Here is a 52,243-nt window from a genome sequence, read left to right as displayed (position 1 = left end):
TACCGCGCCGACCTGCTCTGACTCATAATCCGTTTGTCCCTGGTTCGAGTCCAGGTGGGCCCGCCACTGTTTTCCCTTGTTTTTCATTTTCTTACGTCTATTTTGGCCGCTTTTGGGTGGTATAGATGACGAACTATGCATCCGTTGGTCCCGGAAATAGTCCGTTCCTTGGGGGTGGACGGGGCTGGGTTCCTGTTCGCCAGTCCAATGTCCTTTGAGAAGCTTCTGTTAAACGTGCAGGCGCGATTGACTGAGGCCTCGGGACGAAAACCCTCTCGCTCATAATTTCCGGAATTTGCCAGTTCAGGCGTTATCTTGTCAGTATCTGCAGGTATAGTAAGTAGAAAGCGATCGAGATATATTGTGGTCAAGTAAATGACACATCACAGACAGGAGGGCATCATGAAAACAACGTTTTCGATACGCGTATTGACCCTTTTCAGCGCTATGTCGACCGTGTTGGCCAGTGTGACAACACATGCGCAGCCTGTCTCTCCGCTCACTATCATTGATGGCGGTTATGCTGAGCAGTGCTCCATGGCGGCACGCAATCCGCAAGGGGCGTCCGGGGTTACGATCACCGGATCACGAGTAATCATTTCGCCCATACAGCTCTGTACGCTGGCAGTACAGGAGGGTGGTGAAGCAGCGAATCGGGCAGCGAGTTATAACAATCGTGGTGTACTCCACTTTGCGGCGGCCAACTTTGATGATGCACTGGCCGATTTCACTGAGGCAGTGCATCTAGAGGACACGCTGACGTTCGCACACATCAATCGAGGTAATATCTTTAACCTGCGTGAACAGTGGGCACAGGCCATCAGCGCCTTCGATCGTGCTATTGAACTAGGTATTGAGCCCAGGCCGGGGCGCGTGGGGGAAACAACCGAGTCGTCGGCGTCGCGCCAGGCAAGTGAGGCCAGGGCGGTACGTGAGCTGGCGAGGGCTCATTTCAACAGGGGTATCGCCCACGAAAACCTGGAACAACTCCGCGAAGCCTATCTCGACTACCTCAGGGCATCGGAATTGGCACCCGAATGGGAGGAGCCGCGCCGGGAGTTGGAGCGTTTCGAAGTTGTCAGGTGATGAATCGTGAATTTTCCCATTCAGCATTTCTGCAAAAAAACATTATCAGTTCGTTCTCCCTAATGGCAAAAGAGCTTCTACCATCTTGGAACAAAGCCATTTTGTAGAAACGACGGCTGATAGCGCAGTGGCCATGTCAGACGCTCCCTTGTTTTCACCAAGACCCAAAGTGGCTTTGGTGTTTGGTAGTGGTGGACATCGCGGCCAAGCCGCGTGCTCAGCGACGCTCAGCCCGGCCCCGGCGTGCTGCGTGGCTGCGTACTGCGTTCTTGGGCCGCCCGCAGTGCCTGCTTCAACTCGATCTCGCACGTGATCAACTGCTTCTCCGCCTCGACGCGCTGACGTCGGCCCTCGTCGGCGATGCGCAGCGCGTCGTCGATGGTGGCGATGAGTGCGTCGTTGGCCTGCTTCACTGACTCGATGTCGACCACGCCGCGCTCGACCTGGGTGCGAATGGCTTCACTGGAGGTTCGCAGCCCTTCGGCATTCGACGTCAGCAGCTCGTTGGTGAGGTCGGTGGCCTGCTTCAAGGTGGTACCGGCCTCCATCGAGCGCGCGATGGTCACGGCCATGGCCAGCTGCTGGCGCCACAGCGGAATGGTGTTGGCCATGGTCGAGCCGATCTTGCTCACCAGGGCTTTGTCGTTCTCCTGTACCAGGCGGATGGACGGCAGGCTCTGCATGGTCACCTGGCGGGTGAGTTTCAGGTCGTGGACGCGGCGTTCCAGATCGTCGCGCTTGGCGCGCAGATCGCGCAGCGACTGGGCCTGCAGCATTTCGCCGCTGCTCTCGGCGTCACGGGCCAGAGCCGGCAGGGTCTCTTCGTCGAGGCGGCGCAGCGATTCCTCTCCCGCGGCGATGTACACCGCCAGCATCTGGAAGTACGACAGCGTCTTGTCGTAGAGCCGATCGAGCATGCCGATGTCCTTCATCAGCGCGCTGGTGTGGTCGTCGAGGCGATTGCTGATGGCGTCGATGTGGCCGCGCACGTCTTCGTACTGCTGCAGGATGCGGGCGATGGGCCGGGCTCTGCCGAGCAGCCGCGCCAGCAAGCCGCGCTTGCGTTTTGGGTCGAGCTCCGCCACCGGAAATCCGCGCAAGGTCGCCACCATCTCGCTCAGCGCCTGACCGGCCGGCCCGGTGTCCTTGTTGCGCACTCCCTCCAGCATCTCGTCGGCCACCGTGGTGACTTCGCCCTGGGCGGCAGTGCCGAAGAACAGAATTGAGTTGCTGTCGTTGAGGTCGATCTCGGCCAGGGCGCGCTCGATCTTGGCAAGCTCCGGACCCGTGGCGGCGCGGTAGGCCGTGATCCCGGTATCGGGCAGCGGCAGCCCTGCGCTTACACCGGGGGCGCTTGCACTGGAGCCGCTTGCGCTGGACCCACTTGCACTGGACCCACTTGCACCGGTCGTCGGTTCGTTCATGTCATGATCTCCTCAGTTAATGCCTTCGCGCTTGAGCCGCGCGTTCAAAACCTCGATCTCGACGTCCAGTGTGAGCACGTCATTTTCCAGCAGCTTCTGGTGCTGCGCCTCGAAAGTCTTTTCCATGTCGACCAGCAGTTGCCGGAAGTTGTTCTCGAGCGGGCGGCTTCGGATCTGGCGGTGGGTGCGCGCGTACTCCACCGTCACCTTCTCGGCGCTGTCGAGGTACAGGTGCAGGAACCGCCGCGCCCGGGCGGCGTCGCGCGGATCCCGCTCGATTTCCGCGAGGATCTGCTTGCCGATGCCGATGATCCGTTTCAAGCGCTCGACGAACTCCGGCACGGCAATGGCCCGGGCGGCAGCCTCGATGCCCTGCAGCCGCCCGTAGGCCTGCTTGAGCTGGACGATGACGGCGTCGCGGTCTACCCCGGCCACCTCCGGCAGGTCGATGCGCTTGCGCTTGGGGTCGCGGCCATAGAAGCAGAAGTAGCCCACCGCCGCCAGCGCAGCGAAGGCGCCGACGCCGGCCGGACCGTGCCCGCCGGCGGCAGCGGCGAGGCCGGCGCCGAGCGCGGTGAGGATCGCGCTCACAGTTTTCAGCGGCACCGCCGGCGGATCGAGCTGTTGACCGAGAAAGAAGCGCGCCTGGGCGACCAGGCCGCGCCAGGTGAGCACGCCTGCGCCGAAGAATGCGAAGATGGCTCCACTGATGGCGGCAAGCCGACCGATTTCGCCGCCGATGAGAGCCACGAAGAAGGCGATCAACAGCGGAAACGGCAGCAGGAACAGAGCCGCCGATTTCAACACCGGTACCCAGGCCCGGCTTTGGCGCAGTAATTCGTCCATGGCTTGGCTCAGTCTTCCACGAATTCCAGAACCGCCGGTAGTGACGGCAGCGCGGCCCCGTAGAACATCGCCTGGCAGCTCGCCACGGTGATGGTGGCCGTCAGCAGCAGCAATCCCAGGAAGCGGAGCGGGAGTCGGGCCATCGGTACCTCTGATGATGATGTGTGTAGGAAACGCAAAGGTATCTCCAAACCAGGACGTTGTCCAGTTGCGTGACAGCAGGATCCGGTGAAAAACTATACCCGGCGCTTAATCTACTGAACCCGCAGCAAACGCCTTTTTGAAGAGTGACTCAATGTGCGCGGTCTCTGCATCGGTGAGCGCGCCGAACTCCTTTTCACGCGCCCTTTTGGAGAGAGCTCCGTCATTTTGTTGTAAAAAGCGGAACAGCAGATCCAAAGTCCGCTCGGGCATGTCGATATAAGCTTCGACATCACGTCGGAAGGCATCGAAGCGGCGGAGGAAGGCGGTTTCTTGAGGAAGGTCTTCCTCGATGGTTTTCTGGACACAGGCGTAAAGAAACTCAGCATGCAAGGTTGCATCAAAGTATCTGTAAAAATCGCCGGTGTCGTTCAGGATCCGCACATTGAACCTATCCGTGGGCTCCCAGGTCACAAGGGGAAGCAGCCGCTTTGAATAGCTTTCCAGCACAAGTCTGTACGAGTCGACTTTTTCCAGGATAGCTGCAGAAACGGGAAACACAACGCCGGGCGGATTAAACCCACCCTCAGCCAGCACATGATGGATGAGGTAGCGGTGTATACGGCCATTGCCATCATCAAACGGATGGATATAAACAAACCCAAAGGCCAGTACGGCGGCAGATATGACAGCGTCCTGATGTTGTGCCGGTCCTCTATCGAAGGCGCTCATCCCTTCGATAAGGTCATAGAGATCCTCAGGCCGTGCGCTGATATGATCCGGAAGGGGCATTTGCGTTATGCGGTCATGCTCGCCGACAAAACCACCCTCGCAACGAACGCCCAGCATCACAAAACGGGCGTCGCCAATGACTATATTCTGCAGGCGCTGGAGCTCCTCAAGATCAATCGGACGCTGGCCGGCTTCGCCGATTGCCCGGCCCCAGCGCTGCACGCGGTCTTGCGGTGGGTTTTCACCCTCAATGGCATAACTTGAGCGCGAATCCTTCAGCAGCAGGAAAGCGGCTGTGCGGGCAAGAATGTCGCGAGGGACGTCAGCTACTACTGCGCGAGCTTTCTCAGCCAGATCAAGCTCGGTAAATTGCTTCAAGGCTTCTGTCCGAAAGACCAGAGGACAGAAATCCGGTGTTCCCGGCATGTTGTTCTTGACCCGGTAACGCGCTTCGTTTCGTTCTTCTCCGGAAAATTGCAGTCCAGGGTCGATGACCGTCACGTAACGGCCGGCGGCGGCGTCCGGCAGGTCAAGCTGTTTGCCGGTGAGCCACTCATAGAGGAACCAAAGACGGCGTGCGTAGCCACCCGTAGGCGATTGGCGAACAATTTCTTCAAGCGTTTCGGAACCGATTGCCAGGAACAACCGCTTCAGGACGGCCAGATCAAGGCCCTCATATTTAAGGGCGAACGTCAGATGACCCTCAAGAGTCGACTTCGGCGCATGGCGCGGTGTCATGATTCGCCAATCGTCCCGAGCAAATATCCGGTGTCGCTCGCCGATTGCAAAAAGAGTGCGCGGCAAGGGAACAGAGAGATTGTATGCGTCAATCAGGGCGGCATAGCCCGCTGGCGTGGCTATCTCTGGTAAACGTTTTTCCTGAAAAACGTTAACCGGTCCTGAAAATTGAGCCTCCGGGGCTTTTGCCATGAAAAACGCTTTCCCGTTATGAATTTTGGTTAAATACTAATTTTTCTCTGAAAATTGATACTAACAGCTGAAAAACGTTTCCTCAATGCTATTTCTATGAATTTTGATTTTTTTATGACGTATATGCCTGAAAGGCCAGGTCTAAGGGAAGGTTTTCAATGAGCTATAGCAGGTCATCGTCGACTTGACCTGCATAAGCTTCGTAAATACCGAAATATGTCGGTCTTTGTTAATGAATAAGCTCGCCTTGGTCGTTGCTGGGGGTTATAGATATAATCTGACTCATAATCCGTTTGTCCCTGGTTCGAGTCCAGGTGGGGCCTTTCCAGGGCACCTGAGCTTCACCCTTGAATATTGGCGCTATGTGGATCCTGATAGGTTATCGTCTAAAAACTACTCAATATTCGCAGCCCGGTGCTCAGATAGCTCCGTAACAGATTAATTTTCACCGATTTCCACCATTTGTATTTTTTGCCCCCTACGTATTAAGCTACTCATACCTAATGAGTTTGTTTGGCGCCATCGCTGTCGCCCTAAGACAAAACAATCCTATTAGAAGTAACGTCAATGTAGCAGCTCCAAACGGTACGCTTACAAAGACATCCGTCAATGAGCTAGGACGGGATGAAAAAAGGGATAGATAATATGTCGTTATAAAGAAGCCGGCTGCTATTGAAATTAGACAGGCAATTATCACTGGCAAAGAAAACCGCTGGCTTACCATACGAAAAATCTGTGGGTATGTGGCGCCTAATACCCGCCTGATACCAATCTCCTTCAAATTGCTTTGAATGAAGTTAGCGATGCCCGCATAAAGTCCTAATATAGCAATAGCTGATGTAAGGCTGGCAGCGACCATTGACGCAAGATTCATCGCTCCTATTTCTTCCTGAATCAGGTTGTTAAACGTTTGCTCGTAGAATGTTCTATTAACAGGTACGCCCGGCAAATATTTTGACCAGACAGAATCGATATGACTCAAAACTCCCTCTGTATCGGTCGGATCAATACGTACACTCAGGTATCTCATTGGTTCCAGGCTGCCCCGCAGATATTTTGTAGTGCGAGTCGAGTCTTCCAAGCCGCCTGAGAATCTGAAACTGTCAACGACGCCAATTACTCTATGGTGAAAATCTCCGTAGTAAAAATAGTCTCCGATTGCCTCGTCTGCTGAGGTATACCCATAAGTGCGAAGTACTTCGGAGGTAATTATCACGCCATACACCCGGCCTGACTCAGGCCCTTGTTCCAGTACCGATACAAAATCAGAGACGTAGTCCGGCGAGAAACCTCGTCCAGCCAGCAACTCAAACTGATAAGTATCGACGTACTCAGGACTGATAACGTAGGAGGTGCTGGCAGGGCTATCGCCGTTAGCTTCGCCTTCTTTACGCCAGCCGTCATTGTACGATCCCGGGCTAGGCGGAGTAGAACTGGAAGTGGCCAAAGACATAACCGATGGATGGGAGTTCAACTCATCAAGCATCGCTTGATAGTTTAAGTCCGCATTATCGGCACCGGTATCCATCACCAGAAGGTTACTCTTCTCAAATCCGCTCTCATATCCGGTTAGAAACAGGATTTGCCGACTTATGCATACAGCTACAATAATTAAAGTGATCGCCAGTGTGAATTGAATGCCGGAGACAAAGGACAAAAACGTAAAATTGATAGGACCTTTTACGCCGAAAGCGCCAAGTGTTGTGGCGGGCGGAAGTCGGGACAAAAGTATGGCAGGAACCAATCCCGAAAAAACACCGGTAAATACTACTAACGCAAGAATCCAGAGAGCTGTGCTGCCTTGAAACAAACTATAAAAGCTAAACTGTGTATTAGTGATATTTGTATATACGGGTGTCGCCAGAGCAATAACTGGAATTGAGATCAAAATGGCCAACAAGGCGAGTCCAACCGACTCGATCAACAATTGCGTTGCCAATTGCGAGCGACTGGCTCCAAATATTTTCCGAGTCCCAATTTCTTTTGCGCGCGCCTGAGCCTGCGAGATTGATAAATTGACGTAGTTTATGCAGGAACTTAAAAGCGCAACACCGGCAAACACTAGAAGCCCATAAAGAATTCCTTCCCTGCCAATCCCGCCTCCGAAAACGCCCTCTCTAGGAGACAGGTAGATATCATGCAGCGGCTCCAACGAAAGTGTTAGATCGTTCTGCTCGATAAGGTTTCGCAACTGTTCCGGTATATTTCGAACGACAAAGTTATCCAGGTCATCGGATATAGCTTGAGCCTCTGCGGTATTAGGGAGGGAAAGATACGTCCGTGATGTAAAGCCCAGCCACGCTGGGCTATTCATGTAGTCATCACCAAAGAGTTGGCGAGCGGTATCTACAGAAATAAGAATCGGAAAGTCCAGATGCGTGTTTTCTGGCAGATCACGAATAACTGCGCTAACTCGCAAGTCCAGTTCATTATTCAGAGTAAGGGTTTGGCCGACAGAGTCTGAGCTGCCAAAATATTTATGTGATGCGGTTTCGTTCAATACGACGGTATTGGGTTCCAGGAGTGCAGTGGAAGCATTACCAGCAATAAAATCCAGCGAGAATATCTCAAGGATTTCTGGCTCTACAACATAATGCGCATTTTCTGAAATCAGATCACCGGTTGAATATATTCCAGAGGCAGGCATTAGCTTCGCGATATGTTCAATTTGGGGATAGTCAAGCGCCAACTGTGGGCCATATGGGTCGGCCGCCCAAGGGAAATCCAAACGGTCCGTGTTGGTAAGGCTCGTTACTAACCGATAGATATTTTCACTATTGGGGAAATGTTGATCATGGGTGAAGGCGTAGCGAGCATGCATAACCACCAAGCTGGCGCACGTGAGCCCCAGAATAAGACTCAGTACTTTTGCTATCGTAAGCGTAGGGTGCTTCAGTATACTTCTTGCCAAAACGGTCAAATAATTCAAAAACATGGCGATACCACTCCTTCGTTGACTATCTCGACAGTTCTACCCTGTCGTATTCAACCATCCGCCCATACCCTGACGTAATCACTCTGTCCCCAGCTGCTAACCCCTCGCGAACCTCCATATACCGGTTGTTGCGTCGGCCACTGACAATATCCCGCCGCGTCGCCTGGGTGCCGTCCTCATTCAACAAAAACACCCAGTTGCCTCCCGTATCCTGAACAAAACCGCCCAGCGGTACCATCAAGGTTTCCACGGATGCGCCCAGCGTCAGTTCCATTTGCAGAGTCTGTCCCCTGCGTATGTTGTCGGGTGGCTCTCCAGAGAACTCCAGATCAACCATGAAGGTCCCCTGAGTAATTTCTGGATACACCTTGGCCACAACAGCATCGCGTTCTCGCCCTGACAAGGTGAATCTGACTTCCTGACCCGGGCTGACACGACTGACATAGAACTCGTCCACGGGCGCCACGATCTTGTATTGGTCAACCGAATCGATCTGCCCAAGGCGTTCGCCACGACTTTTGTTTTCGCCAATCTGGACCGGCAAAGATGTTAGCTGACCCGACACTGGGGCGCGTACCAGCAGGTTTTCAAAGGTGCTCATGGCCAGCTCCAAATTCTGTTCCAGCTTGTCCATCTGTCCCTGGATCTGGGTGATACGCTCCACGCGGATCTGTTCTTCAAGTTGCTGACGCTCCAGCGTGTTGTCATAGACCTCTTGCAGATACACCAGCTCATCAACAACCGCATCGTATTCTTCCTGAGACACCATATTGCGTTCGCGCAGTGGCTGAAGCTGTTTGCGTTGCCGCTCCAGCACTTTGATGCGGTAGCGCGTATCGATCAGTTGCCGTTCTGTTTGCAGACGCGTGGTCTCCAGAGAGTTGCTGATGTTTTTCAAGTTATTCAGTTGTTCCGTGGTCTGGGTATCGTTGTTGGCCACCTGCAGTTGCAAGGCGCTGTTGCTGAGCTGCAGCAGGGGCTGACCTTTCTCAACGTAGCTGCCCTCTTCTACCAGGATGGCTTCAACCACACCGCCATCGACGGCGTCGAGGAACACCGTGTTCAACGGCTGCACAGAGCCGCGTACCGGCGTGACGTCTTCAAAGGCACCGACTATCACTTCCGAAATCATCAGTTGCTCCGCCGGCACCCGATAAGTCCGAATCGACGCATCACGCAGCATTGATTGCAGCCCCCACCCCACACCAACGACCACTGTGCCAGCAATCACCCATTGCCACCACGGGCGTGGTTTTTTCTCGATTGCCCGATCCATCAGCTCAGCCCGCCCTTATTCATAACGCAGTGCATGAACGGGATTACGTTGAATGGTTCCCCAGGCTTGTACCGTCATGGTGATAAAGGCCAGCGCGATTGTCAGCAGCGCTGCGGCTGGGAACACCAGCAGATTGACTTCATCACGATAGGCAAAGTTGGCCAGCCATGAATTGATCCAGTAGTAGGACAGTAGCGACGCAATAACGGACGCTATCAACACGAGGAAGAATACGTTTCTGAACAGAGTCGACAGCAATTGACTGGCGCTGGCGCCCAATACTTTTCGGATGCCAATCTCACGGGTACGACGTTCCGTGGTGTATGCGGTCAAGCCCAGCAGGCCCAGACAGGAAATGAAGATGGATACGCCGGACGAATAGGCCAGCGCCGATATGATGTTATTTTCGCTGATATAGCGGGACTCGACAATGTCGTCCAGGTACCGATAGTAAAACGGCAACTCTGACATGTGCTGCCGCCAGACAGATTCCAGCGCCTGCAATGTTTGCTGATCGGCGCTGCCTCTCAGTACAACCGTCACGCGCGCGTCCTGATTAAACGCCACCTCGGGATCCAGCGCACTGTAGTTCTCAGGTCGGGACAAGCGGATAACCAGGGGACTGACTGGAACCTGCAAACCATCGAAGTGAAAATCCCTGACCACGCCCACGACCGTCTCCGACCCTTCAATATCACCTGGCATACCGGTGCGCATTCCGACGGGGCTTGACCATCCCAGGGTTCGGACCAGGGTTTCGTTTACCACCACGGTTCGGCCTGAATCCGCCGCGCTCATTGAGCGCCCGGCCACCAGCTCCATGCCCATGGCCTGCAAGTAATCTGCACCCGCGTTCTGGAAAGACAGGAACATGGAGTCCATTTGTCCTTGCTCAGTCTCAACTCGCCAGTTTCCTGATGAAAAACCCACCGCTGGGTCGGCGGTAGAAAACGTTGTCGTCTGCACCTCTGCCAGTTGACTGAGGCTGTTGGCGAATGCGGGGACCCTGGCAATGGCCTGCGCCCCCTTGACGGTCAGCACCAGGCGATTCTCTTTCTCAAAACCGAGGGGCATATTGGCAATAAAATGCATCTGGCTCAGCACAAGCACGGTGATGGCGATGACCGAGATGGTGACGGCAAACTGAAACACAATAAGCGCTCTGCGCAGCAGGGGTTCACGCACACTGCTTTGCGCCGCGCTGGCGTGTGGTGATACCGACTGCATGGCAATCCAGGCCGCCGGATAAAGCCCTGCCAAAACACCCAACACCAAGGCTGCGAACAACACCGCACTCAACATCAGCGGCGAACGGTAGATGGCGAGATTCAGCTCACTGAGCAACAAAGCAGGCGCGCCGGTCTGCACCATGACCGCAATAACAAGCAGGGCGATGAGCGCGGCAAGCACAGCCAGAAACACGGACTCCAGCAGAAACTGTGCAATCAATGCACTGCGCCGGGCGCCCAACAACCGCCGCACGCCGACTTCCTTGAAACGGCGCGTTGCCCGGGCAGTCGCAAGATTTATATAATTAACGATCGCAACCAGCAGAATAAGCACACCAATCACGGCATAGGCATACACCATCAGCAAGTTGCCAACAGGCTGATCAAATTCTACAGCATGTCCAAAATGTACATCGGCAATTGGCGTAATTGCCATCGCGCTGTTGATACCACTACCACGCAGTACATCACCGGTTGTTTCCTGCCAGAAGGCATCAAAAAAAGACGAGAATCGCGCCAGGTCGTAATTTTCCGGCAACACAAAATAGGTATAGCTGTTAACCGTAAACAGCGCCATCACCGGATCGGTTGGTGACCGCGCGAAGCCAGGGCCGTGGATGGGCACCAGCACGTCATACTTCAAGTGGGAATTCCCTGGTACATCTTCGAACACCAGAGAGATGCGATAATCGTTGCCGTTGACGCTCACAATCTCCCCAACGGAGTTGTCACCGCTGAAGTGCATCTGGTTAAAGTGCTCGCTGACAGCCATGGAGTTCGGATCTGTCAGTGCGGTTTGTGTATCACCGTAAATGGCACGATGGCCAAACACCTCGAAGATGTTGGTATCCGTTCCGTACAGCGCCTCCTGATAAAAGACTTCGTCATTAACGGTCAGCAGCGAATTATCAGGCAACCCCTTAAACCGGACAAAGGCTTCGATATCGGGGTTTTGCAATGCGAGGGTTGGCGCAATAGCATCGGACATCAGGGCAAAGGTATTGGTGCCGCCCTGATTGATCAGATCTATTGTGGCCCGGTATATTTTTTTATGGCGCTCAGTGTGCTGGTCGTAAGTCAGCGACTGATACACATGCAGACTAATCAACAGGCAGGCGACGATGGCGACCGACAGTCCGGCCACGTTAATCGCCGCATAAAATCGTTCACGCTTCAGGCTGCGTAACATCAGTTTGAGATGAGTCAACATAACAACGCCCGCCTCTTAGATCGTGGCTGATTCGCTGACGATACGGCCGTCCAGCATACGGATGATTCGGCTGCCCACGGAGGCGTCTTCCGGTGAATGCGTCACCATGACGATGGTCGTGCCTTCCGCATTCAACGCGCTGAGCAGGCCCATGACTTCAGCGCCATGTTCGCTGTCCAGGTTGCCCGTCGGTTCGTCGGCCAGTATCAGTTTGGGGGTGTTGACGATGGCCCTGGCAACAGCGACCCGCTGTTGTTGCCCGCCAGATAGTTGCCGGGGAAAATGTTTGAGGCGATGCGCCATGTTCATTTTCTCCAACACAAATTCCACCTTTTTCTTGCGCTCTGCCGCGGGTGTCTTGGTGTAGATCAAAGGTAGTTCGACGTTCTCGTAGACATTGAGCTCATCGATCAGGTTGAAGCTCTGGAAGACAAAACCGATGTTGTGTTTGCGAAGGGCTGAACGTTTGCGCTCAGAGTAACCGGCAACATCCTCACCCATGAACCAGTAAGCACCACCGTCCGGGTTATCGATCAATCCCAGAATATGCAGCAAGGTGGACTTGCCACAGCCCGACGGACCCATAATGGAGGTGAACTCACCTTCACTGACGCCGAACTCCACTGCTTCCAGCGCCGTGGTTTCCACTTCATCAGTGCGGAACAGTTTGCTGAGGTTTTCCGTTTTTATAATCATTTATTATTCCTTTGGTACCGGCTTTCGCATCATATAGCCTTTGCGCAGCAAGTTCTGCGCCAGATACATAAGTTGTTTATTTTCAAATTGTTAAGCTGTTTCCGTGTCTACAGAAAACTACAACTGTTTCATCATGGCACAACGCAATTGCCCCGTTATGAAACACTTTAGGGGCGTTAACCCTAAAAAGACAAATAACGATGCTCCCCTTGCAACCGGCTTACCCTCGCAAATACTGGACTTGCCCCACTCTTTTGTTCTACTTTGAAACAAATCAACCGCTTCTACCCGGTGAGGACGTACTCAGCCCGTGTCAGACCTGAACCCACAACGCATTCTGGTAGTCGATGATGACCAGGACGTATTACTCAGCGCTCAGATCATCCTGAAGGCGGCGTTTCCCGACGTTCGTTGCCTGGCCAACCCCGCCCAGCTGGAAACGGAACTGCCGACCTTTAATCCGGATGTGGTGCTGCTGGACATGAATTTTACACGCGGACTGGTCGGCGGTGATGAAGGTTTATACTGGCTGGACTACATCAAGCAGTTTGATCCCCGAATCCAGGTGGTCATGTGCACCGCCTACGGTGAAGTAGATCTGGCAGTGAAAGCCGTCAAACTGGGCGCCGCTGATTTTGTGCAGAAGCCCTGGCTCAACGAAAAACTTATAGCCACAGTCAGCGCCTGCGCCAGGCTGGGCCAGTCCGAACGTGAAATCGACAAGTTGCGCAACACACGCCGGGCAATGGACAGTGCCACGCACAAGGCATCAGAGCTGGTCGGCCAGTCAGCAAATTTTAAAGCGGTGCTCGACCTGATCGACCGCGTTGCGCCGACTGATGCCAATGTGCTGATCACTGGAGAAAACGGCACCGGCAAAGAGCTGATTGCCCAGGAGATCCATCGCCGCTCACAACGCGCAGAGGGTCCGTTGGTATCGGTGGATGCAGGCTCTCTGTCGCCCTCCCTGTTCGAGTCTGAAATGTTTGGCCATGTCAAAGGTGCGTTTACCGATGCACGCAGCGATAAACCCGGCAAGTTTGAACTCGCCTCGGACGGCACCTTGTTTCTGGACGAGATCGGCAACTTGAGTCTGGATATTCAGGCTAAATTGCTGCGCGCGCTGGAGTCGCGACGCATCACGCGTGTCGGTGGTACCCGGCCCGTTGCCATCGACATCCGGTTGGTCTGCGCCACCAATATAACAAGCGAACAACTGGCCGACCCGTCTCGATTTCGACAGGATTTGTTGTACCGAATTAACACTGTGGAAGTAACGTTGCCGCCACTTCGCGAGCGGCAGGAAGACATTCCATTGCTGCTCCGTCATTTTCAAGCCGTCTACGGCCACAAGTATGGCAAGCCCGATACACACCTTTCGTCCGCTGCGCTCAAGCAATTAATGGCGTATCGCTGGCCGGGCAATATCCGCGAACTCAAACATGCCACCGAACGCGCCATCATTGTGGCGGTGCGCAGCGAGCTTAGCCTGGAGAATTTCCTGACCGGCGCACTACAGATAGCGCCGGTACCTGAGGATCTGAACCTGGAGTCGCTGGAGCACAAAACAATACTGCGAGCCATGCAACAATATCGCGGTAACCTGACGCAGGTTGCCAAAGCAGTGGGGCTGGGCAGAACCACGCTGTACCGCAAGCTGGAGAAATATGGCATCGTTAACGACCAGGTTTAAAGGACACCGTTACCAAACCGTGCTCAACATAGGCTTGTTGCTGGCGTGCGCGTTTGCGAGCAGCTATCTGATCCTTGTCGGCGCCTGGTCTGGCGCAGTAATACTATTGCTCGGTACAACAATCCTCATCGCAATGCGCATGATTCGGCAGGTGAATAAACAACAAAAAAGCTTTGCCCAGTTCATCCGTAATATTGCCCACAATGATTTCTCCACCACAACATTGTTGCACGGCGCTGATGACGCTACGGCCGACTTTCTCGCCGCGCAGAAAACTCTGATCGACAAGTACAAACAATTAAAGGCAGAAAAATCCGCCCAGCATGAATATCTGGATCGGGTCGTTGAGCATGTGGATACAGCACTGCTGTGTTTTGATGAAGCTGGCAAAGTCGTGATTGCCAACCGCTCTGCCAAGGAGCTGCTGCAGGTCTCGTTACTGATTAATATGCATCAGATAGACGCCGCCTGCCTTCTTTTGGGAGAGGCAATGCGATCCCTAAATCCGGGGAAAAGCCAGTTATTGAAAGTCGTGATCGGTACAGAGACCATGCAACTGCTGCTATCCGCCAGAGACTTCAAGCTGCTGGGGAATCCGCACAAGCTGGTGTCGATCCAGAATATCCAGGCAGCAATTGATGAAACTGAGATTGCCAGTTGGCACAAATTGATCAAAGTACTGACTCACGAAATCATGAACTCCATGACACCCATCGTGTCACTTAGCAGCCATCTGGAAAAAAATCTACAGGATGATCACGACACCGATATGGGCAGAGGTATCCGATCCATTGCTTCGCGTAGTCAGGGCCTGCTGCGCTTTGTAGAGTCGTACCGCTCCCTTAGTAACCTGCCTGCACCTGTTCCTACTGAGATAAACATGGCCGATCTATTCGATCGAATCACTCTTTTGATCGAGGATCGTCTGTCGAGCCATGGCTGCACTTTGTCTATTGATGTCAACCCACCCAGCATGACGATAATTGCCGACCGTCACCAGGTCGAACAGATTCTGCTCAACCTGCTTGCTAACGCGGTGGACGCCGTCATCGAGCAACCGTCGCGCCACATTCGTCTGAAAGCTTATGTAGACAGTCGGCGCCGGCCAGTTATATCGGTCACTGATACCGGGAGCGGCATACCTGAGAAACAATTGGATGATATTTTTACTCCTTTCTTTACTACTAAGGAAACCGGGTCTGGCGTTGGGTTGAGTCTGTCCCGGCAGCTGGCTCAGCTGAATCATGCAGCGCTGACTGTCCGCAGCGAAGTGGGGGAAGGCAGTTCGTTCTTATTGGTCTTTGAGCGGAATAGGTCGGGCTCGTCGTCCTGGACCATATGCCCGCTGGCATAAGTGACGGACTATGCATCGGCAGCTAGTTCAGAGACTGACTGGGATGTCGCTGCGAAGTAGTTTACCACTTGCCACTCCTGACGAGTCTCCGAGACCCATTCGCCTGGCGTGCGGACGACCCATAATTGGATCCCCCGGCTTGAAAACCCGCAACTCTCCTTGCCCCGTAGCGAGAAATATCGGCACCCCGGTGGTTTCCGCGAGTCGTGTGTCGGTCGAGGAGAAATAGCTGCGGCGCCAGTGCACCGAACCGTGTGTGTGCCATATGGCAACTAACTGGCCGCCCTGCGGAAGTCGAATACGAACAGTGATTCGGTCTCGGCTGGGGGTGCCGCCACTGACGGTATACCCGAAAAGTATTTCACCGTTGATGGTCTGCCGGAAGATGCCTCCCATAAATTCCCGATCCTCTCGCACGGACATTGGATTGTAGCTCCTGCTGGCATTCAGCACGGCATCACTTACCGAGCCAAAAGTCGCTGAGTGCACTGTGTCGGCTTCGGCAGAGCGCGCAGTAGCAACGGCGGCCAGTAAAGTCAGGGCTATGAGTGCAACGAAGTGTCTGTCTAGCATTTTGAGATCCTCCTTTTGACAGAAGGATCTCGTGCACCAGCACACAAGACCTGCGCAAAAACTTAAACATACGGCCGAATTATTCGGGCAATCTCGTGAAATCTTCGGAGACTCATTGATTGGCTTTTTTGGCCAAAAACTGGCTTCTGTCACCACTGCCCGGCTTGACTACCTACCGTAAGTGCCTGTTCCCACATGGATTGGTTCTTGGCACAAATTCTGCAAATCTGCAAAAGCCAAGAAAGTTATGGAGATACATGCGGGACTGTAAAGTTAAGTTTCGAATCAATAGCAGCCATTACGGCACTCAAGGAAGTAGGTGAAAAAATCGCGATGACCATTCAAGAAACAGAAATGCAATTCACTGGCGATGGTTACGCGTTGGGCGCCTGGCGGGTGTGGCCGGACAACGGCATCCTGGTGACCGACGGACATGCGGTACACGTGGAACCAAAGGTGATGGAAGTACTTATGTGTCTGATCAAGGCCGAAGGGTGCCTGGTCCCCCGTGAAGTGCTACTGGAGTCAGTGTGGGCGGATGTAGTGGTCAATGAAGAGGTGGTGACTCGCGCTGTATCTGAACTGCGTACCTTGCTCGGTGATGTGGGGCGACCCAGGCGGTATGTAGGCACCATCCCAAGGAAGGGCTATCGACTGCTGATGAAGGCGGTGCCGATAGAAACTACGCCGGGAACGTCGCAACATCACGAGGCGAAACAGTATTTAATTGACAACGCTGCAACCCGTAGGCGTCCGACTCTGGCTTTACCCGCCGGCTTCAGGCTGGCCGGGCGCATTGCTCACCGGGGAGCAGCAGCGACTGGATATATCATAATGATCTTCCTGTTGCTTGCATTGCTGATCCAAACCGATAGTGCCCCCAATCCCCCGCCTGACGCCAGAACAGATACCAGACCGGCAACCGTGTTAGATCTGCAGTTAACCCAAACGACTCAGGTGGTAAACTTATTACGGCAGGTATTAGATATTATTGACTAAGACTGATTTCAGCCATCGGAATTTGGTTAGATAAGGCGGTGTCACCGCGAATTTTCTTTTGCTTTTCCTACGTATTTGCTCTAAAACCATCATCTAATGCAGTAACGATGCCCACTGGCTCATGGGTGGTGTTCGGTTTAGCAACAGCAACTACACCGGGAACAGCAAATGACTGACACAAGCGAAAGCAAACAAGAAAAAGAACCGCATACGCCACCGCCCGTCTTTAACCCCTATTCAACCGCCCGCGCCAGGAATTACGCGCTCGGCGTACTCACCGTTGTTTACAGCTTCAATTTTATCGACCGGCAATTATTATCCATCCTACAGGAGTCCATCAAACTGGAACTGTCGCTTTCAGACAGCCAATTGGGTTTGTTGACCGGATTTGCGTTTGCCATGTTTTATGTCACTGCAGGCATACCCATCGCGCGCTGGGCCGATCGTGGCAACCGGCGGAATATTGTTGCCCTGGCCATCGGTGTGTGGAGCTTTATGACCGCCATCAGTGGCTTTGTGCAGAACTATCTTCAGCTGTTGCTGGCGCGTATCGGCGTAGGGGTCGGCGAAGCGGGCGGCAGCCCACCCTCTCACTCGATTGTGTCAGACATATACCCGCCGGAGAAAAGAGCGACTGCGCTGTCAATTTACTCGACAGGTGTCAACATCGGTATCCTGTTTGGATTCTTGTTTGGCGGCTGGCTTAATGAATTTTTTGGCTGGCGCGTTGCCTTTGTGGTTGTGGGCTTACCCGGCATCCTGATCGCATTGCTGATTCGGAAAACGTTAGCCGAGCCGATCCGTGGGCTGAATGAAAACAAACAGGCCCCCGAAGCATTGGTGCCTTTTAAGCAGGTATTGGCACTACTGTGGAGCAGAAAATCATTCCGTCATATGGCGCTGGCAGCTGGGCTCAATGCATTTGCCGCCTACGGCACACTGAATTGGCTGGCGTCCTTTTTTATCCGCAGTCACGGCATGACAACCGGTGAACTCGGCACCTGGCTGGCCCTGTCGACCGGGCTGTTTGGTGCAATAGGCGTTTTTGCTGGCGGTATCCTTGCGGACAAACTGGCGCCGCGCGACAAGCGCTGGTATATGTGGCTGCCTGCCATCGCGGGCTTTATCAGTTTGCCTTTTACGCTGGCGGTCTATTTGACATCAAGCCAATACACGGCATTGATTCTTGCCTTTATACCAGGTTTGCTGTTTAACGTTTATCTTGGCACTACCATCGCTACCTCGCACGCCCTGGTTGGGCAACGCATGCGCGCCACCGCCTCTGCGATTTTGTTCCTGATACTCAATATTATTGGTCTCGGTCTTGGCCCCTGGTCAGTCGGCATGCTGAGTGACTACCTGTTGCCGACACTGGGTAACGAGTCGCTGCGTTATGCCATGGTCGCATTAATACCGACGGTACTGTTCTGGTCGTCTTGCCATTTTTATCTGGCGTCAAAAAATTTGCGTGCGGACCTTTTGGCTGCCCCGGACTGATTTTTTTCGATTCAGGCCATTTCAAGCCTCTCCTGCGCGAGACGTCACCAGGAGAGGCGAGCGGTTACACGCGTCCCATCAACGTGCAACGAAAACGACCAGCCATTGCGCTCACACAACCGTTGCACGATACCCAGACCCAGGCCATACCCGTTAAACGACGAGGCATCAGTCGGCAGTTGCCCTTCATCAGTGATACTGCTCACCTGATTGGCGACTAATAGTTCGTGCTCTTTGATGAGAATCGTGATCGGTCCCTGACCCTCGAGAGTGTGCTCGAACGCATTTCGCACCAGATTATTTACTACAACAGCAAAGGCCGGGGGATGTCCGCAGATCCTGGGTTTTGCTAGATCGTGCAAAACAACATCGATGCACTTGCCGCTCAGCAGGTAGCGCTGCTGGTCTATCGCCCGGCTCACCAACGGCATCACTAAAAACTGCTCGTCATATAGTCCGTTATCCGATTCGCGAGCAAGGCACAAAAACATTTCAATCGTGGTTTTCATGTCGAGCGTGGCCCGTCTCACGCGATCGACTACCTTTACATCGGCCGCTGACAGATCGCTTTGTTCCAGCAGCTCAAGCGCGCCTGTTATGACCGTGATCGGCGTCCGTAACTCATGACTGGCTGAACTGGTAAAGTCTCGCTCTCTCACAACAAATGCGCTGATACGCTCAAGCGTCTTTTCAATCGTCCCGGCAAGCATACCAACCTCATCATCGCCGAACCGACTGGACTCTATGCGTTTGTGATCTCCGACTGTTAGATGTTCCAGATCGATGTCGGCGACCATCTGGGCGAGTTGTGTGACCGGGGCGACTGCTCTCCGCATCACAATAACCCCCAGCCCGAAACCAAGAGCACCGAGCGTACCCACCACACCGGTGATAAAGAGCAACCACCACCAATCCTCTGATGACGCAGCCTCAATGCCGGCAACGTCGAAAACCACAAATGCGTGTTGCTGTTCATTGTCGGTAGCCAGCTTTTCATTGTCGATAGATAGCACCGCGACATGAAACTCCTCGGCACTGAACTCGTACAATCCCTCACCGGGGTTTGTCTGTCCCCATTCCCTGAGTGACTCCGGCAGGCTACGAGCCTCATCGTATCCACGTATATTCATTGGCAGAGAGGGGTAGCTTTCGGCGGCAAGCTGTAGCTGATTCACCAGCGCACGGTCTTCGCTCAACCTGATCGCAGCGAAGAAAGCGAGCCCCCAGGCCACGCTGAGCGTGGCAACACAGACCGCAAATGCAATGGCGACGCGCTTGCGCAAACTGTGCCGGTACATCACTGAGAATCCTCTGCTGCGATTCGGTACCCGATGCGGTGCACCGTATGAATCAATGGGCTATCGAATGGCTCGTCGATCGCCTGGCGCAACCTGTACAGGTGCGAGCGAAGCGCGTCGCCATCGGGACGTTCGTCAGCCCACAACAGGGTTTCGAGATCATCACGAGCGACAACACACGGCGATTCTTCCATCAATCGTTGCAGTAGTCGCCTGCCGGCAGGCGTTAGATCGATACGTCTACCCGCGCGATGCGCTTGCAACGTGGACCTGTTCAAGGTCAGGTCACCAACAGTCAACAGTTTCTCAGCTTTCCTGTGGTTACGTTTGTACAGTGCCTGAAGTCGTGCATCCAGCTCCTGTAATGCGAATGGTTTGACCAGATAGTCATCGGCGCCTGCCTCAAATCCAGCAAGTTTATCCTCAAGCGTGTCTCTCGCTGTCAGCATAAGCACGGGGGTTTCTACGTCAGCGTCTGCTCGTAGCTTTTCGCAGACGCTCAGGCCACCCATCCTCGGAAGCATCAGGTCCAGAACAATAACGTCGTAGGTATTCGACAACACCAGGTGCATCGCGCTGATACCATCGTAGGCAAAATCCAGAACATAGCTGTACTTTTCCAGATACGTGGCAATGTTCCCGCAAATGTCGCGGTTGTCTTCGACGATCAACACTCTGATCGGCGCCACACCAAGCGGGTTTACCATCTGCTGTTCTCCCTTACCAGGCCGGGTTACCAAGCATAGTCCAGACGCAGGCCGATCAGCGGCTCGGCTTCGCTTTCATCTTGCACTTCAACACCTCGGCGATAGTCAAACTCGTTGTCGTCGCTCGACGAGGCTGCTGTTGCGTTGATGACATCGAGAAAGGCTGTGACATCGATGGGACCAAATGCGCGCCGATAGTCTACGCGAACGTTCACCAGGCTGTAACTGCTTTTGCGGCCGACATTGCGCTCTGTGATCTCTTTCGAGTAGCGTAGAGGTTGTCCGGCTCCCAGTACGTCTGAGTGTATAATAAAGCGGTCGTCTGGTCTGCCGGAAAGATACTTATAGCGTCCGGCGACCTTCCAGCGGTCGCTGATTTCCCAGGTCAGGCCGAGGGTGGCGACATGATCGCGGCTGAATTCGGCGGCCACATCACCACGTCCGTCCTTTCGGTCGACCACGGCATCGTTGTAAGAATAGGTGGCTGTTGTGTAAATGCCTTCGCGAATCGTACCGTTGACGACGATATCAGCACCATACGAAGTGCCATCACCAATATTTGCGAATGTTCCGTTTGCCCGATCAAGATCGACCACCAGCTTGTCCAGATTCTGATAATAAGCTTCAGTCAACACCGACCAGCTGCTGTTCGGGAAATATTCAAAGCCGACACTACTGTGCATGATTTCTTCGGTTTTGAGTTTGTTCGACTGGTTAGCGGCAAGCTGTAAATACCGTGGCGACTGGTGAAAAAGTCCTGCGGTTGCAAAATACCTGAACGTTCTACTCGGCCGCCAATTGACACTGAATCTGGGCGACACGACGCTCTCGTCCGCAAAACCGTCCCGTTCGAATCGCAGGCCGGTGCGAATATCCCAGTCACCGCGCTCAAAAACCTGATCCACGTAACCGGCAAAGTTCGTTTCTTTCTGATTGAGTGAAGAGTTGATGTCGTCGGGAGTCAACACAATATAACGTTGATCGGGGTCTTCTCTAAAGTCATCGTCGTCGTAGATAAACTGGTTCCAGTCGCCGTCCAGGACAGTTTCATAGTCCAGTTCAATTTGCGTTGCCCTAATGCCGGCACCGAACACGCCCCATTGATTCACTGTCTCGAAATCGCTGCGCCAGCCGATCTCTGTCTCGTCTTCACCGACGGTAATAATGTCCTCCCGCACCGGGAAGCTGGACGCAGGCGATCCCTCGGGTACAAGATCAGGAAATGCTTCGCCCTCTGAACTGATCTTGTCGCTGGTGCGGTAGTAAAGCTTGTTGGTCCACACTGCTTCGTCACCGACCAATGATCGCAATGTCAGACCGTACAAATCACTATCCTGCTCAGCATCCTGTAGCGCAGCATCTTCGAAGTTGGGCGACTCGCTTACGTGAGTTACGTCGCGCGTATAGTCCTCGTGTGTATCCATCAGAAGAATTTCGAACGTGTTGTTCTGGTTGATGGGGATGACCGACTTCACGATGATGTCTCTTAAGACAGGCTCGCCAATGTCCAGTTCTTCGATCGTCTCGAAAAACGAGCCAAAGTCCAGTCGCCGGGCAGAAACGAGCAACGTAGAGTCTTCAGTGATACCTGCAGGGCCGTCGTAACCAACTTCATAACCGGCAAGGTCAAGGCGCAGACTTGCCGAAGGACTTGGATTGCCATCGGCAACTTCCAGTTTGAGTAGCGATGCCGCCCGGCCGCCATAAGCCGCCCCCCATCCACCCGGTGAGAACTCGGCGCCACTGACAACGTTTGGTGCGAAAACAGAGAAACGGCCGCCGCCACCAACATCTTCGTCTTCACCCAGTGTGGCATCAAAGTGCACCACTTTATCAAAGGGAAAGTCATCAACAAATAACAGGTTATCTCTTGGGCCACGGCCCCTGACGCTGAAGCTCGCGAATTCACCGGTGGCTGCCAGGCCAGGTAAACCGTCGAGCGAGAGGAGCGGATCTGCGCCACCGCCAACAGCACTTCGCAATGCTTCTCTGTCGAGATAGGTGCTGGAGGCGGACGCAAATCTATCGGCTTGCCGTGCTCGAACTACCATCTCCTCAATTGCCTGCTGCCTGAGTTCGAATTCGATCTGGACATTTTTGCGCGTAGCCACGCGTATGCTTGGCTCATACGAGGTAGCGAAGCCGCCTTTGGCGACGTTCACTGAGTAGAGTCCAGGGTCGAGCTGGTCAACGACGATGCGACCCTGTGGGTCAGTTTCGACGGATCGCGTGACACTGGTTTCACGTTCCGTAATCGTGATCTGCGCGGTCGAGAGTGGTCGGTCAGCCTGGTCTGTCACAACGACAGTCAGCGCGCCAGGCGCCTCGGCAGCGTGGGCAAAAAGTGGAAAACCCATCAGGAGCGCCAATAGCGTCAACCACGATACCTGTCTCAAATGCCTGCCCATAGTGTTACCCCTCCGAGAATCGGCCATATTTATTTGATGAACCGCTGGGAGGTTATCAGCACTAATGTGACTGAAACGTCGCTGAAATGTGAATGTTCTGTATTCCCCTAAAATCCGGGGCAGTTATAAGTAGAGAATTTCGATACTATTGATCTCTGCCATCATAACTACAGGACCCCGAATGAAACCCCAAACCAAAGGGCTGAAGCGCCTGATACACGCCACACGTTATTCCTTTCTCGGGTTGCAAGCACTGTGGCGACACGAGGCTGCGTTCCGGCAGGAGATTGTGCTGTCACTGCTACTGGTGCCCGTGATTATCATGGTTGACGTGACGCCGGCGGAACGTGCATTACTGGTGGCCTCTTTGCTCCTCATACTCATTACCGAGATGCTGAACACTGCCGTTGAGGTTGTCATTGACCGGATCGGTAGCGAAAACCATGAACTCAGTGGAAGAGCGAAAGACATAGGCTCTGCGGCTGTGATGTTCAGCCTGATTGGCGCGGCAATAATCTGGGGTATTGTTCTATGGCCGTTCTAGTAAATCCTTGTTTTCCCCGCGCAAAAGGTACAAAAATAACCTGGGGAATTAGCGCTCTAGCTTGCAACGATACGGCCAAAGCAACTGCTTCGACCGTATCTTGCAAAACCACGAGGTTTGCGCACCCCGAAGATGCCTACTCTCAATCAACGGTACCATTTATGTGATTGATAACGAATTCGTAGGCTCGCTCGCCAATGGACCGCCCAAGATCAGTGGCGACCTCAATAGCAGGCATGAAGTGAACGCCTGCCCAGAAGCGGCTGATCCCACAATCTGTTTCAAATTCGGTCCACGTATCCCAGGAAAGCTGCATATCCTGCATCGGCGTCACGCCGGGTTCCACGCGTGAGGCACCTTGCGGGATATCAACTGTCCAGCCCATTTCGTCAGTACCAAACGCCAGACGCATGGTTTCCGCATGCGCCGCACAAAAAGAGGCCGTCGCTGACGGGTACTCGGGGTGATCTGCGGCATTGAGATAACCCTTCCACTGATTACCGGGAATATCACTCACAGTTCCCTGCCCGGGCCCGCCCCAGGCGGTGACCGGCTGGTCGCCATAGAGATAGCTGATTGCACTGAAGGGTCGGACCGCATCGTGACGGGCTTTTTCGCGCCAGACAGCAATACCGGTATCAAATGCGGCTATATTTGTTGCCAAGTCCAGCCAGACAAATTCTTCAAGCGAAAGCAGTCGGGACTGGGCCATAAAAAGTATTGAGAACCCGAGACTCTCGAATTTATCGTTGAAAAATTCGCTGGCCATTTTTTGTGCGTCGGTGAGATTCGCTGATGCTTCCAGCACTTCGTCTGCCTGTTGCTTGTACGCAGCAAGGTCGGGGTTGCTGTCCTGTGGCGGCACCACCTGGTGTTGCTCAAGGTCGGAGATGACGTAAGGATCAGTATGTCCGTACTGTGGCGTCACGAACTGCTGAACCCGGAAGATACCGTTGCTAGAGGTGATGACAGCCGGCTGCCAACGACTCGGGTCGTTTAGCTCGTAGGCTGTATTGACTGGTTTGTATCCAGTTGAATTCGCGTAGGGTTGGCAGTTGAAACTGCAACCACCTTCATTCCCGAGCTGATTCATTCCGTCCATTTCCCGAGCGGCAACCAGCGCATTGCCTGCCGCATTTCCGATGCCGATTGGGTTATCCAGGGATGTCTGGTTGTCATCCGGATCGAGACCAACGTCCAGCATCATGTTCTGCCAGACCGGAGACTGTGCGGGCAACAGACTGTTGAGAATCCGGTATGAAGCATACATGATAGCGACGTTCCGGTTAGCGTCGGTGTGCTCCTCCTGGGGACGACGTCCGAGATCAGAGTAGACGCCCTGAGCTGTCGCATTGTAGGGCGCAATCGCATCAAACCAGGCGTTGGCGACCAGGGTCGTGATGCGCAGAACCAATGAGGCGTCATCTGCGCCCGGAGACACGAACTGGTATACCACGGGGATAACAGCTGGGATGACGACTTCGCCCGCGGCATTGCGTGTTTCGAAGTCAAACGCGGGATCCTCGGCCGCCAGGGCCGGACTCATAAAGGCGCTCAGGATGAGCGAGAATGCTGCAATTCGAATACAGAACATAGAAATTCACCTTGAAATTTTTAGAAGAAACTATTTTTTGATGATGGAATCATCGTATTTATTAGGTATTTAAGTTATGCCTGCCTCCTTTCCGGATCAGTACGCCGAAATCTCCAAAGTTGCTTTAGATACTACTGCCTCTTAAATTGCCTTGGGATTAGCGGCGCGACGCGTCCAGCGACACCTGCACCTCGGCCTCACTGGTATCCTCTCAGACCAGGTTGTTGATAGAATCCAGCAACGAAATCCCGGGTTCCTGGCCGCCACGCGATTGTATTTTCATCTCCCGCGTGCCACTGACCAAAAAACCAAAGGAACAAATTATGTATATTTGGATCCTTTTGACTGCTAAGGGTAGAGATAGAGATACTGGCGGCGTCCGTCGGGGTAGCGCACTTCAAAGTCCGTCGCACCATTGCCCGTGAGGTCGCCCTGTTCTATCAGGATCGTGTTGTCCCGCGTAGCGCTGCCACGAACCACCGTGTACGCCATCAGGCCGCGCACCTCCTGGCCGTCCAGCTCCACCGTGATGATGCCCCATTCATTTATACGCACATTGTCCGCACCGGGTAGCGCCCGGATCGTGGTGCGCAAAGCCACCCAGTCCGCCGGCACAGGCACGATGTCCTGCTGCATCAGGTTGCCGTTATCGTCCTCGAACAGCACTGAAAACGCGATAAGCCCTCCCATGCCTGGCACGACATACTCCACTACGCCGGGCGAATCACCGCGGGTGGCGGGAACAGATAACAGATCCGGACGACCCGCGTTGTAGGTCTCACCGACGTCGGTCAGAGCCAGCACATTGCTTTGTCTTTCTGTATCGGACCCGGTAACACCTGTGTCTTCGTTCTCAATCACCATATTGCCGTGCTCATCATAGCCCGTCAGTGCAAGGCCTGCACGGGCCAGGAAATCACCAAAACCATCTTTGTCCTCAAGAGCTGGCAAGGCAATCACCACGCGAGTACCGGTGACGATACGCACATTGCCGTCCTCGTCAATCGAGGTGCCCGGCACCATGTCGGGCCCGGCCTTGCTCACCGACACCGGTACCACAGACGCAGAGAAGCCGTTGCCGCGCAGCCACAACTCACCCGTGGTTTCATCCTGCTCAAGCCGGTTACCCTCGGTATCAAAACCATCCAACTGCCTGATCGACGCCAGAACACCCTGACTCTGGCCCGACACGACATCCCCACGTAGATTCACCACCGAACGCTGATCACCATTCACCCACGGTATGCTCCCCATGCTCGCGGTAAGCTCCTGACCAGCTGGCAGGGAACTCTCCGATTCAAAGCGCACATTGGCGCCCAGTTTAACGCCGGGCTCCAGCACGGTTTCGGGACCAATCATTACATTTTCCAGCCGCGCCCCGCTGACCACCTTCGCACCGTCAATACGCGCCGTTGAACCAGCATCGCCACTGACCTGCCCGGACACACGACCACCGCTGATCGAACCAGTGCCGCGCATCGTCACAGTGCCGGTCACCTCGCCGCGGTTCTGCACACTACCCACAATGGCGCCCCCATTCAGCACCCCCTGTTCCGTAATGGTTGCATTACCGGACAAGGTATCGTTGCGGGTCTCGCCGGAAACCACTGTCACGACTGGGGGTGCGGGGGGTGGTGCAGGGGGTGGTGGGCGTACGCTCACGGTCATGCTGACCACGACATCATCCCTGCCATCATCAAGGCGGATTTCCAGAGTCCGTTCACCGGTGGTCGGGGAGGCAGCCGAATTGTCATAGAGCACGGACTGCACGAGGATTCGCACCCGGTCCGGCGTGGCGTCACCGTTGAGGTTGACCACCAGATCCTGACCTTCGGCGATGTCGTTGCCCAGGGTGCCGATCACCACTGAGTCCACGCTGACCTCGGCGTCTTGCTGGTCGCCGGAAAGCGCCACGTCGCCGTCATTACGAAAGGTCAGCAGATCCTCCAGCGGCTCACCGCCATCGGTGATGGCCACGGTCAGCTTGCCGCCATCAAAATCAGCATTATCCGGGTCGGAAAGTTCACTGTCGCTATTGTCATCCAGCAAGACCGCGTCACCGCCGACAACAAAGGTCACCGAGCTGTCATCGATATTGTTGAGCCCGGGCGGTTCGTTGAACGCCAGCACCGTAATGGTATCGCTTTGAACCGTGTCCATACCCGACGTCGAGGCTAGCAACCGAATATCCGTTGTGCTGGCGGTTGCATAATTGAATGTCAGACCCGTAAACTCCGCCACGCCATTGGTCAGGCTGATGGTCACGGTGTCGGCCTCGCTGTCTGCATCATCGCTGGCGGACAGCGTAGTGGCCCCTGACCCTTGCACCGACAGGGTGATGTCGCCACTGTAATCGGTGTCCACCACACGGTAGGCGTCGATGGCCTGCACGATAGGCACCGTCGTGAAGGCGGCATCCACACCGGAGACAGGCTCTGTCGCAACAGGCTGCTGCACAAAGCGAAGACGGGTCGCCACCGCATCGGAGGTGATCGGATCTGACTCGCCCGTCACGGATCTGCCATTCACCGTCGCGGACATCCGTAATGTGAAGGTTTCGTTGTCCTGGCTGGCGAAATAGTACAACCCGTGGTACGCGGCCCCGCCTTCGATCGGAAACCCATAAGCAGGATATACTTCGCCTTCTCCTTCACCCTTGCCCAGGGTAGTGCTATACGAATTCCAGTCATCGAAATCGTCGTCCACATTGCCGAAATCGTCCCGGGCCTGCACTGCCGGTGCCGGCATCATCATTTTACCGGAAACGACATCATCCGGCTGCGCGGTGAACACGAAGTGCGTGGCTTCGACATCCACATACACCATGGTCTCCAGCATTTGCCCGGAGAGCATACGTGTGCCGCCATCAGCAAGAACAACGGCATCCCGGCCCCGGATCTCAAGCTTGATTGCCTCTCTTTCGGCCAAGTCGGTAATGTCGTTGAAATGGGCGTCAATGGTATAGGTCTGCTCGGTACCGTTGTCGATCACAATATCGGGCACATCAAACGTGATCGCCCTGGCGCCTGAGTCGTAGACCCCGATCACACCGTCACTACCCGGCCCGTTGAGGCGCCAGGTGATCTTCCCTGGATAAAATGCGTCGAAACTCCTCAACGCCTTAAGCTTGATCTGCGAAACATCCAGTACCGCTGAACTGCCTTTGTCCTCATTGACCAGTGTGAATTCGAGAACCTCAACCGCATTCTCGGCCGACGTGACGCTGGTCGACAGGTGCACCGGAGCGATATGGCGCGGCCCGGCAACAAGACGCCCGCTTCGGTTGCCATCCCCCACGCTGCCCCGGACGACCACATTGCCGTTGGGTCCATCGGGTTTGTAACTACCCCCGCCCGCGCCGAGGAAAAGCACGCCGGTAGCAAACTTGCTCAGCCCGGCACCGGCCTTGTTGTCACTTATCAGTTTGTCATTGATTTTGTTGTACTGGGCTTCGTCAAAGAAGCCGTACACACGGAATGTGACACTGGAAACATTCTTGTACTCGTCTCCCAACTCGGCATACAGCCGTTCTTGCACGATCCTTCTGCCATTACCGGTTTCAGGCGTCTTCACCGAGGCAATATAATCCTCGCCCCCGAAACCCTCGATACTGGAGTACAGCCGGAAATTGCGCGGCCCTGTGTATTTCAGTTCAATCCAGCTGCCATCATCGAGGTCTTCACGGTACTCGTTGCCCACACCCACGGCAACATCATCAAGATTGAGTACGTGGCCAGGCTCCGCCGACACCGTCCACTCATAATAGACCGCGCCCATCTTCGACGCCGGCGGCCATCTCTCAACCCATAGATTGCTTTTTACACCCCCCCAGCGCCCCTGCTCGAAATGACCATAACCGTCACTGCTGCTAACCGTGATGGGCGATGCGTCCACATTAGCGGCAACGCCCCAGCTCGGGGGATTGAGACCGTTTCCGTCCCAGGAGCTCAAGGCGCCAATGTCATACTGCACCAATGTCTCGCTGTGTGCAGAGGACATGAACAGGGCTGAGACCAAAAAAGCCAAACCTGACAGGACTGAGTACTTCATGAAAATAATCCGGTAGTTTCGCTGGGATGATAAAACCCAAACTATACGCGGCATTGCGTGAAGCCATTTGACGCTATGCATCAGTATCCTTGACTCTACGCCTCAACTTCTTGCGCGGGAGCAACGCCTGCAAAGTGCATCTTCTGATCAACAATTGGTTCTGCTACATTGCGCCAACAATTGTGAGATTTCGCCAGGCGTCACTTGGCAAAACGGAAAAACTGCCTAAAGAACAAAGAGTTATTTACTGGTATGATTTTTGCTTTTCCCTGATAGGTAACAGGATGAGCACTGAGATTGGCAATAAATAGTCATCTCACGATTTTCAGGAGAACAAATGCGCACAATTGGCAATATTATCTGGTTCCTCTGCGGAGGCCTGATCATGGGACTGACATGGTGGCTGGTCGGCCTGATCGCATTCGTGACCATAATAGGCATTCCCTGGGGCCGGGCCTGCTTTGTCATCGGGGAGTTTTCGTTTTTCCCCTTCGGCCGCGAAGCCATCACGCGCGCCGAGCTGGATCAGTATGATATTGGCACCGGTGTGCTCGGTGTGCTGGGGAATATCATCTGGTTCCTGCTAGCCGGGCTCTGGCTTGCGATCGGGCACCTGATGATGGCACTGATCTGTTTTATCCTGATCATCGGCATTCCATTCGGCATCCAGCATCTCAAACTGGCAGGCCTGGCGCTGGCCCCCATCGGCAAGACCATCATCGATTCGCAATATGCCCAGGCGATGCGAGCAGGGGCGATACCCGTTCCCGGAAAAGACTAACAGGCTGTCCGGCCTCTGGTGTTAACCCTCACACTCCGGAGAATCCAGCACCTGTCGCACTTTGGCAACAAGATCCGCGCGACGGTAAGGTTTACCAAGCAGGTTCACGCCCGGGTCAAGCCGGCCCTGATGCACAATCGCGTCCTCGGTGTAGCCGGAGGTGAACAGCACCTTGAGTGCGGGTTGCCGCAGTCGGGCGGCATCGGCAAGCTGTTTGCCATTCATGCCGCCGGGCATCACGACATCGGTAAACAGCAGGTCAATCCGCCAGCCACTGTCCATGATGTCGAGCGCCTCGGCGGCGGAGGCTGCTGCTTTGACCTGATAGCCCAGCCCGGCCAAGTTGTGTCGCCACGTGCTGGCGAACCAGTTCATTGTCCTCGACCACAAGTATGCTCTCTGTTCCGCCCACCACTCCGACTGCCGCAGTCAGCGTATTTTCCTGCACGGCCCGTTTGTTCACCGCCGGGAAGTAGAGCCTGACTGTTGTGCCTTCACCAGGCTCCGAGTAGATCTGGGCCTTGCCGTTGGACTGCCGCACAAACCCCCATACCATCGACAGACCTAGCCCGGACCCCTTGCCGACTTCCTTGCTGGTAAAGAACGGCTCAAACGCCCGCTCCAGGATATCCCGCGACATTCCGCAGCCATTGTCGGTTACCGCGATGACCACGTATTGTCCCGCTTTCATGTCCTCAAAGTGCAGCAGATCATCATCTGCAAGTGTCACGTTTTTTGCTTCGATCGTCATTCGTCCGCCATCGGGCATGGCGTCGCGGGCATTAATCACCAGATTCAGCACAGCATTTTCGAGCTGACTCCGGTCCACTTCGACAGGCATCACATCACTGGCGATCTTGATCCCGATCTCGATATCCTCATCGATTGTGCGGCGGATCAACCCTTCGATCCCGCTTAGCAATTCGCCCGGATCAAGGTGTTCTGGTGTCAGCGCTTGCAGTCGCGCAAAGGACAGCAGGCGACTGGTCAGGTTGGCGCCGCGCTCTGCTGCCTGTATGGTGTTTTTGGCCAGTGCATGTGCGTCCGGATTGTTTGTGTTAATGTCGGCGAGCGCCTCAGCACTGCCCAGAATGATGGTCAGCAGGTTGTTGAAGTCGTGAGCGATGCCGCCGGTCAACTGCCCCACAGCCTCCATCTTTTGTGACTGTCGCAGTTTCTGCTCCAACGCCCGCAACGCCGTGACGTCGGTAGTGCTGCCAATCACCCTGATCGGTTTACCGGATTCATCGCGAAGGACCAGGCCGCGGGAAGCCACATCCAGCGTGCGACCATCTGCGCACATGAAACGGTATTCACTGGTCCAGTCACTCTCGCCACGCTCAATCACGCGATCGAAACTATTGACTACCCGGCTACGTTCATCAGGGTGAATCCAGTTCTGACAGGATCTTAAATCAGTGTCGGGTCCCGCCGGGTCATAACCGAAGGTGGTGAGCAATGAATCACTCCACCAGACCTTGCCGGTCAACAGGTCAGCGTCCCAGATAAGATCATTGGTTGCCAGACCCAGCAATCTGAACCGCTCCTCGCTGACTCTCAGAACAGCAGCGCTGCGATCGGCCTCTTCTGCCCTGGCCGCACGCTGAACTTCTTCATCACGGTGTCGGGTAAAAAAACCGAAACACATCACAAAGATGTAAAAACTGAACAGGAAGGTCACCATCGCATCCAGGGCTTCAATGGCAATGGGCACCGTCGGATGCGCCAGCACATAGGCTGCCATCGGCAACGGACTCAGACTGACCAGAGTACTGATCGCGCGTTTGTGGAAACCGAAATTGGTGAACTGGTGAAACACAACCAGCGGAAAAAACCAGACCAGGTAGGGAATAACCCGCACCAACTCTTCAGTAGCCTGGTAAACAATAATGGCGCCAGCGTTGAGGTGAAAAGCGAAATAAACCGTCAATAAACCAGTGATTACACTGATCACCATGGCTGGCTTCACCCACAGCAGAATCATCAGGCCGCTGGTAACCGTGCCCAGGATGCCGATAAGCCAGGCATCCGGTCCGATGACGGATCCGGACCAGATACCGAATATCACCCCCAGCATGGCGCCGGCGAAGCCTACAAGCAAAGCGATCAGCACGACATTGCGCGCCTGTCGCTGACGGCGGGCAGCACTTGCGTTCTCGGGTGGAGTCATTGGTAATGGCGCCTTTGGGTGGTCTGGCATGCGATATAGAGATACGTTTGTTCTCTGGTTGCCATATGACAACTATGCCACAATCGGCGAATAATATAAAAAACCAGGCAAGATCATCATGCTTGCCCGCTGGAGTGCGGTAAATGAGTCAGTCGGTTAATCAACAGTACAAACGCCTGTTCAAGGCCTCGCCCGGCAAGATTCTGGTATTACGGCCTGACAGTTTCGAGATCATTGCCGTCACCGATGAATACCTCAAGGCGACCATGACAAGGGAAAGCGACATCGTCGGCAAAACCCTGTTCGAGGTCTTTCCCGATGATCCCGATGACCCACAGGCAGACGGCGTCGCCAGCCTGTCGGCCTCCCTGTCCCGGGTCCGGTCCCTGAAAGCACCAGATATCATGGGTGTACAGCGCTACCCGGTCCATCTTCCCGACGGTTCTTTCGAAGAGCGGTTCTGGAGTCCGGTCAACAGCCCGGTGCTGGATGACGCCGGTGACATTGAATTTATCATGCACCGGGTTGAGGATATCACCACCATAATCCAGAAAGGCATTATTTCAAAGCCCGTCTCTGCCGTCAGCGATAGTGATCTGCTTGCCTTCCAGGACATCCTGCTCAGGTCGAAGGAGCTCAGGCAGGCGCTGACGAGGCTGCAGGAATATGAAGCGCGCATGCGCACTGCCGAGCGTTTGCTGAACCTGGGGGCGTGGGAATTCAACGTGAAGACCGGGCGGCACAGCTGGTCTGAGCAGATTTTTAACATATACGACCTGCCCGCCGATCAGACCGCACCCGATATGGAAGCGTATTTTGCCACGGTGCATCCCGATGACCGACAAGCCGCCCGTGACATTTTTGCGTCACTGGGGGAACTGCGCACACCGCAAATCGAGTTTGAGCATCGGGTCATTGCCCGCGGCGGCGACGTGAAATACGTCAAGGGTGTGGGTGAACGCCATGTCACGGCAGATCTGGAAATGGTGGTTGTCTACGTTCAGGAAATTACCCCCCTTATCCAGACCCGAAACAGCCTGACCCAGGCGGAAAATCTCCTGCGTCTGGCCGGCGAAAAGGTGCGGCTGGGCGGCTGGCGCGTCGAGCTCGACACCGAAACCATCATCTGGACGCCGGAAACCGCCGTCATCCATGGTATGTCCGCAGATTATTCGCCGCCCGGTCTGACTGAGGCTATCGAATTCTACATGCCCGAGTATCGCGAGGTGGTCGCGAGCACTTTCCGGCAATGTGCCCTGGAAGGCAAAGCCTACGATGTAGTCTGCCAAATCCAGACGCCCGACGGGCAACAACCCTGGGTGCGGGTGATCGGCGTTGCCGAACGGGACCCTAAAGGCAGAATCATAGCAGTTCAGGGTGCTTTCCAGGACATCACAACACTGCATGAGGCGCAACTGCTTGCAGATGAAGCTGAACGGCGCAGGCTGGACGTAATTGAAAGTATCAGCGATGGATTTCTTGCAGTTGATACACAATGGACGATCACCTACATGAACCGGCAAGCCGGCCTGGTTCTGGAGCGCCCCCGGGATGAGCTGCTAGGGAAAAATCTGTGGGATGAATACCCCCAGGCTGTGGGCAGCGAATTTCAACGCCAGTATGACTGGGCAGTGGAGAACCACAAAACCGCGCGCTTCCAGGCGTTTTTCCCGCCTCTGGAGAAGTGGCTGGATGTCAGCGCTTATCCCATACCCGATGGCCTGGCCATCTACTTCCGTGACGTAAGCAGTGAACAGGAGCATCTTGCGCAACTGCGGCTGGTCGAGGCTGCCCTGGCGCGGCAGAACGATATCGTCATGATCACCGCGGCGGACGACCTGGAAGAGCCGGGTGGGCCCCGCATTGTCTATGTCAACGATGCCTTTGAGCGGTTGACCGGTTACAGCAAGAGCGAAGCCATCGGACGCACGCCCCGGCTGTTACAGGGTCCGCAAACCGACCGCGAACAGTTGGATCATATCCGGGAAGCGTTGCAAAACCAGTTACCGGTTCGCTGTGAAGTGCTCAACTACAACAAATCAGGAACACCTTACTGGTTGGAGCTGGACATCACGCCACTGTTCGATGGCAAGGGTCACTGCACCCACTTTGTGGCGGTGGAGCGGGATGTCACTGAGCGCAAGCAGCAGGACACCGAGCTGCGGCTGGCCAAGGAACGTTTTGAGCTGATTTCCAGAGCCACCAATGATGTGATCTGGGATTGGGACTTAGCCACCGATCAGATCTGGTGGAATGACTCCATGACAGACGTGTTTGGTTACCCGCTATCCGAACTGGAGCCTGGGTCGGAATCCTGGACCAATCGCATCCATCCGGAAGATCTGGACCGTGTATTTGATGGTATTAAACAGGTAATTGATGGTGACGAAGAATACTGGCAAGACGAGTACCGCTTTATCAAAAGCGATGGCAACAGTGCCTATGTGATTGACCGCGGTTTTGTCATTCGCGATGACACGGGTAAGGCTATCCGCATGGTGGGCAGTATGCTCGACATCACTGCGCGAATAGCCATGGAACACCAGCTGCGGGAGTCACAGAAACTGGAAGCCGTCGGCCATCTGACCGGGGGCGTTGCCCATGATTTTAATAATTTGTTGACAGTGATTCTGGGCAACGCAGAAATGCTGGCCGAGGTACTCACCGACCAGCAACTGCGACCGATGGCGGAAATGACGCTGTCCGCCGCAAAACGTGGCGCCGAACTCACCAGCCGTCTGCTGGCCTTTGCCCGCCGTCGGCCGCTGGACCCGGAACCGATGGATCTCAATCAATTGGTGGAGGCCATGCAGGCGCTGATCCGCCGTACCTTACCAGAAAATATTGAGATCGAATTTGTGCTGGACCCCAAGCTGGGTGTCACCGAGATTGATGCCGGCGAACTGGATACGGCGCTGTTGAACCTGGTGGTTAACGCGCGCGACGCCATGCCGGGTGGCGGCAGATTGACAATCGAGACCGCCAATGTGGTGCTGGACAGTGCATACGCCAATCGCCACCTTGACGTGGTGCCGGGCGAGCATGTGATGATCTGTGTGTCCGACACAGGTACCGGCATGACACCGGACACGGTGCAGCAGGCTTTTGAGCCCTTCTTTACCACCAAATCGGTGGGCAAGGGCAGTGGTCTTGGCCTGAGCATGGTGTTCGGTTTCACCAAACAGTCGGGTGGCCACGTCAAGATTTATTCCGAAGTCGGCGAAGGCACCGCTATCAAACTGTACTTCCCCGTGGCGCGCGATGCCGTGAAAGCAAATTATCAACCCGAGTCAAACCTTGAGCCGGTAGGTGGTACCGAGCATATCCTGATCGCCGAGGATGACGATCTGGTACTGCAACATCTTGAGGCGCTGCTGGGCTCCCTGGGCTACCGTGTGACCGCCACCAGATCAGGCCCGGAGGCGTTGGCTGCGCTGCAAGCGCACGCCGACATCGACCTGCTGCTCACCGATATCATCATGCCCGGCGGAATGAACGGACGGGAGCTGGCTGATCGGGCCACGGCAATCTACCCTTCGCTGAAAGTGCTGTTCAGCTCTGGCTACACCGAGAACGCCATTGTCCACCACGGGCGCCTGGATCCGGGTGTCGAGCTGTTGGGCAAACCCTATACCCGCCTGGAACTGGCCACCAAGGTGCGACAGGTAATAGAACGTCCCCAGCCTTAATACTGACTCAGGAGGCCCGGTAGCTAAGAAGCGTCTTTTTTCTGATTCTTGTGGGTATACATACTCTGGTCGCTTTCCGCCAGCATGGCTTCAATATCAGGCGCGACTTCCGGATTACAGTCTACAAGCCCAAAGGAACATTCCAGTTCGTAGGCCTGGCTGGGGTAAAAGGACCGCAGGGCCTCCTCGAATTTTTCGACAATAGTTTTACCATCCGCCGCTTGTGTATTGACCAGCAGCACGCCAAACTCGTCCCCGCCCAGTCGCCCCAATACATCGGCCTCGCGAAAATTCTCCTGCAGAAGGCGGGCAAAGGCCTGCAGGGCTTGATCACCAACACTGTGACCGAAGGTATCATTGATAATCTTGAACCTGTCAATGTCGATGAACAGCAGGGACGCGGGCATGCCATGACGGGCACATATTTTCAGGCTGTGGTTACTCTGGGCAATAAAGCCCCGTCGGTTGTTCAGGCCGGTCAACTCATCGGTGGTGGCAATGCAAAGCACCTGAATCTGACTTTCAATGATGCCGGCAAAATCCTGCAGTGCCCTGGCATCCTCGTCACTGAATTCCCGTGGTTTTTTATCGATCAGGCAAAGTGTGCCCAACTTGATGTTGTCCTTCAGGATGAGCGGGCAACCCGCATAGAAACGGATCTGCGGGCCGGAAGTGACCAGTGGATTATCATGAAAGCGCTCGTCAGTGGCGGTATCGTGGATGATGAACGGCGCGTCATTGTTAATTGCGTGACCACAAAAAGAAATGTCACGCGGGGTCTCAGTAGCAGCGAGCCCGTGTCGGGATTTGAACCATTGCCGGTCCAGGTCTATCAGGCTGACCAGGACGATGGGCATATCAAAAAACCTGGCGGCCAGTCGGGTGACCCGATCAAAGCGCTCGTCCGGGCCAGTATCCAGGATATCCAGTGAGGCGAGAGCCGCCAGACGCTGGCTCTCATTGTCAGGAACATCAGGTGTTTTCATGGACTGATTATACACGTTTTCCCTAAGCATCAACGTGCACGCAGCCGGAAATCAGTTCATGCCGTTAAGCACCCATGAGTAATCGGCCTTGTCATGACAGCCGACGAGAATTCCCGTCATCACGAAAGATGATCAGCGGGCGCACCTCATCATCTGCCAACCGGGGCTGCTGCGCCAGCGCTACCTGGTCAGTCACCAGCGAGTGGTGAGGGGATTTGCTGCAGACCGGGTCAGCATTACGCGCATCGCCGGTCAACATGAAGGCCTGACAGCGGCAGCCACCAAAGTCCTTGTCTTTTTCGTCACAGCTGCGGCAGGGTTCCTGCATCCAGCTGTCGCCACGGTAAGCATTAAAGGCATCTGACTCGTACCAGATACTGCGCACATCGTGGTCGCGCAGGTTGGGGAAGTCGAGCCCCGGCAGCATGCGGGCCTCGTGACAGGGCAGCGCCATTCCGTCTGGCGCAATGTTCAGGAACACCGTACCCCAGCCGTTCATGCAGGCTTTGGGACGATCCTGATAGTAGTCGGGCACCACAAAATACAATTTCATTTTATTGCCCAGGCGAGCACGAAATTCATTGCACACAGCTTCTGCCCGCTCCAGTTGTTCGCGGCTGGGCATCAGGTGCTCCCGGTTCTTCAGGGCCCAGGCATAATACTGGCTGTTGGCCAGCTCCACATGATCCGCCTGCATCTCCTCGGCCATCTCGAGTATCTGTTCAATATGATCAATATTCAACCGGTGCAGCACCACGTTCAGCACCATGGGGTAGTCGTACTGCTTGATCAGTCTGGCGACCTTGAGTTTGAGGTCAAAGGTGCGGGTGCTGGACAAAAAATCATTCATTTCTTTGGTGGAGTCCTGAAACGACAATTGAATCTGATCCAGGCCACCCGCCTTGAAGGCAGCAATGCGTTTTTCCGTCAGGCCTATACCGGAGGTCAGCAGGTTGACGTAGTAACCCATCTTGCTGGCTTCGGCGACAATCTCTTCCGCATCATCACGCATCAAGGGTTCGCCGCCGGAGATACCCAGTTGTACGGCGCCCAGTTCACGCGCTTCGCGCAGCGCTTTTATCCACTCATCGGTGGACAATTCCTTTTCAAAGGTCGACGCGTAATTCAGCGGGTTGTAGCAAAACACACAGTGTAAGGGACACTTGTAGGTGATCTCTGCGTTGACCCACAGTGGCGGCTTGATGTTGTCAGGCGACGGTGATCCAGCCTTTGTCATGGGCATGCTCCAGAAAATCGATGACGTCCTGCTGCAGATCTGCCTCCGGAAAGGCAGCCTGCAGGCTGCTGATAACGTCCTGCGCGCTGCTTGCGCCATCAATGCGTTTGAGAATTTCACCGGCGCTGCCGGTCAGTTTGATCAGGCCTTCCGGGTACAACAGAACCCAGGCATCCTGAGCAGTCTCCCATTGCAGTTTGTACTGTCGGGCAAATTTTAGCGGCGTGCTGACCGGCAGACTCATTGATTCATCCTCGCGATGGCACCGCTGTTGGACTCACCGATGCCGTAGGTGACCTGCATGGCATCCAGCATGGTCCACAGCACATTGAGTTTGAACTGCAGAATATTTAACGCCCGTTCCTGATCTGCACGCGTTTTGAAATGCACCAGCGTCACCCGCAAACCGTGTTCGACATCGCGTCGTGCTTCTGACAAACGCTTGCGAAAATACTGATAACCATTGGCATCAATCCATGGATAGTGCTGCGGCCAGCTATCCAGGCGCTTCTGGTGAATGGTCGGCGCAAACAGCTCGGTCAGCGAAGAGCACACTGCTTCCTGCCAGGGCGCGGTTCGGGCAAAGTTGACATAGGCATCGACGGCAAATTTTACGCCAGGTGTCACTTTGTGCAGGGAAGTGACTTCGTCGCGCGCTAAACCCACCGCTTCCGCCAGTGCCAGCCAGGCCTCGATGCCACCGTCTTCCCCATCGGCGCCGTCATGATCCAGAATACGCTGTACCCATAGTCGGCGATGATCCCGCTCCGGCATATTCGCCATCACGGCCGCATCTTTGATGGGAATCATGATCTGGTAATAAAAGCGGTTCAGCACCCAGCCCTGAACCTGTGCTTTGGTGCATTGCCCGCTGTTCATGGCAATGTGGAAGGGATGAAAAATGTGATAACAGGCTTCTTTAGCGCGCAGCCGGGCTTCGAACTCTTCAATCGACCAGGGCGCCTCGGTATCACTTGTCATGCACAAACTCCTGAACTGGCTGGTAATGGATCGCTAAAAGAGCTATCAAAGACTGAAGTCCATACCATCAAAGGCGACTTCGATATTCCCCTGTTGCAGAATCTGCCGCTCACTGGAGTCATCACGCAGGATGGGGTTGGTATTGTTGATGTGAATAAGAATTTTGCGTGTCGCTGGCAAGGGGCGCAGTGCCTCAATCATGCCACCGGGACCCGACTGGGGCATGTGCCCCATATCAAGGGACAACTTGTTGCTGATACCCAGCGCCTGCATTTCGTCATTGGTCCAGCAAGTGCCATCCACCATCAGGCAATCGGCCTGCTGCATAAATGGCAGCAGATGCGGCTCGATAGAGGCCAGCCCCGGCGCATAGAACAGCTTTTTGCCGCTGCGTGTATCTTCCAGCTGAATGCCGATATTGTCGCCCTCGTGCGGATCATGTCGGTGCGGCGAAAACGGCGGTGCTTTGCTGCTCAGGGGAATGGCTGTGAGTCGAATACCGGCGATGCCGTCCACTTCGAAGGTGTGCCCCACTGCGGTCGGAATCTGATGCCAGGACACGCCACAAAAATGGCCCAGCACATCAAAGATGGGATTGCCCTGGGTGAGGTCTTCATGAACCATGTCCGTGCAATAGATGTCGAGCGGCGTTTTACCCTCACGCAGCATGAACAGGCCTGTGGTATGGTCGATCTGGGCGTCCATCAACACGATGCCACTGACCGCTGTATCACGGATGGCACGGCCCGGCTGTAGTTCAGGGAAACGCTGGAACTGGGCCAGAATATCGGGTGATGCGTTAAACAGCAGCCAGTTGATATTGTCGCTGCTGATGGCAATCGAGGACTGGGTGCGGGGTGAGGCTTTGATTGTGCCCTTGCGCACACCGTCACAATTCGGACAGTTGCAGTTCCACTGCGGAAAGCCACCGCCGGCGGCGGAGCCCAGAACGCGTACTCTCATAAACTGCCCTTACACTAAATTCTTACACAAAAACCTTGCACCGAAAACCTTGCATCGAAAACCCTGCACCGAAAACCCTGGGCAGACTGTGTTAACAGCCTGCCCACAGGCTGTTAACGGCTGGCGAAATACATGGTAACTTCAAAGCCATAACGCATTTCGGTGTATTCTGGTTTAGTCCACATAGGTGTTATCTCCACTGTAGTTATGCCCTTTTACAAGAGCCGGGTTGTCCCGGTGTTCCGGGGTCTTGTGCTCAGCCAGTTTCACAGGGCTGACCACAACACCATTCGATTCTGGCCCTGGCAGGCACTACCGCGCTGCCGCATTTTCAGTAATCGCTACTCATGATTTTCATTAGATTGCGGGCCGCGCTCTTGGCAAAATCCCCGTATCACTGTAAAAAAGCACAGCTTTCATAGTCATCCGTCAATTTTTCTATAGTCGTCGGGAGCAGAACATCAGAACGCTATACCCACCCATAGAGCCTTACTTTGCCGAGAAGCTGACGGTTTCCTCACGCCATTCGCTTTACGTGGAGCGATGCGGAAAAAGAGGCGGTCATCCGATATTTTTTTTGCATGGCGGCCCGGGCAGCCAGATCAACGCCACCCACCGTCGCTACTTTGACCCTGAATTTTTCGATGTTGTGCTGTTTGACCAACGCGGTTGCGGCCAATCCTCGCCCGCTGGCGAGACGCGGGACAACAACACACAAGCGCTGATCGGCGATATCAACAGCATCCGTGAGACACTGGGCATCAGTGGTAAAATGAGCCTTTTTGGTGGCTCCTGGGGCAGCACACTGGCGCTGGTTTATGCGCTGCAATACCCGCAGAATGTTGCGGAGATGATACTCCGGGGTATTTTCCTGGGCACCGGGAACGAAGTTTCCTGGTTCATACAGGGACTTGCACGCTTTGCGCCGCAGGCTTCGCAGCAACTGGCTGATGGTATGGGGCCTGATCTTGTTGACGCTTACTATCAGGCCGTCATGGACACAAACCACAGCAACGCCAGCGAAGCAGCAAAACGCTGGGTGGAATACGAGATGCAGATTATGAGAATCGGGACTGAATCGCCTGGCACGGCTCCAGCACCAGCATTGCAGGCCAGCCAGGCCTTGCTGAACCGCGCCCGGGTGCAGCTCCACTTTCTGAAATCCCAGTGCTTTCTGGCAGATGCGCCGGTGCTGGAAACTGCGCCTGCTATCCACGTGCCGATTACAATCGTGCAGGGCGAGCTGGATCTGGTGTGCCCGCCCGTGACCGCCTGGCAGTTAAGTCAGCGCCTGCCCAATGCCAGACTGCGTATGGTGGGCAACGCGGGCCATGGCGCGCTGTCATACGCACTGGCACCGATACTACGCGAGGAGGTCGATGCACTGCGCGACCGCCTTGTTCATCACTGACCTGGGAGCTGCCATGAACCTGCGCGTCCGAGTCAGCCTGACCATTTCACTGATCGGCATCACCTGCGTATTGGTCATGGCGTACATGCTGATCGACTACAAGCGTAAGGCTATCGATCAGGAAATTGAAGCCGGCACCCGGGTCGCCATTCAATTATTGCAGTCCATTCTGCCCACTCCGCTTGAATCGGCTCAGGGCGTCGACCCACTGACCAGCCTGACGGACTATCTGACCAGTGTCGGCCGGGTTCGTGCCAATGAAGTACGTCTTTATGACAGTAACAATATCCTGTTGTACGAGTCGCCACCGTCGGAGTACAAACAGGGTCGCTGGGCACCTGACTGGTTTACTTCATTGGTTGCGCCCGAGGCTGGCGAAGTTCGTCTTCCTTTCGTGGAAGGATCGATACTGATCACACCTGACTCCTCCAGATCAGTCCTGGATGCATGGGACGAGCTGTGGCGATTTTCCCTGTTTATCCTGGTCTTCTTCCTGCTACTTAATTTCGCTGTGCTGCTGACCCTTGGGCATACACTGAAACCCATAAAAGACATTGTCTCCGCGATGTCCCAGATTGAGCAGGGTAATTATGATGTCAGACTCAACAGTTACCGGTTGCCCGAGTTTGATGCCATTTCACAAACCTTTAACAGAATGACCGCATCACTGCAGGACGCGCTTATCGAGAATGTCCGGCTGGCCAAGGAAGAACAACAGCGCCTGGCTGCCGAGCTGGAGCTGGAGCAGAACCGGAAGTTTACCCAGCTGATACAGGTCAAACTGGAAGAAGAAAGAAGAGCTATCGCCAGAGAGCTGCACGATGAACTCGGCCAGTGCGTGACCGCCATAAAGACCATCGGCACAGCCATTGCATCTCGGGGTCACGACCGGCAGGATGCAACCCGGCAGAACGCACAGACCATCGTCGAGGTCGCATCCCACATCTATGACGTTGTGCATTCCATGATTCGACAGCTCAGGCCAAGCGCTCTGGATCACCTGGGCCTTGATGAGGCCATAGGGGAGCTTGTCGCTCAGTATCGCCATCAGCATCCGCAGTTGAAAATTTCACTGTCATCCGGGGAGGGCCTGAACAGTTTTGATGAAAACTTTAATATTACGGTGTACCGCGTTGTTCAGGAATGCCTGACCAATGCTGTTAAACATGCGGATGCATCTGATGTTAACGTAACGCTGGTATTGCGAGCCGGCAGCCCTGAGCGACTTGAAATACAAGTCAGCGACAACGGCAAAGGCATGGATAGCGAATCGGTGGAAAGTCAACGCTTCGGCATTGTCGGGATAAAGGAGCGCGTGCAGGCCGTCGGCGGTGAGGTACGTTTCGAATCTGACCCATGCATCGGCACCAGCATGCTTGCCACCCTGCCACTGCCTCAGGAAACCCCGTGAACAACAAACCCACCAAGGTCATGCTGGTTGACGACCATGCTGTTGTGCGCATGGGCTTCAGACTGTTGCTGCAGGGCTCTGCAGACATTGACGTTATCGGCGAAGCACAGTCGGGCGAAGACGCCATCAAACAGTTTCAGGATCTGGCACCGGATGTGCTGGTGATGGACATTTCCATGCCAGGTATTGGCGGCCTTGAAGCCATTGCCAGAGTCCTGGCAAAGGAGCCTCAGCAAAAAATTCTGGTACTCTCGGCCCACGAGGATGTCATGCACGCCCGACGCGTGCTCAAGGCGGGAGCCGCAGGCTACGTGACTAAACGCAGTGCGGCCGAGGTGCTGATGCAAGCGATTCGCGCTGTACACAAGGGGCAGATTTACCTGGATCCTGATATTGCCCAGGCAATGGCGGTGGAACAGGTCTCAGGATCGAAAAATCCTCTGGATGCCTTGAGCGAAAAAGAGTTCAAGGTGTTTATCGAACTGGCCAAAGGCAATTCGGTACAGGAGATAGCCGATGTGATGTCGTTGAGCCCACGAACCATCGGAACACATCTTTACAACATCAAACAAAAGCTCAATGCCGGCAACAGCGCCGAGCTGGCAATCATTGCCATGCGGGCCGGCCTGATTGAACCCTAGTCAGATCAAGCGTAGAGCAACGAAGCCCTACGCCCTCCTACGGCTGTATGATCAGAATATCTTGACTGCTTGTACGGACGTACCTGCTGGCGCCAGACAAACGAAGCCAGGATTCGGGTTGCACGATTTCAGTACGATAGTTGCGGACTCCTGTGATGTGAATGTCAATTCGTAGCTGTATGTTGCCTGGGTCCCATAGATGCTGTTTACATTTGCCACATTGCCGCTGACGGCTCCTTCAAAAGCTATCCAGGAGTCATCGTCGGGATCCAGTTCGGCCGCAATAATCCAGCCATCTTTGGCGTGCAGACTGACATAACTCAATCCAAGCTCTGAATTCACTTCCCAGACTCCCGAATAGGAGTTGTCCGCTGCAACTATCCCTGGAAACAAAAACAGCAATGCAATAGTCATAAATTTCATATTTTCAATCCTCTGAATTGTTTTTTAAGCTCATCTCCTCTCGCGACTAATGCGCCGTCCCAGGCAGTTGCTTGAGTAATCATCCCTGCTTAGTAATTTGGTAAAACAAAACCCGTGAATATAATAATATGGAATTACATTTTGTCTACAGGTCGGTTTAAAACCAGTCGCGCGGATCAATTCCATAGTACTCGTAGAGTTGTGCGAAAAGTTGCGGATGCCGCTGGGCAAGTAGCCCAGATCTTTCAAAGAAGGCTTCGGTGGCGACAGCAAAAAATTCCGCCGGATTTGTGGCGCCATACAAATCCAGAACCTCATCATGAGCGTGATGAAAATCCGGGCTGCTGGCCAGTGCCTGCAGCCTGTCAAACTCCTCACTGAACACGGACGCCCAATTTTGGTAAGCCTGGCGGCTGGCCAGCAATGGAGCGCCATTGGTAGCACCGCTCTGGTGATCAAGCTGATGGGCAAATTCATGCAGGACAACGTTAAACCCATCGCTGAAGTCACTTGCACCCCGCTCCACATCATCCCATGACAATACAATACGGCCGTTGTTCCAGGACTCTCCCGCCAGCACATGTTCCTCATCGGACACCAGGCCATGGTCATCGACGCTGCCGTGCCGCACGATGAACCCGGACGGGTAAACCAGAATGGTGTGCAGGTCGGAATAGTAGTCACCGGGCCTGCTCAGGACCAGCAGGCAGGCTTGCGCCGCGATACTGACCCTGACGTTGTCATCAATGACCTGACCGGCACAACCCTCAAACCGCTTGCCTGCGACAAAATGCGTGATCCGGTTCTGTAAGGTTCGTTGCATTTCCACAGGCATGCGCGGGTAGAACGGCAGGCGCGTTTTCACAATTTCTTCCCAATTATCGGGAAAAGGTTTGCTGTCCAATTGTTTACGGCGCCATACGGGGTAAACAAACAACCAAAGCGCCACCATCACAACGAGCATGAACAGCAGTACAATAATCACACGGCTTGAAAGGTCCATGGTGCCCCCGCTAACCCCGCCCGCATTTATTCAATGGGTCGGTTCGCATCAAGCAAGTCGTTCTCTTCTTTGGCTGCACGCTCATCATTCACCATTTTTTCCAGGTGGTTATCAGGTTTGACATCTATGTCACTGTCGATACTCCCGACGCCCGCCCGTTGTCGCTGCGGTGCTCGTTTTAAGGGTTGGGGCCGAGCTTCGGTATTCGAATTACTCTCGTGGCCGTCTACATCCGATGGTTGCCCTGTATGGTCATCAATACGAATTTTGTAGACGGGCTCGGGCAAGGTAAAGCCTTCCTTTTCCAGTACAATTTTCGTCGCACTGATGGCAAGGCTTCGTGCCCTGCCGAAATCAGTTTTTTGCTGATCAATCCAGCCCATAAAGGTGAGAATAATGCTCGAGTCGCCGACCCTGTTAACAACCGCACTGGCTTTTGGTTGCACCAGCACAAACGGCAGACCGACCAGCGTTTCAACACCAAGCTCTATCGCCGCAATCGGGTCATCGTCAGCGTCAATGCCCAGTTCGAATTCAAACCGTCTCTCCGGGTTATGGGTGTAATTGAGAATTACCGCTTTAAAAACAGTAGAGTTTGGAATGCGTAACTGGTTTCCACTGAGCGTCATCAGGATTGTCGCACGCGACGTCAGGCGAACCACTTTCCCCTCATGCTCATTAATGACGACATGATCATTGGCTCTGAACGGTTGGCGCAGGCTCAGCATGATACTGGAAATGTAATTCTCGATGGTTTCGCGTACGGCAAACCCGACAGCCAGGCCTGCAACGCCCGCGCCACCAAGCAGAGTGGCCATGACTGTTGTCGCACCCAGCAGGTTGAGCGCAACCACCAACCCAATGAGCACGGATACCGCACGGACCGCCTGGCCAATGAGTTCAGCGACAAACGAATTGGGTGTCAGTCGCCGCCATAGCGATGACCAGCGTGCCAGGGTGTAACCAAGGTACGTCACCAGGGCGAATAACAGCACCGCCAGACCGAACAATGGCAGCGCACCAATCCACTGACCGAGATTCGTGCTCAGCTGCGTCACCAAGGGCGTAAGGTTGCCCTCAACATCGAATCGGCGTTGAATGCCATCCTCCACGGCAAACACACCCGGAATTTGCGTGGCGAGCGACAGTGCGCGTGCAGCCTGGTTTTCATTTGATACGGTTCCGGACAACAACACAATGCCTTCATCGACCCGAACTTCAACACCCGCAAGCGCATCCAGCAAAGCATAAGCGGTGGTCAGTCGCGCCGCAATGCGCGCGTCGTCAGGCTCTGAAACCGTATCATCCGCTGGCGTCTGCGCAATCGAAGTCTGAAGTCCAAACAAAAACAGAACTGACATGATCAGCATGGCAGTTTTTTTGCGTTTAGTTATCCAGAAAGCCATCAAACACCTCTACCCTGTCTTCGACTTCCCGGGCGTCGTCAAACGTTGCGATATGGAACAGCGCGTCCCCACTGCTCACCAACGGTAATGTCGCAATGCCAATAATAATACCCGTGTTTTTCGCGCGTACGTCAACCCGGCCACCGCCAAACGGGTCAGACATGACGCCTAACAATTCATTAGTCTTGACACGCGCCCCCAGTTGTTTGTTGGCACGTAAACTGCCGCTGTGCGGCGCACGGACCCAGTAGCTGGATTTGGCAACGAAGGCCTCCTTTTTTTGTTGCGACAGGCTGACCCCTTTGCCCTCGATCATACCAATGGCTTTCATCACAGCAAGGATGCCTCGTAACGACGAGTTGATCACCCGCTCCTCATAACGCAAGGCCTCGCCGCCCTCAAACAACAGCATGGGAATACCATTGTCTGCCGCCGCCTGCCGCAGAGAACCATCCCGAATATTCGAATCAATGACAACTGGCACGCCGAAAGCCATGGCAAGCCGACGCGTCTCGGCATCGTCCAGGCAGGCACGAATCTGAGGCAGGTTATTGCGATGAATCGCTGCCGTGTGCAGGTCGATACCGTGCGTGCATTTGGTGACCACTTCGCGCATAAAAATATGTGCCAATTGACCCGCGAGTGATCCAAGATCTGAGCCCGGGAAGCAACGATTCAGGTCGCGCCGGTCCGGTAGGTAGCGAATATTCCGATTGAAGCCAAAAACATTCACTATCGGGACGGCAATCAATGTTCCTTTTATTTTTGCCAGTATCTTTTTCTTCGCCAGAAGCCTTTTTATCGTTTCAACACCATTGATCTCGTCACCATGGATAGCCGCTGAAACAAAAAGTACAGGCCCTTCCTCTTTGCCCCTGATTACTTCTACGGGAACCGTCATTTCCGTATAATCAAAAAGCTTGGCAACCGGTATCTCTATCTGCCTGGTTTCTCCGGGAGCAATCGTGACGCCTCCAACTTGCAGCTCTCTGCTTGTGTCGAGCGTCATTAACCTTTTCCAACCAGTTTGTTCGGACCGTTTTTCACATCCTTTTCAATATACTCAATAATCGCACCAGCTATATCCTTGCCGGTGGCGTTTTCGATACCTTCCAGCCCGGGTGAGGAATTGACTTCCAGTACCAGCGGACCGTGACCTGAGCGAATGATATCAACGCCGGCCAAATCGAGCCCCATGACTTTCGCAGCCTTTACCGCCAATGCACGCTCGGCTGGAGTAAGCTTGATCAATTTTGCTGTACCACCCATATGAAGGTTGGAGCGAAACTCACCTTCCTTTGCGGTCCGCTGCATGGCTGCGATGACTTTGTCGCCAATTACAAAACAACGGATGTCGGCACCTCCGGCGTCCTTGATGAACTCTTGTACGAGGAAGTCCGTTTGCAGGTCGCGAAACGCATTTATCAGGCTTTCCGCTGCCTTGTCGGTAGCGGCCAGCAACACACCTTTGCCCTGGGTACTGCTCAACACTTTTACAACCAGTGGAGCGCCGCCGACAAACTCGATCAAATCCTCGGTCGCATCGGCACGATTTGCGTAACCGGTAATCGGCATACCCACGTGTTTTCTCGCCAGCAGTTGATGCGCCCTGAGTTTGTCCCGTGATCTTGCGATGGCAACCGATTCGTTTACCGAGTAGACGTTACCGACCTCGAACTGCCTGAGCACGGCCGTGCCATACGTGGTAACCGAAGCCCCGATGCGAGGAATGACTGCATCGAATTTCAGCACCTCTTTGACGCCCCGTGACTTGTAGTAAACCGCCGGTTTACTTGAAGTGATGTTCATGTAGCAGCGAAGCACATCCACCACCTTGGTGTCATGTCCGCGCGCCTGGGCAGCCTCTACCAGCCTGCGGGTTGAGTACAGTTTCGCGTTTCTCGACAGAATACCGATCTTCATAGAATAATCCTGTTAATAAATCTCATATAGTGGAGGCTCGCCAGGGTGCCCTCCTATACATGGAGAACCATCAGGCAGGATCAGCGGGTCAGTGTATCCCAGGCTCGCCATAAGTATCGCCGGTCTGGCCGCAAATGTAAAACCAGGCCCGGCCGGTCAACGAAAAGCCTTGCTCTGACTGGCTTTCGCTACAAACTGGCAGTCCCTATCCGTTTATCGGTACCCAGCGCCCCTGATAATAGCGCGCAATCGTTTTGCTTTGAGCGTCCCAGGCGAACAGATATAACCAGTCGTTATTCACCAGTTCGCTAACGGCAGCATGCCGTTCCACGATGTCTGCGATGGCGGTCTGTGGCGCGACAATATAGACACTCAGCCGCAGTGGCTGGTGACGCCAGGCCTTTCCGTCATGCAATGATTGTATGGGCAGGCCAATTCTCAGGTCGCCGCCATTGCCCTCGAATACACCGATATTTCGACCCACCACGTTATGCAGCATCTTGTTGCCACTGCCGTATTTCACCGGGTCAACCACAGACGCGTAATACTGCAGATTGATCCAGTTGGTCACTATCATGGGCGCGGTTATTATCTGTTCGAGCACGCTGAACGACGGGTCTTCCTGCCATGAATAATCATGCAGGAAACTGCGACCCGCCAGATCCAGCCGCCTTGTCAGGGCGCGCGGCGCGACAATAAACGATGCATTGTTGGCCAGACCCCATTCCGGTCGCAGCTGCGCCCAGTCCTTTGTGCGCGCAAGAAATTGTTTTGCCATTCGCGTGACATTGGCATTGTCTATTGCCAGCTCCGGGGCACGTTTTTTTTGCGCCAACCGCTGTGCGTCCTTCAACCAGATATCCAGCGTCACGTTTTTTTGCGTGTCAAAAAGGCTTATTTCATCGGTGCTGGTATTGTGCAGCGCGGGCACAAACCGGGTGGTCTCCGGTATCTCGATGCCGGTCCTGGCAATCATCTGTCTCAACTCCGTATCGTTTAGCATTTGTGCCAGGACGCGCACATTGACTTCGCCACTTTGACCGCCGCACGCGCCGCAGTCCAGACCAGCAGCATGCGGATTGTTGGCGCTTTGACTGCCATGCCCTGCCAGCAATACCAGGTTGGCGAAATTCGTGGTAAGACCCAGTGCCGATAGAATCGACGCCAGCAATTGCGCTTGCTCATCAAGACTGACCGGGGCGTCCTGTTTATGTAACACCCAGCGGCCACTGTCATTGGCAGCAAGACCAGCGTTCGCGGGCCTGGTACCGAGAAAACTGTTGCGCAGCAGATCAAAGGCTTTAAAAAGCCCCCCGGCTTCTACCAGACCAAAGGACGCAGGCGCGACATAACCAGCATCCTGATTGGCAACTTGACGCTGCAATCGTCTGTTGCTGCGGTATTCAGCCGGCGTAACAGTCTGCCTGGACACGCTGTATGCGGGACTGAGCAAGCCTGGCAACTGTGGCCTGCCCGCGCGGTAAAATGCACTGCGGTACTCAATGGGCAGGCCAAAAAAACCCGCGAAACCGAGGGTCTGTATACCAGGATCCTGAGCTTCCAGTGCGCGCCGCATGGGCTCTGAGCGCACATCAATACAAAACACTGCCTGCAATGTCGGGCTGGGCACCGGCGCAGGCACGGCGCTAAGCAATTTTCCCGTCAGATCAAGTTGATACGAATACTCCAGCGCGCGCTGCCACACCCAGAGCAGCGCCTGATGCCGGCGGGTCTGCTGGTAACTCGCCGGCATGCCGGCAAACTGCGCCAGAAATCGTTGCCTGAGCCGGTCACAGTCCACCGCGCCCTGCGCCTGCAGGTGACGCCACAACAACAGCTCCCAGGCAAGTCGAATCGCCAGAAACTGCTCGATCAGATTGTTCTGTCGGCCCGCCAGTTGATCCTGCCAGACCTGATAGGCCATCCACGATGTCCAGCCATTAACATCCAGCAACAGAGCAGTGGCGTAATCCGCGCAGGCAGCGTGGCCAATATCGGCCGTCAGCACTTCTTCGGCAAAGGCCTGAAAAGTTCCCGCAACTGATATCGGCAAACATCGAACCTGCCGGTTGATCTGACGCGAGCTCATCAATATGCCAATGCCGCGGTCGTAACTCATGACTTCGCGCCAGGCATCAAACAGCCCCTGCTCTGCTGAACCCGCACTTTGCATGCGCTCCGGATACTGGAAATAGGCGCCACAGAACTGGCTGATCTGGTGCTGCACCTCCATTTGCCAGGTCATCCTGTTGTGCTGTCCAATCATGGCATCCGCGTAATCCACGATGTTCAGCCAGCGTGTCGGCTCAGCCGCACTTTCCAATGCGGCAAGCAATTGCACCTCGCTGGCGTCAACGTTCAGGTCGCGGCAGGCCAGCGTCAGATGTTCGCAGCGGATAGTGTCACCCCAGAGCTGCCGGTAATACGTCCCCGGCATCAGACAGTCGATGCCGCCCAGTGTTGACAGTTTGGCGGCGACGTCAGCAAATTTTTCCTGACGCATCTCCCACCAGGGGTTTACCGCGATGGAGCGATCCAGTGGCCAACTTGGTGCGAAGCGCTGACAGGCTGCCCGCATCGCCTCGTGCAGTGGCTCGTGTAGTAGATTGTCCGGCGGCAGTTGCACTTGCTGGGTCAGATCACTCATGTAACATCTCTCCTGGCTGCACGGCAGGGTTTGCTTTGTTGTCTCGGGGCAAGGATATGGGCCACCACTTGAGGGTTAATCGGGTCATCCATTCATCAAGATAGAACCCGGCATTCAAGGCAATAAACAGTCGGTGACTGGGCAGGCTCGCGGGCCTGTACTGCAATTGCAGGTAAACAAGTACCTGCACCGCAAAAAGACTGATCACCCAAAAGTCGAACAGTGCACTGTAGACATGACCGTGCGCGGGTATCACCGAGGTCATCGTGCCTTTGAGAAGCAGATAGCAGACCAGCAGCAGCAGGCTCAGGCAGGCAGCGCGCAGTATCTGCTGCCAGCCACCCACCGCCACGAACTGGGCAATCAGGATCATCAATGCGGCGCTTACCACCAGCCACGGCGCCAACGGGAATGCTGTCGAGCCATTTAGCAGCGCCGAAACTGCGACACCTGGCACGATAATGCAGGCCGCCACCAACCAGGCTGGCAGTTCGGGCGCAACCTGCTCCCGTCGCTGCGCGCGCAGGTAATCAGCAACATCGTCTCCAGCGCTGAGAAAGGCAAAGGCTTTGTAACAGGAGTGCGCCAGCATATGGACCAGAGCCAGTTCGTATAATCCCAGCGCACATTCCACCAGCATCAACGCCATCTGCGCGGTCGTCGACCAGGCCAGGCGCACCTTGATACTGATGCGGGTCATCATCACCAGTCCGGCTATCAGCATTGACAGTCCCGCCACCACGATCACCAGCGTCTGCGCAGCAACCGACAGGCTGAACAGGGGAGCAAACAGGATAAGCAGGAAGCCGCCCAGATTGATCACCCCGGCATGCAGCAGTGCCGCCCCCGTCCCGACACCGGCGTCGGCGCCTCCACCACCTGAATCAACCAACCATGCACAGGCAACTGTGCACATTTGATCAGGGCTACCACGGCCAGCAGAATCGCGGCAGACTGCTCTGCGTTGCTCAGCGCCTGCCCCGGGTACGCTGCCAGTATAGTCGGTATGTCCAGAGTTCCGTGTGCCTGCCACAACAGGAAAAACGCCACAGCAAGACAAACTTCCGCGATCCGTGCCAGGATGAATTTCTTGTGCGCTGCCAGTGCTGCCCGGGGCCGGGTCGGGTAGAACATCAGCAGTTGATGGAAACACAGACTGATGGCGACCCAGGCGAGCCAGAATACGGCCAGGGTCTGAGCGGAGACCACGCAGATAACCGCCATCACGGTTGCCAGAAACCAGGGCAGAAAGCGCCGGCCATCGGGGTCCTGGTCGAAGTTACGGGCTGCATAGCGCAGCACAATCCAGGCGATGAAGCTGATCAGCAACAACACGATGCTCACCAGTG

41 protein-coding genes are annotated in these 52,243 nt (G+C 54.8%); 11 read left to right on the top strand and 30 right to left on the bottom strand.

The window, feature by feature from the left end:
* The first annotated feature begins 402 nt into the window (after nucleotides 1-402).
* Entirely contained in the window at nucleotides 403-1,086 is a 684-nt protein-coding gene (locus tag WD071_RS13520; RefSeq protein WP_368048916.1) for a hypothetical protein, read from the top strand.
* Between the two features lie 227 nt (nucleotides 1,087-1,313).
* Here the strand turns inward: WD071_RS13520 and WD071_RS13515 are convergent, their stop codons facing one another.
* The 8 genes from WD071_RS13515 to WD071_RS13480 all read right to left on the bottom strand — a co-directional run bounded on the left by WD071_RS13515 (nucleotide 1,314) and on the right by WD071_RS13480 (nucleotide 12,505).
* Nucleotides 1,314-2,510: a toxic anion resistance protein gene (locus WD071_RS13515; RefSeq protein ID WP_368048915.1), complete on the bottom strand. Its 1,197-nt coding sequence runs from the start codon at nucleotides 2,508-2,510 to the stop codon at nucleotides 1,314-1,316.
* A 12-nt stretch (nucleotides 2,511-2,522) separates the two neighbouring features.
* Nucleotides 2,523-3,356 carry a 5-bromo-4-chloroindolyl phosphate hydrolysis family protein gene (locus tag WD071_RS13510; protein ID WP_368048914.1) on the bottom strand — a complete coding sequence of 278 codons (834 nt, stop codon included), beginning with the start codon at nucleotides 3,354-3,356 and terminating at the stop codon, nucleotides 2,523-2,525.
* An 8-nt stretch (nucleotides 3,357-3,364) separates the two neighbouring features.
* A complete protein-coding gene (locus WD071_RS13505; protein WP_368048913.1) occupies nucleotides 3,365-3,535 on the bottom strand; it encodes a hypothetical protein in 171 nt (56 codons plus the stop codon).
* 70 nt (nucleotides 3,536-3,605) lie between these two features.
* Nucleotides 3,606-5,159: a Fic family protein gene (locus WD071_RS13500; protein ID WP_368048912.1), complete on the bottom strand. Its 1,554-nt coding sequence runs from the start codon at nucleotides 5,157-5,159 to the stop codon at nucleotides 3,606-3,608.
* A gap of 490 nt (nucleotides 5,160-5,649) precedes the next feature.
* Nucleotides 5,650-8,094, bottom strand: coding sequence for an FtsX-like permease family protein (locus WD071_RS13495; protein ID WP_368048911.1), 2,445 nt, complete (start codon nucleotides 8,092-8,094; stop codon nucleotides 5,650-5,652).
* A 22-nt stretch (nucleotides 8,095-8,116) separates the two neighbouring features.
* Nucleotides 8,117-9,370, bottom strand: a complete 1,254-nt coding sequence (locus WD071_RS13490; RefSeq protein WP_368048910.1) for an efflux RND transporter periplasmic adaptor subunit — start codon at nucleotides 9,368-9,370, stop codon at nucleotides 8,117-8,119.
* Nucleotides 9,371-9,385: 15 nt separating this feature from the next.
* Nucleotides 9,386-11,809: an FtsX-like permease family protein gene (locus tag WD071_RS13485; protein WP_368048909.1), complete on the bottom strand. Its 2,424-nt coding sequence runs from the start codon at nucleotides 11,807-11,809 to the stop codon at nucleotides 9,386-9,388.
* A gap of 15 nt (nucleotides 11,810-11,824) precedes the next feature.
* Nucleotides 11,825-12,505, bottom strand: a complete 681-nt coding sequence (locus WD071_RS13480; RefSeq protein WP_368048908.1) for an ABC transporter ATP-binding protein — start codon at nucleotides 12,503-12,505, stop codon at nucleotides 11,825-11,827.
* 310 nt (nucleotides 12,506-12,815) lie between these two features.
* Here WD071_RS13480 and WD071_RS13475 point away from each other — a divergent pair, with 310 nt between their 5' ends.
* Together WD071_RS13475 and WD071_RS13470 are read left to right on the top strand one after the other, a co-directional pair.
* Complete coding sequence (locus WD071_RS13475; protein WP_368048907.1) at nucleotides 12,816-14,198, top strand: sigma-54-dependent transcriptional regulator; 1,383 nt, start codon at nucleotides 12,816-12,818, stop codon at nucleotides 14,196-14,198.
* Entirely contained in the window at nucleotides 14,173-15,552 is a 1,380-nt protein-coding gene (locus WD071_RS13470) for a PAS domain-containing sensor histidine kinase (protein WP_368048906.1), read from the top strand. The genes WD071_RS13475 and WD071_RS13470 overlap by 26 nt, the downstream gene beginning before the upstream one ends.
* Nucleotides 15,553-15,579: 27 nt before the next feature.
* Here WD071_RS13470 and WD071_RS13465 read toward each other — a convergent pair whose 3' ends face one another.
* Nucleotides 15,580-16,125, bottom strand: a complete 546-nt coding sequence (locus WD071_RS13465; protein WP_368048905.1) for a DUF4329 domain-containing protein — start codon at nucleotides 16,123-16,125, stop codon at nucleotides 15,580-15,582.
* Nucleotides 16,126-16,320: 195 nt separating this feature from the next.
* Here WD071_RS13465 and WD071_RS13460 point away from each other — a divergent pair, with 195 nt between their 5' ends.
* Both WD071_RS13460 and WD071_RS13455 read left to right on the top strand, forming a co-directional pair.
* Nucleotides 16,321-17,124: a transcriptional regulator gene (locus WD071_RS13460; protein ID WP_368048904.1), complete on the top strand. Its 804-nt coding sequence runs from the start codon at nucleotides 16,321-16,323 to the stop codon at nucleotides 17,122-17,124.
* A 168-nt stretch (nucleotides 17,125-17,292) separates the two neighbouring features.
* The gene (locus tag WD071_RS13455; RefSeq protein WP_368048903.1) at nucleotides 17,293-18,621 is read left to right on the top strand and encodes a spinster family MFS transporter; all 1,329 of its coding nucleotides are present in this window, start codon (nucleotides 17,293-17,295) and stop codon (nucleotides 18,619-18,621) included.
* A 44-nt stretch (nucleotides 18,622-18,665) separates the two neighbouring features.
* On the opposite strand, the gene WD071_RS13450 is transcribed toward WD071_RS13455, so the two are convergent.
* From WD071_RS13450 to WD071_RS13440, 3 genes are read right to left on the bottom strand one after another with little or no spacing between them, the layout of a single operon-like run.
* Nucleotides 18,666-19,919: a sensor histidine kinase gene (locus tag WD071_RS13450; RefSeq protein ID WP_368048902.1), complete on the bottom strand. Its 1,254-nt coding sequence runs from the start codon at nucleotides 19,917-19,919 to the stop codon at nucleotides 18,666-18,668.
* Nucleotides 19,919-20,599 carry a response regulator transcription factor gene (locus tag WD071_RS13445; protein ID WP_368048917.1) on the bottom strand — a complete coding sequence of 227 codons (681 nt, stop codon included), beginning with the start codon at nucleotides 20,597-20,599 and terminating at the stop codon, nucleotides 19,919-19,921. Before WD071_RS13445 ends, WD071_RS13450 begins: the two co-directional genes overlap by 1 nt.
* A gap of 53 nt (nucleotides 20,600-20,652) precedes the next feature.
* Nucleotides 20,653-23,034 (bottom strand): carboxypeptidase regulatory-like domain-containing protein, encoded by a 2,382-nt coding sequence (locus WD071_RS13440; protein ID WP_368048901.1) that lies wholly within the window; start codon nucleotides 23,032-23,034, stop codon nucleotides 20,653-20,655.
* A gap of 181 nt (nucleotides 23,035-23,215) precedes the next feature.
* Between WD071_RS13440 and WD071_RS13435 the strand changes: the two genes are divergently transcribed.
* A complete protein-coding gene (locus tag WD071_RS13435) occupies nucleotides 23,216-23,578 on the top strand; it encodes a diacylglycerol kinase (RefSeq protein WP_368048900.1) in 363 nt (120 codons plus the stop codon).
* A 142-nt stretch (nucleotides 23,579-23,720) separates the two neighbouring features.
* Here WD071_RS13435 and WD071_RS13430 read toward each other — a convergent pair whose 3' ends face one another.
* Both WD071_RS13430 and WD071_RS13425 read right to left on the bottom strand, forming a co-directional pair.
* Nucleotides 23,721-25,172 carry a vanadium-dependent haloperoxidase gene (locus WD071_RS13430; RefSeq protein WP_368048899.1) on the bottom strand — a complete coding sequence of 484 codons (1,452 nt, stop codon included), beginning with the start codon at nucleotides 25,170-25,172 and terminating at the stop codon, nucleotides 23,721-23,723.
* Between the two features lie 348 nt (nucleotides 25,173-25,520).
* On the bottom strand, nucleotides 25,521-29,171 hold the full coding sequence (locus tag WD071_RS13425) for a hypothetical protein (protein ID WP_368048898.1): 3,651 nt from the start codon (nucleotides 29,169-29,171) through the stop codon (nucleotides 25,521-25,523).
* Between the two features lie 388 nt (nucleotides 29,172-29,559).
* Between WD071_RS13425 and WD071_RS13420 the strand changes: the two genes are divergently transcribed.
* Nucleotides 29,560-30,003, top strand: a complete 444-nt coding sequence (locus WD071_RS13420) for a YccF domain-containing protein (RefSeq protein WP_368048897.1) — start codon at nucleotides 29,560-29,562, stop codon at nucleotides 30,001-30,003.
* A 21-nt stretch (nucleotides 30,004-30,024) separates the two neighbouring features.
* Here WD071_RS13420 and WD071_RS13415 read toward each other — a convergent pair whose 3' ends face one another.
* Nucleotides 30,025-30,378: a response regulator gene (locus tag WD071_RS13415; RefSeq protein WP_368048896.1), complete on the bottom strand. Its 354-nt coding sequence runs from the start codon at nucleotides 30,376-30,378 to the stop codon at nucleotides 30,025-30,027.
* On the bottom strand, nucleotides 30,263-32,173 hold the full coding sequence (locus WD071_RS13410) for an ATP-binding protein (protein ID WP_368048895.1): 1,911 nt from the start codon (nucleotides 32,171-32,173) through the stop codon (nucleotides 30,263-30,265). Before WD071_RS13410 ends, WD071_RS13415 begins: the two co-directional genes overlap by 116 nt.
* 143 nt (nucleotides 32,174-32,316) lie before the next feature.
* Between WD071_RS13410 and WD071_RS13405 the strand changes: the two genes are divergently transcribed.
* Nucleotides 32,317-35,862: a PAS domain-containing protein gene (locus WD071_RS13405; RefSeq protein WP_368048894.1), complete on the top strand. Its 3,546-nt coding sequence runs from the start codon at nucleotides 32,317-32,319 to the stop codon at nucleotides 35,860-35,862.
* Nucleotides 35,863-35,885: 23 nt separating this feature from the next.
* On the opposite strand, the gene WD071_RS13400 is transcribed toward WD071_RS13405, so the two are convergent.
* From WD071_RS13400 to pqqA, 6 genes are all read right to left on the bottom strand, one after another.
* Nucleotides 35,886-36,848 (bottom strand): diguanylate cyclase, encoded by a 963-nt coding sequence (locus tag WD071_RS13400; protein WP_368048893.1) that lies wholly within the window; start codon nucleotides 36,846-36,848, stop codon nucleotides 35,886-35,888.
* A gap of 91 nt (nucleotides 36,849-36,939) precedes the next feature.
* On the bottom strand, nucleotides 36,940-38,085 hold the full coding sequence (gene pqqE / locus WD071_RS13395) for a pyrroloquinoline quinone biosynthesis protein PqqE (RefSeq protein WP_368048892.1): 1,146 nt from the start codon (nucleotides 38,083-38,085) through the stop codon (nucleotides 36,940-36,942).
* Entirely contained in the window at nucleotides 38,057-38,329 is a 273-nt protein-coding gene (gene pqqD / locus WD071_RS13390; RefSeq protein ID WP_368048891.1) for a pyrroloquinoline quinone biosynthesis peptide chaperone PqqD, read from the bottom strand. Before pqqD ends, pqqE begins: the two co-directional genes overlap by 29 nt.
* Entirely contained in the window at nucleotides 38,326-39,066 is a 741-nt protein-coding gene (gene pqqC, locus WD071_RS13385) for a pyrroloquinoline-quinone synthase PqqC (protein ID WP_368048890.1), read from the bottom strand. Before pqqC ends, pqqD begins: the two co-directional genes overlap by 4 nt.
* 45 nt (nucleotides 39,067-39,111) lie before the next feature.
* Nucleotides 39,112-40,029, bottom strand: a complete 918-nt coding sequence (pqqB, locus tag WD071_RS13380; protein ID WP_368048889.1) for a pyrroloquinoline quinone biosynthesis protein PqqB — start codon at nucleotides 40,027-40,029, stop codon at nucleotides 39,112-39,114.
* Between the two features lie 113 nt (nucleotides 40,030-40,142).
* Entirely contained in the window at nucleotides 40,143-40,214 is a 72-nt protein-coding gene (gene pqqA, locus WD071_RS13375; RefSeq protein WP_139141569.1) for a pyrroloquinoline quinone precursor peptide PqqA, read from the bottom strand.
* Between the two features lie 392 nt (nucleotides 40,215-40,606).
* Between pqqA and WD071_RS13370 the strand changes: the two genes are divergently transcribed.
* The 3 genes from WD071_RS13370 to WD071_RS13360 are packed head-to-tail and all read left to right on the top strand — an operon-like array spanning nucleotide 40,607 to nucleotide 43,492.
* On the top strand, nucleotides 40,607-41,440 hold the full coding sequence (locus tag WD071_RS13370; RefSeq protein WP_368048888.1) for an alpha/beta fold hydrolase: 834 nt from the start codon (nucleotides 40,607-40,609) through the stop codon (nucleotides 41,438-41,440).
* A gap of 13 nt (nucleotides 41,441-41,453) precedes the next feature.
* Nucleotides 41,454-42,851 carry an ATP-binding protein gene (locus WD071_RS13365; RefSeq protein WP_368048887.1) on the top strand — a complete coding sequence of 466 codons (1,398 nt, stop codon included), beginning with the start codon at nucleotides 41,454-41,456 and terminating at the stop codon, nucleotides 42,849-42,851.
* The gene (locus WD071_RS13360; RefSeq protein WP_368048886.1) at nucleotides 42,848-43,492 is read left to right on the top strand and encodes a response regulator; all 645 of its coding nucleotides are present in this window, start codon (nucleotides 42,848-42,850) and stop codon (nucleotides 43,490-43,492) included. The genes WD071_RS13365 and WD071_RS13360 overlap by 4 nt, the downstream gene beginning before the upstream one ends.
* Before the next feature lie 51 nt (nucleotides 43,493-43,543).
* On the opposite strand, the gene WD071_RS13355 is transcribed toward WD071_RS13360, so the two are convergent.
* The 8 genes from WD071_RS13355 to WD071_RS13320 form a co-directional block, all read right to left on the bottom strand.
* Nucleotides 43,544-43,915 carry a hypothetical protein gene (locus tag WD071_RS13355; protein ID WP_368048885.1) on the bottom strand — a complete coding sequence of 124 codons (372 nt, stop codon included), beginning with the start codon at nucleotides 43,913-43,915 and terminating at the stop codon, nucleotides 43,544-43,546.
* A 157-nt stretch (nucleotides 43,916-44,072) separates the two neighbouring features.
* Complete coding sequence (locus WD071_RS13350) at nucleotides 44,073-44,918, bottom strand: zinc-dependent peptidase (RefSeq protein ID WP_368048884.1); 846 nt, start codon at nucleotides 44,916-44,918, stop codon at nucleotides 44,073-44,075.
* A gap of 26 nt (nucleotides 44,919-44,944) precedes the next feature.
* Nucleotides 44,945-46,324, bottom strand: coding sequence for a mechanosensitive ion channel domain-containing protein (locus WD071_RS13345; protein ID WP_368048883.1), 1,380 nt, complete (start codon nucleotides 46,322-46,324; stop codon nucleotides 44,945-44,947).
* Nucleotides 46,305-47,333: a succinylglutamate desuccinylase/aspartoacylase family protein gene (locus WD071_RS13340; RefSeq protein WP_368048882.1), complete on the bottom strand. Its 1,029-nt coding sequence runs from the start codon at nucleotides 47,331-47,333 to the stop codon at nucleotides 46,305-46,307. Before WD071_RS13340 ends, WD071_RS13345 begins: the two co-directional genes overlap by 20 nt.
* The gene (rimK, locus tag WD071_RS13335) at nucleotides 47,333-48,247 is read right to left on the bottom strand and encodes a 30S ribosomal protein S6--L-glutamate ligase (RefSeq protein WP_368048881.1); all 915 of its coding nucleotides are present in this window, start codon (nucleotides 48,245-48,247) and stop codon (nucleotides 47,333-47,335) included. Before rimK ends, WD071_RS13340 begins: the two co-directional genes overlap by 1 nt.
* Nucleotides 48,248-48,452: 205 nt before the next feature.
* Nucleotides 48,453-50,894, bottom strand: a complete 2,442-nt coding sequence (locus WD071_RS13330) for a YbcC family protein (protein WP_368048880.1) — start codon at nucleotides 50,892-50,894, stop codon at nucleotides 48,453-48,455.
* Nucleotides 50,887-51,786 (bottom strand): proton-conducting transporter membrane subunit, encoded by a 900-nt coding sequence (locus WD071_RS13325; RefSeq protein WP_368048879.1) that lies wholly within the window; start codon nucleotides 51,784-51,786, stop codon nucleotides 50,887-50,889. The genes WD071_RS13330 and WD071_RS13325 overlap by 8 nt, the downstream gene beginning before the upstream one ends.
* A partial coding sequence (locus tag WD071_RS13320) for a proton-conducting transporter membrane subunit (protein ID WP_368048878.1) occupies nucleotides 51,714-52,243 on the bottom strand: 530 nt, incomplete at its 5' end. The genes WD071_RS13325 and WD071_RS13320, both read right to left, overlap by 73 nt.

The organism is Pseudohongiella sp., assembly GCF_040877505.1.
GTDB lineage: Bacteria > Pseudomonadota > Gammaproteobacteria > Pseudomonadales > Pseudohongiellaceae > Pseudohongiella.
The sequence above is the reverse complement of the archived record's forward strand: the minus strand, read 5'-3'. Positions and strand labels throughout refer to the sequence as shown.

Excerpts from the sequence above, each read along its gene's own strand:
- WD071_RS13520 (WP_368048916.1), top strand. The coding sequence starts at position 403 with ATGAAAACAACGTTTTCGATACGCGTATTGACCCTTTTCAGCGCTATG.
- WD071_RS13515 (WP_368048915.1), bottom strand. The coding sequence starts at position 2,510 with ATGAACGAACCGACGACCGGTGCAAGTGGGTCCAGTGCAAGTGGGTCC.
- WD071_RS13510 (WP_368048914.1), bottom strand. The coding sequence starts at position 3,356 with ATGGACGAATTACTGCGCCAAAGCCGGGCCTGGGTACCGGTGTTGAAA.
- WD071_RS13500 (WP_368048912.1), bottom strand. The coding sequence starts at position 5,159 with ATGGCAAAAGCCCCGGAGGCTCAATTTTCAGGACCGGTTAACGTTTTT.
- WD071_RS13495 (WP_368048911.1), bottom strand. The coding sequence starts at position 8,094 with ATGTTTTTGAATTATTTGACCGTTTTGGCAAGAAGTATACTGAAGCAC.
- WD071_RS13490 (WP_368048910.1), bottom strand. The coding sequence starts at position 9,370 with ATGGATCGGGCAATCGAGAAAAAACCACGCCCGTGGTGGCAATGGGTG.
- WD071_RS13485 (WP_368048909.1), bottom strand. The coding sequence starts at position 11,809 with ATGTTGACTCATCTCAAACTGATGTTACGCAGCCTGAAGCGTGAACGA.
- WD071_RS13480 (WP_368048908.1), bottom strand. The coding sequence starts at position 12,505 with ATGATTATAAAAACGGAAAACCTCAGCAAACTGTTCCGCACTGATGAA.
- WD071_RS13470 (WP_368048906.1), top strand. The coding sequence starts at position 14,173 with ATGGCATCGTTAACGACCAGGTTTAAAGGACACCGTTACCAAACCGTG.
- WD071_RS13465 (WP_368048905.1), bottom strand. The coding sequence starts at position 16,125 with ATGCTAGACAGACACTTCGTTGCACTCATAGCCCTGACTTTACTGGCC.
- WD071_RS13460 (WP_368048904.1), top strand. The coding sequence starts at position 16,321 with ATGGATTGGTTCTTGGCACAAATTCTGCAAATCTGCAAAAGCCAAGAA.
- WD071_RS13455 (WP_368048903.1), top strand. The coding sequence starts at position 17,293 with ATGACTGACACAAGCGAAAGCAAACAAGAAAAAGAACCGCATACGCCA.
- WD071_RS13450 (WP_368048902.1), bottom strand. The coding sequence starts at position 19,919 with ATGTACCGGCACAGTTTGCGCAAGCGCGTCGCCATTGCATTTGCGGTC.
- WD071_RS13440 (WP_368048901.1), bottom strand. The coding sequence starts at position 23,034 with ATGGGCAGGCATTTGAGACAGGTATCGTGGTTGACGCTATTGGCGCTC.
- WD071_RS13435 (WP_368048900.1), top strand. The coding sequence starts at position 23,216 with ATGAAACCCCAAACCAAAGGGCTGAAGCGCCTGATACACGCCACACGT.
- WD071_RS13430 (WP_368048899.1), bottom strand. The coding sequence starts at position 25,172 with ATGTTCTGTATTCGAATTGCAGCATTCTCGCTCATCCTGAGCGCCTTT.
- WD071_RS13425 (WP_368048898.1), bottom strand. The coding sequence starts at position 29,171 with ATGTCCTCTGCACACAGCGAGACATTGGTGCAGTATGACATTGGCGCC.
- WD071_RS13420 (WP_368048897.1), top strand. The coding sequence starts at position 29,560 with ATGCGCACAATTGGCAATATTATCTGGTTCCTCTGCGGAGGCCTGATC.
- WD071_RS13415 (WP_368048896.1), bottom strand. The coding sequence starts at position 30,378 with ATGAACTGGTTCGCCAGCACGTGGCGACACAACTTGGCCGGGCTGGGC.
- WD071_RS13410 (WP_368048895.1), bottom strand. The coding sequence starts at position 32,173 with ATGACTCCACCCGAGAACGCAAGTGCTGCCCGCCGTCAGCGACAGGCG.
- WD071_RS13405 (WP_368048894.1), top strand. The coding sequence starts at position 32,317 with ATGAGTCAGTCGGTTAATCAACAGTACAAACGCCTGTTCAAGGCCTCG.
- WD071_RS13400 (WP_368048893.1), bottom strand. The coding sequence starts at position 36,848 with ATGAAAACACCTGATGTTCCTGACAATGAGAGCCAGCGTCTGGCGGCT.
- pqqE (WP_368048892.1), bottom strand. The coding sequence starts at position 38,085 with ATGACAAAGGCTGGATCACCGTCGCCTGACAACATCAAGCCGCCACTG.
- pqqD (WP_368048891.1), bottom strand. The coding sequence starts at position 38,329 with ATGAGTCTGCCGGTCAGCACGCCGCTAAAATTTGCCCGACAGTACAAA.
- pqqC (WP_368048890.1), bottom strand. The coding sequence starts at position 39,066 with ATGACAAGTGATACCGAGGCGCCCTGGTCGATTGAAGAGTTCGAAGCC.
- pqqB (WP_368048889.1), bottom strand. The coding sequence starts at position 40,029 with ATGAGAGTACGCGTTCTGGGCTCCGCCGCCGGCGGTGGCTTTCCGCAG.
- WD071_RS13365 (WP_368048887.1), top strand. The coding sequence starts at position 41,454 with ATGAACCTGCGCGTCCGAGTCAGCCTGACCATTTCACTGATCGGCATC.
- WD071_RS13355 (WP_368048885.1), bottom strand. The coding sequence starts at position 43,915 with ATGAAATTTATGACTATTGCATTGCTGTTTTTGTTTCCAGGGATAGTT.
- WD071_RS13350 (WP_368048884.1), bottom strand. The coding sequence starts at position 44,918 with ATGGACCTTTCAAGCCGTGTGATTATTGTACTGCTGTTCATGCTCGTT.
- WD071_RS13345 (WP_368048883.1), bottom strand. The coding sequence starts at position 46,324 with ATGGCTTTCTGGATAACTAAACGCAAAAAAACTGCCATGCTGATCATG.
- WD071_RS13340 (WP_368048882.1), bottom strand. The coding sequence starts at position 47,333 with ATGACGCTCGACACAAGCAGAGAGCTGCAAGTTGGAGGCGTCACGATT.
- rimK (WP_368048881.1), bottom strand. The coding sequence starts at position 48,247 with ATGAAGATCGGTATTCTGTCGAGAAACGCGAAACTGTACTCAACCCGC.
- WD071_RS13330 (WP_368048880.1), bottom strand. The coding sequence starts at position 50,894 with ATGAGTGATCTGACCCAGCAAGTGCAACTGCCGCCGGACAATCTACTA.